This window comes from Succiniclasticum ruminis DSM 9236 (genome assembly GCF_900112895.1).
In the GTDB taxonomy this organism is placed as follows: Bacteria; Bacillota; Negativicutes; order Acidaminococcales; family Acidaminococcaceae; genus Succiniclasticum; species Succiniclasticum ruminis.
The window spans coordinates 1-42,552 of the sequence record NZ_FONL01000015.1 but is presented as its reverse complement, the minus strand read 5'-3'; the positions used below and the strand labels follow the sequence as shown (position 1 = coordinate 42,552).

At 47.5% G+C, this 42,552-nt stretch carries 42 protein-coding genes, 1 tRNA gene, 1 pseudogene and 1 other annotated feature; of the genes and pseudogenes, 14 read left to right on the top strand and 30 right to left on the bottom strand.

Going from position 1 to position 42,552, the window contains the following annotated elements:
• The 30 genes and pseudogenes from BM159_RS09510 to rpmH form a co-directional block, all read right to left on the bottom strand.
• A partial coding sequence (locus BM159_RS09510) for a transposase (protein WP_177205989.1) occupies positions 1–140 on the bottom strand: 140 nt, incomplete at its 3' end.
• 199 nt (positions 141–339) lie between these two features.
• Positions 340–415: transfer RNA gene (locus BM159_RS09505), tRNA-Thr, on the bottom strand.
• A gap of 155 nt (positions 416–570) precedes the next feature.
• Positions 571–1,116: an SGNH/GDSL hydrolase family protein gene (locus BM159_RS09500; RefSeq protein ID WP_093914005.1), complete on the bottom strand. Its 546-nt coding sequence runs from the start codon at positions 1,114–1,116 to the stop codon at positions 571–573.
• An 89-nt stretch (positions 1,117–1,205) separates the two neighbouring features.
• The gene (locus BM159_RS09495) at positions 1,206–2,483 is read right to left on the bottom strand and encodes an ATP-binding protein (RefSeq protein WP_093914004.1); all 1,278 of its coding nucleotides are present in this window, start codon (positions 2,481–2,483) and stop codon (positions 1,206–1,208) included.
• A 232-nt stretch (positions 2,484–2,715) separates the two neighbouring features.
• Positions 2,716–4,416, bottom strand: coding sequence for a biosynthetic-type acetolactate synthase large subunit (gene ilvB, locus BM159_RS09490; protein ID WP_093914003.1), 1,701 nt, complete (start codon positions 4,414–4,416; stop codon positions 2,716–2,718).
• A gap of 253 nt (positions 4,417–4,669) precedes the next feature.
• Positions 4,670–5,659 (bottom strand): annotated as a pseudogene (gene ilvC, locus BM159_RS09485) (ketol-acid reductoisomerase); the annotation flags it as partial.
• Between the two features lie 194 nt (positions 5,660–5,853).
• Positions 5,854–6,357 (bottom strand): acetolactate synthase small subunit, encoded by a 504-nt coding sequence (gene ilvN / locus BM159_RS09480; protein WP_177205993.1) that lies wholly within the window; start codon positions 6,355–6,357, stop codon positions 5,854–5,856.
• 147 nt (positions 6,358–6,504) lie between these two features.
• Positions 6,505–6,738, bottom strand: a binding site (T-box leader).
• Positions 6,739–6,969: 231 nt separating this feature from the next.
• Positions 6,970–8,307: an MATE family efflux transporter gene (locus BM159_RS09475; protein ID WP_093914001.1), complete on the bottom strand. Its 1,338-nt coding sequence runs from the start codon at positions 8,305–8,307 to the stop codon at positions 6,970–6,972.
• Positions 8,308–8,311: 4 nt separating this feature from the next.
• The gene (locus tag BM159_RS09470) at positions 8,312–9,082 is read right to left on the bottom strand and encodes a histidinol-phosphatase HisJ family protein (RefSeq protein WP_093914000.1); all 771 of its coding nucleotides are present in this window, start codon (positions 9,080–9,082) and stop codon (positions 8,312–8,314) included.
• Between the two features lie 82 nt (positions 9,083–9,164).
• Positions 9,165–10,271, bottom strand: coding sequence for a redox-regulated ATPase YchF (gene ychF / locus BM159_RS09465; protein ID WP_093913999.1), 1,107 nt, complete (start codon positions 10,269–10,271; stop codon positions 9,165–9,167).
• A 178-nt stretch (positions 10,272–10,449) separates the two neighbouring features.
• Positions 10,450–11,235 (bottom strand): ZIP family metal transporter, encoded by a 786-nt coding sequence (locus BM159_RS09460; protein WP_093913998.1) that lies wholly within the window; start codon positions 11,233–11,235, stop codon positions 10,450–10,452.
• Positions 11,236–11,382: 147 nt separating this feature from the next.
• The gene (locus BM159_RS09455) at positions 11,383–11,583 is read right to left on the bottom strand and encodes a DUF951 domain-containing protein (protein WP_093913997.1); all 201 of its coding nucleotides are present in this window, start codon (positions 11,581–11,583) and stop codon (positions 11,383–11,385) included.
• Between the two features lies 1 nt (position 11,584).
• On the bottom strand, positions 11,585–12,244 hold the full coding sequence (locus BM159_RS09450; RefSeq protein WP_093913996.1) for a CBS and ACT domain-containing protein: 660 nt from the start codon (positions 12,242–12,244) through the stop codon (positions 11,585–11,587).
• A gap of 103 nt (positions 12,245–12,347) precedes the next feature.
• The gene (locus BM159_RS09445) at positions 12,348–13,052 is read right to left on the bottom strand and encodes an ATP-binding cassette domain-containing protein (RefSeq protein ID WP_093914009.1); all 705 of its coding nucleotides are present in this window, start codon (positions 13,050–13,052) and stop codon (positions 12,348–12,350) included.
• Positions 13,053–13,062: 10 nt separating this feature from the next.
• Complete coding sequence (locus BM159_RS09440; RefSeq protein ID WP_093913995.1) at positions 13,063–13,839, bottom strand: ABC transporter ATP-binding protein; 777 nt, start codon at positions 13,837–13,839, stop codon at positions 13,063–13,065.
• Positions 13,832–14,779 carry a branched-chain amino acid ABC transporter permease gene (locus BM159_RS09435; RefSeq protein ID WP_093913994.1) on the bottom strand — a complete coding sequence of 316 codons (948 nt, stop codon included), beginning with the start codon at positions 14,777–14,779 and terminating at the stop codon, positions 13,832–13,834. Before BM159_RS09435 ends, BM159_RS09440 begins: the two co-directional genes overlap by 8 nt.
• A 12-nt stretch (positions 14,780–14,791) precedes the next feature.
• The gene (locus BM159_RS09430) at positions 14,792–15,685 is read right to left on the bottom strand and encodes a branched-chain amino acid ABC transporter permease (RefSeq protein ID WP_093913993.1); all 894 of its coding nucleotides are present in this window, start codon (positions 15,683–15,685) and stop codon (positions 14,792–14,794) included.
• Positions 15,686–15,788: 103 nt separating this feature from the next.
• Positions 15,789–16,973, bottom strand: a complete 1,185-nt coding sequence (locus tag BM159_RS09425; RefSeq protein WP_093913992.1) for an ABC transporter substrate-binding protein — start codon at positions 16,971–16,973, stop codon at positions 15,789–15,791.
• A 270-nt stretch (positions 16,974–17,243) separates the two neighbouring features.
• Complete coding sequence (locus BM159_RS09420) at positions 17,244–17,939, bottom strand: DUF554 domain-containing protein (protein WP_093913991.1); 696 nt, start codon at positions 17,937–17,939, stop codon at positions 17,244–17,246.
• A gap of 91 nt (positions 17,940–18,030) precedes the next feature.
• Complete coding sequence (locus tag BM159_RS09415; RefSeq protein ID WP_093913990.1) at positions 18,031–19,038, bottom strand: ParB/RepB/Spo0J family partition protein; 1,008 nt, start codon at positions 19,036–19,038, stop codon at positions 18,031–18,033.
• Complete coding sequence (locus BM159_RS09410) at positions 19,031–19,822, bottom strand: ParA family protein (RefSeq protein ID WP_342745757.1); 792 nt, start codon at positions 19,820–19,822, stop codon at positions 19,031–19,033. The genes BM159_RS09415 and BM159_RS09410 overlap by 8 nt, the downstream gene beginning before the upstream one ends.
• Positions 19,823–19,913: 91 nt before the next feature.
• On the bottom strand, positions 19,914–20,792 hold the full coding sequence (locus tag BM159_RS09405) for a ParB/RepB/Spo0J family partition protein (protein WP_218149566.1): 879 nt from the start codon (positions 20,790–20,792) through the stop codon (positions 19,914–19,916).
• Between the two features lie 134 nt (positions 20,793–20,926).
• Complete coding sequence (gene rsmG / locus BM159_RS09400; protein WP_093913989.1) at positions 20,927–21,706, bottom strand: 16S rRNA (guanine(527)-N(7))-methyltransferase RsmG; 780 nt, start codon at positions 21,704–21,706, stop codon at positions 20,927–20,929.
• The gene (gene mnmG, locus BM159_RS09395) at positions 21,703–23,589 is read right to left on the bottom strand and encodes a tRNA uridine-5-carboxymethylaminomethyl(34) synthesis enzyme MnmG (RefSeq protein WP_093913988.1); all 1,887 of its coding nucleotides are present in this window, start codon (positions 23,587–23,589) and stop codon (positions 21,703–21,705) included. The genes rsmG and mnmG overlap by 4 nt, the downstream gene beginning before the upstream one ends.
• A gap of 6 nt (positions 23,590–23,595) precedes the next feature.
• Positions 23,596–24,978 carry a tRNA uridine-5-carboxymethylaminomethyl(34) synthesis GTPase MnmE gene (gene mnmE / locus BM159_RS09390; protein WP_093913987.1) on the bottom strand — a complete coding sequence of 461 codons (1,383 nt, stop codon included), beginning with the start codon at positions 24,976–24,978 and terminating at the stop codon, positions 23,596–23,598.
• 65 nt (positions 24,979–25,043) lie between these two features.
• Positions 25,044–26,021: an RNA-binding cell elongation regulator Jag/EloR gene (gene jag, locus BM159_RS09385; protein ID WP_093913986.1), complete on the bottom strand. Its 978-nt coding sequence runs from the start codon at positions 26,019–26,021 to the stop codon at positions 25,044–25,046.
• 32 nt (positions 26,022–26,053) lie between these two features.
• Complete coding sequence (locus BM159_RS09380) at positions 26,054–26,719, bottom strand: YidC/Oxa1 family membrane protein insertase (RefSeq protein ID WP_093913985.1); 666 nt, start codon at positions 26,717–26,719, stop codon at positions 26,054–26,056.
• Positions 26,720–26,746: 27 nt separating this feature from the next.
• Positions 26,747–26,956 (bottom strand): membrane protein insertion efficiency factor YidD, encoded by a 210-nt coding sequence (yidD, locus tag BM159_RS09375; protein WP_342745758.1) that lies wholly within the window; start codon positions 26,954–26,956, stop codon positions 26,747–26,749.
• A 26-nt stretch (positions 26,957–26,982) separates the two neighbouring features.
• On the bottom strand, positions 26,983–27,339 hold the full coding sequence (rnpA, locus tag BM159_RS09370) for a ribonuclease P protein component (RefSeq protein ID WP_245763700.1): 357 nt from the start codon (positions 27,337–27,339) through the stop codon (positions 26,983–26,985).
• A gap of 63 nt (positions 27,340–27,402) precedes the next feature.
• A complete protein-coding gene (gene rpmH, locus BM159_RS09365) occupies positions 27,403–27,555 on the bottom strand; it encodes a 50S ribosomal protein L34 (RefSeq protein WP_176760399.1) in 153 nt (50 codons plus the stop codon).
• Positions 27,556–27,747: 192 nt separating this feature from the next.
• Here rpmH and dnaA point away from each other — a divergent pair, with 192 nt between their 5' ends.
• The 14 genes from dnaA to tnpA form a co-directional block, all read left to right on the top strand.
• The gene (gene dnaA, locus BM159_RS09360; RefSeq protein WP_093913982.1) at positions 27,748–29,097 is read left to right on the top strand and encodes a chromosomal replication initiator protein DnaA; all 1,350 of its coding nucleotides are present in this window, start codon (positions 27,748–27,750) and stop codon (positions 29,095–29,097) included.
• 255 nt (positions 29,098–29,352) lie between these two features.
• Positions 29,353–30,465 carry a DNA polymerase III subunit beta gene (gene dnaN, locus BM159_RS09355; RefSeq protein WP_093913981.1) on the top strand — a complete coding sequence of 371 codons (1,113 nt, stop codon included), beginning with the start codon at positions 29,353–29,355 and terminating at the stop codon, positions 30,463–30,465.
• A gap of 3 nt (positions 30,466–30,468) precedes the next feature.
• Complete coding sequence (gene recF / locus BM159_RS09350) at positions 30,469–31,599, top strand: DNA replication/repair protein RecF (protein WP_093913980.1); 1,131 nt, start codon at positions 30,469–30,471, stop codon at positions 31,597–31,599.
• Positions 31,600–32,433 (top strand): DciA family protein, encoded by an 834-nt coding sequence (locus tag BM159_RS09345; protein ID WP_093913979.1) that lies wholly within the window; start codon positions 31,600–31,602, stop codon positions 32,431–32,433.
• A gap of 3 nt (positions 32,434–32,436) precedes the next feature.
• A complete protein-coding gene (gene remB, locus BM159_RS09340) occupies positions 32,437–32,703 on the top strand; it encodes an extracellular matrix regulator RemB (protein WP_093913978.1) in 267 nt (88 codons plus the stop codon).
• Positions 32,704–32,719: 16 nt separating this feature from the next.
• A complete protein-coding gene (gene gyrB / locus BM159_RS09335) occupies positions 32,720–34,708 on the top strand; it encodes a DNA topoisomerase (ATP-hydrolyzing) subunit B (RefSeq protein ID WP_218149567.1) in 1,989 nt (662 codons plus the stop codon).
• A gap of 80 nt (positions 34,709–34,788) precedes the next feature.
• A complete protein-coding gene (locus BM159_RS09330; protein ID WP_093913976.1) occupies positions 34,789–35,100 on the top strand; it encodes a hypothetical protein in 312 nt (103 codons plus the stop codon).
• A complete protein-coding gene (locus BM159_RS09325) occupies positions 35,097–35,825 on the top strand; it encodes a thiamine diphosphokinase (protein WP_093913975.1) in 729 nt (242 codons plus the stop codon). The genes BM159_RS09330 and BM159_RS09325 overlap by 4 nt, the downstream gene beginning before the upstream one ends.
• Before the next feature lie 109 nt (positions 35,826–35,934).
• Positions 35,935–38,400, top strand: a complete 2,466-nt coding sequence (gyrA, locus tag BM159_RS09320) for a DNA gyrase subunit A (protein WP_093914006.1) — start codon at positions 35,935–35,937, stop codon at positions 38,398–38,400.
• 97 nt (positions 38,401–38,497) lie between these two features.
• Positions 38,498–39,943: an NAD(P)/FAD-dependent oxidoreductase gene (locus BM159_RS09315; RefSeq protein WP_093913974.1), complete on the top strand. Its 1,446-nt coding sequence runs from the start codon at positions 38,498–38,500 to the stop codon at positions 39,941–39,943.
• Positions 39,944–40,013: 70 nt separating this feature from the next.
• Positions 40,014–41,273 carry an NAD(P)/FAD-dependent oxidoreductase gene (locus BM159_RS09310; protein ID WP_093913973.1) on the top strand — a complete coding sequence of 420 codons (1,260 nt, stop codon included), beginning with the start codon at positions 40,014–40,016 and terminating at the stop codon, positions 41,271–41,273.
• An 84-nt stretch (positions 41,274–41,357) separates the two neighbouring features.
• On the top strand, positions 41,358–41,714 hold the full coding sequence (locus tag BM159_RS09305; protein WP_245763699.1) for a DUF1667 domain-containing protein: 357 nt from the start codon (positions 41,358–41,360) through the stop codon (positions 41,712–41,714).
• 174 nt (positions 41,715–41,888) lie between these two features.
• On the top strand, positions 41,889–42,134 hold the full coding sequence (locus BM159_RS09300) for a helix-turn-helix domain-containing protein (protein ID WP_093913971.1): 246 nt from the start codon (positions 41,889–41,891) through the stop codon (positions 42,132–42,134).
• A gap of 230 nt (positions 42,135–42,364) precedes the next feature.
• A partial coding sequence (gene tnpA / locus BM159_RS09295; protein ID WP_143089424.1) for an IS200/IS605 family transposase occupies positions 42,365–42,552 on the top strand: 188 nt, incomplete at its 3' end.

Here is a 42,552-nt window from a genome sequence, read left to right as displayed (position 1 = left end):
CCTTTCCATTTGCACAAATCTTTAAGAATCGTTCTGATATCCAAACGCAATTGGTTATAAATGATTTTTCTTCTGTATTTTGGTGTAAATACAATGTGATATTTGCATACCCACTTGGTATGTGCTAAACTATTTGCCATAGGGCAACATCCTTTCTTGTTTTAGTGACGGCTTGAACACTATCATTATACAAGAAGGATGTTGCCCTTTTGCTTAAGCATTAATCCCACCTGCGTAGCAGGTGGTTTTTGAGCCAAATCCCCTTGAGGGATTCGGCTCCCAAGCTAAAGCCATAATAAAAAAGCGGTCTCCCGACTTCGGGAAACCGCTTGTTTACTGTGGAGCCACTTATAGGATTTGAACCTACGACCCTCTCATTACGAATGAGATGCTCTGCCAGCTGAGCTAAAGTGGCAAATCGATAGTACTTTATTATTATCCACATTTTTATTCCATTCGTCAAGTGGAATTTTGAATTATCGTAAATAATACCCGCTGTACTACGAGAGAATGCCATTTGCTTTTTACTTCTGTTTATATTATTGTTTTGCGTTTGTTTTGTTTTTCCTTCTACTTTTCTTTTATCCAGTTTTCCAGCAACGGTGACGCAAAATTGCCCAAGGCTTCATACGTTTCCGCTTTCGGATGCACGCCGTCCCAGATGAACCAATCCATACGGTGCTTCTTCGTTAAAAACATGGGTTCAAAGTCAAGCAGGTAACATTTGTTTTCAAATTCTTTTTTCATTGCGTCACGCAGGCGTTCAATCAGATGGTTCAATTCCTCCGCGCCACACAGCCAGGGCAGCACTAGGCAAAACGCAGCGTTCTGTTCGTCGCAAAACTGTTTCGCCAGTTTAATCTGGTCAATGGAAAACGTCAGAGGGCAGCCCTGGATGATGTCGTTCATGCCGCCTTCAAAAAGAACATGGCTCACATCTTCTGGCAGCGGACGCCAGATCAGTCGGTCTTTGATATCGTCACAGCACTCGCCGCAGATACCGTGGTTCAGCATGCGGATTCCCGTATTCTTTTGTACCTGCGCGATCCAGCTGTTCTCCGGCGCAAAAGGAAAACCTTCTATTAATGAATCTCCAAAACAGGCGATCGTTTCCATAGTATTTCTCCAAAAAGTTTTAGCTTAGCCGGCTGCTTTTACAAAAACACTCTGCGGAAAATCAAAAGTTTCACGTGAAACATTAAACTCTATTCTTCAAGATTCCCCAGATACCATTTCACAAACTGATTGGCAATGCGCCCGTTCCGCCCGGAATGTTCCATTTCCCAGCGGATTCCCTCCAGCCGTAATTCTTCCGGTGACAGGCGAACACCAGCTTTCCGGAGTTCGTGGTCGATGATCTGCAGGTATTCGTCCTGGCTGGGCATGGAATAATGCAGGATCAGGCCGAAGCGGTCAGACAGCGAGATGCTTTCATTGGCGCTGTCCTGCCGGTACACTTCCGCTTCCAGCGCATCGTTCCGGTCGCTCCAGGTCTCTTTCAGCAGATGACGGCGGTTTGAGGTGGCATAAATCAGCACGTTATCAGGCTGGGCCGTAACGCTTCCGTCAATGGCGGATTTCAAATATTTGTAACTGGACTCCCCTTCGTCAAAGGAAAGATCGTCAAAAAACAGGATGAATTTTTTACTGCGGATATCATTCAGCTTCTCCAGCACAGGCGAAACCAGTTCCAGCTGGTCCCGGGTGATCTGGATGAGCCGGAGTCCGTCGGCGGCAAACATGGCTGCCAGAGCCTTCACTCCGGTTGACTTGCCGGTACCCCGCGCGCCGGTCAGCAGCACATTATTGGCAGGCCTGCCTTCCATAAAATTCTGCGTGTTGGTCAGCAGTTTATATTTCTGATCTTCGTAGCCTAACAGGTCATCCCATTTAAAAACAGGAAAATCTGCAATGCCGATCAGGGTTCCGCCTGTGCCGATGCGGAAAGCGGTGTAACGGGCCAGCATGCCGCTGCCCCATTTTTTGTAATGCGCCAGCAGGGCTTTGGCCGCCCCGGCCGGTGTCTTTGCCTGTAATATTTTATTCTGCAGATTGTTTTCAAACTTATGATCTGCTTCTTCAGCAGGCGCGTATGCATCCAAAAAGGCTGCTCCGCTAAAGGCCGAACTCTTTGCCAGAAGAAACGGAAGCAGCAGCTGCATATCCTGGGACATGGCCTGAACCAGCCCTTTTCCGAAAGCACCGGTAGCTTCAATGATATCCGCTGCCGTGTTGCTGCCTTCTGCCAGGCAATGCACCATATATGAAGATAAAATATTGCCGGACAGCCCCAGCGTTTCTGCTTTCTTTACCAGCAACGCTGTCAGTTCGCTGCGCAGAATCTGTATTTCCGTTTTCCCGCTATCCGGTTCACCAACAGGTTCTTCCTGCTCTTTTAACCGGATGGCAACCAGTTTATTTATCACTGCGTCTTCCAACAAATTCCGGCATACCGTCAGCCTTCTCAAATCAGGATATCCCATAACGCCACAACCCCTCATTCCCAAACAACCGGACCGACCCGGTAAAAGGACTTCCGGTCCGGTTGCTCAGCATTTTACTGTAACAACAATTTCCAAATACGAAAGTACCGGCAGTCCATGGATATCGTCAGCGGATCACCGGTACTTAATTTTACTATACTTTGCATTTTCAGGCAATGCTGTTCGCCATATCAAAAAGACACGCGCCACCTGGTTTATGGCTTACTGATCCTCAGTCTATCGTATCCTGCAGGATCATCTGGTCCAGATGTTTGCCGCCGGGCACCATGGGGAACACATTCTCATCGTTGGGGATAGCCACATCGACCAGCACGGAATGTTCGCTCTTCAAAGCCGCTTTCACGACGTTGTTCAGCTTTTTAGGATCGGTGACTTTCATGCCTTCCAGTCCCATGGCTTTCACCATAGCCGGAAAATCCACCAGGTCTTTTACGATGGACTGGCTTTCCCGCCCGCCGAAGAACAGGCGCTGCCACTGGTTCACCATGCCCAGCACATTATTGTGGAGCACAAATACCTTGACCGGAATACCGTACCGGTGCAGCGTGGCAAATTCCTGGCAGCACATCATGATGCTTCCGTCGCCGGTAAACAAAATCACCTGGTTTTCCGGGCAGCCGAGTTGCGCGCCCATGGCTGCGGGCAAACCGAAGCCCATGGTTCCCAGGCCGCCGCTGGAGAGGAAATGCCGCGGCATATCCACATTGTAGAACTGGGCCGTCCACATCTGGTGCTGTCCTACGTCAGTCACTACGATGGCGTCTTTGTCCGCGTGTTTCAGTATGGTTTTATATAACCGTTCGGGCGTGATTTTTCCCTTCAGCTTGCGGGAAACAAAAGGATGTTTTGCCTTAACCTTCAGCAACTCTTCACGCCAGGGAGCAAATTGTTCTTTCAGCTCCGCAGCGCTTTCCAGCACTTTATTCGCAAAGATTGGCATAGACCAGCGCAAATCGCCGATGACAGGAATGTCCGCATGAACGATCTTGTCGATTTCCACACTGTCCACTTCAAACTGGATGACAGTAGCGTATTTGGCAAACTTGGCAACATCGCCGGTAACACGGTCGCTGAACCGGGCGCCGATGGCCAGAATCAGGTCGCACTTGGTTATGGACATGTTGGAAGTATAGGAGCCATGCATACCCACCATGCCAAGGTGCGCATCGTAAAAATCAGAAACTGCGCCCTTGCCCATGAGCGTCGTTACAACCGGCACGCCGGTGGCTTCCACGATCTTGCGGATAAAGTCAGCCGTATTGGAAGAAATAATGCCGCCGCCGGTCATAAGGATCGGCTTTTTTGCTTCTTTAAAAGCGGCTACTGCCCTGTCAATAGCGTTTTCATCCCCGGTAAAATCTGCTTTGTAGCCCCGCAGGTGAACTTCTTCAGGATACACAAAATCAATTTCCGCGCGGAAGACGTCGGTCGCGATATCAACGAGCACCGGACCGGGACGCCCGGTCGTAGCAATCAGGAAAGCTTCTTTAATTACACGTGGCAAATCATCAATCTTCTTGACCAGGTAATTATGTTTTGTAATCGGCGTTGTAATACCGGTGATATCCGCTTCCTGGAAAGAGTCCCTGCCAATCGCTTTTGTCGATACCTGCGCGCTGAAAACAACTAACGGGATGGAGTCCATGTAAGCTGTTGCGATACCTGTAACCATGTTGCATACACCAGGTCCGGAGGTAGCGAAACATACGCCGGGACGCCCGGTGGCACGGGCGTACCCGTCTGCCGCATGCACAGCGCCCTGCTCGTGTCCGGGCAGGATATGCCGGGGATATTCCGCCTTATACATTTCATCATATAAAGGCAGGATTACGCCGCCGGGATAGCCGAATACCACATCCACCTTTTCTTTTCTTAAGCTTTCAATTACAACTTGCGCACCATTCAGTTTCATCGGGCTTTACCTTCTCATTCTATCAGAGTTGCACTGCCGGAGACACGCTCCGGCAGCGGATTCTATTGTTTAGTGCAGGTCATCAGTTTCATTGAGGCCAAACTTTTTCAGTTTTACCTCAATCATGTTTTTTCCGTTTTTATTTTTTAACAGGAGCTTTTTTGACAGCAGCTTTTTTGGCCGGGGCTTTCTTTGCCGGAGCTTTTTTCGCAGGAGCCTTTTTGGCCGGAGCCGGAGCTGCTGCTTTGGGAGCCTGCAGCCAGCTCATCATGCTGCGCAGTTTTTTGCCAACTTCTTCCAGCTGGGTTTCCGCATGGATACGGCGTTCAGCTAGGAAATGAGCGCGGCCTGCGGAACGGTTTTCCAGCAGCCAGTCTTTGGCAAAGGTGCCGTCCTGGATTTCTTTCAGCGCTTTCTTCATAGCAGCGCGGGTGTCATCGGTAACAATCTTTTTGCCGGTATGGTAGTCGCCGTATTCCGCCGTGTCGCTGATGGAATGACGCATTTTGGCCATGCCGCCTTCATACATCAGGTCAACGATCAGTTTCATTTCATGGAAGCATTCAAAGTATGCGATTTCCGGCTGATAGCCTGCTTCAACCAGCGTATTGAAACCGGATTCCATCAGAGCAGTTACGCCGCCGCAAAGTACGCACTGTTCACCGAACAGGTCAGTTTCGGTTTCTTCCTTGAAGGTGGTCTCGATAACGCCGGCACGGGTGCCGCCGATGCCGCGGGCATAAGCCAGCGCCAGGTCAAAGCATTTGCCGCTTGCATCCTGATAAACCGCGAACACGTTGGGAACGCCGGAGCCTTCCGTAAATACGCGGCGAACCAGATGGCCGGGACCCTTCGGGGCAACCATGAATACATCGATGTCAGCAGCGGGAATGATCTGTTTGAAATGAATATTGAAGCCATGGGCAAAAGCCAGCGCGCTGCCGGGTTTCAGGTTGGGAGCGATTTCGTTCTTATAAACGTCAGCCTGCTTTTCGTCCGGAATCAGAATCATGGTGATGTCCGCCCATTTAACTGCTTCGCCAACAGTCATAACCTTTAAGCCTGCTGCTTCTGCTTTAGCTGCGGATTTGGAACCTTTGTACAGGCCAACCGCAACTTCCAGTCCGCTGTCACGCAGGTTCAGCGCATGCGCATGACCCTGGCTGCCATAACCGACGATAGCAACCTTTTTGCCTTTGATGACGTCCCAGTTTACGTCCTGATCGTAATACACTTTTGCCATGATAAATCTCTCCTTTTTAAATAAAAAATATTAAAATGATACAACGAAAACGACTTTACGGAATTGCCGGTTAGCTTTGTTTGCGCGGCTGCCTGCGCTTTTGCAGATGGCATCATGCAAACGGTTCTCCCGGCGTTTCCTTATATTTTACACCCCGGACGTTTGCCCGGAATCAAAATATCCTTACCGGATCCTTACATCTTTTTTACTGCGTTGGAGCCGCGAGACAGGGAAATCTGCCCGGTCCGGGCCATTTCAATAATTTCATAATCCTTCAGCATCTGCAGCAGTGCCTCGATATGGTCTTCCCTGCCGGTGACGCGCATGACAACGGCTCCCGGATTGACGTCCACGATTTTGGCGTGGAACAGGTCCGCCAGGTTGGCAATATCCGACAATTCCTGCGTGGAGTTCACTTTAACCTTGATCATGGCCAGCTCGGAACTGATGAACGGAGCCTCATCCAGATTCACAACCTTGATTACATCAATCAGCCGGGCCAGCTGCAGAATCGCCTGATTCAGGGCTCTTTGGTCTTCCACGGACACGACGATGTTGATACGGGTCACATCCGGTTCTTCCGTATAGCCGGCGTTGATGTACTCAATGTTGATGGCTCTCCGACTGATCAGACCGGCCACATGGGTCAGAACGCCCGGTTTGTTGTCGCACAGAATCGCCAAATGCTGCTTCATCATTTTGATTTCCCCCTGTATACCTGAAAATTTCTTTCAGCAGTTTTACGGTAAACAACCGCACGAGCAAGCGCGAATCATTCTTCTGCGCTTCTTTCGATTTACTAAAACGGAAGCCGATTACCGTATAAAAAAACCGTCCCACATAAGCTGAGGGACGGAAATAATCCGCGGTACCACCCTGATTCCCGTAAATAAACGAGCTCTTTACTACGTACCAACATACGCGTTTCCTGTAACGTGGAAATAACGCAGGCGCTTAATGCTGATTCAGCGCCGGTCTTCAGGGAGGATTTTCCTCTGCCCGCCGTCACCGGTTTTCACCAACCACCGGTTCTCTGGGACCTGCCGCAACAGACTACTCTTTCCCTTCATCAGATGTACTAATTTTAAAATTACGTTAAAAGTATTATATGAAAGAACAATATTTTTGTCAAATTGTTTAATATTAAATTTGAAGATTTTAAGAATAAAAATACTATAAATTCTAAAATCTGTAACATCCTGAACAAAAGCGGCTTTACAAAGCTTATCAGTTATTGAAGGTTGCGTATTTATCCCCCGCTGATGTTGCAGTAAAACAATCCTCTTTGCCTGATCCTGCCACTCACGTTTTTACCGGTTCAGCCGTTCAAACAGGCTGATAAAATACCGGTAGGCAAAAAAGAGGAAGATAGAACCTGCCACCCAGGCTACCGGGCTGGCATAACACACGCCCCGGTACCCCCAGTCCGTGGCCAGGAACTTGGCCACACCGGTCCGCATGCTCAGTTCGATCAGGGAAGAAGCCAGAGGCACCATGCCCACGCCCATACCCTGCACTGCGCTGCGGTAAATAAACATCTGGCTCAGGAAAAAGTAAAACGGCACAGAGCAGTTCAGATACAGTAACGCATCTTCGATGACCTTCGGATTCCCCTCTTCGATAAAGATGCCGATGATGCTTTCACTGAAAAAGAAAATCAGGATGCCTGCACAAAAAGCAAAAGCCATGGCAATCAGGGAGCACTTTTTTACTGCGTCCCGGATGCGCTGGAACTGTTTGGCCCCGTAGTTCTGAGCGCTGAAGGCCGCCATGGCGATACCGAAAGAAGCCATGGGCTGCAGGGCCAGCTGCTCCACCCGGATGGCCGCCGTAAAGCCCGCAATGGTATTAGGGCCGAAAGAATTGGTGATGGACTGGATCAATAAAATGCCGACGCCGAGAATAGAAAACTGTCCGGCCATGGGCAGGCCAATCTTCAGATGGGCCAGTGCAAACTGCTTATCCCATTTCCAGTCGCTCTTCTGCAAACGCAACACGGGAAAATGCTTCCACATATAAATGACGCACAGGAAAGCCGAAATGCCCTGGGCCATGACCAGCGCATAGGCAGAGCCCGGCACGCCCAGACCGAATTTCAAAATAAACAGAAGCGCCAGTCCTACATTGATAATGGTGGCAAAAATCAGAAAGGCCACCGGCGTCTTGCTGTCCCCCAGGGCCCGCAGCACGGCCGAAAAGAAGTTGTAGGCCATCATGGCCCACAGTCCTTCCGCCACGATGAGGATATAACTCCGGGTGTCCTCGTACAAAATTTCCGGCAGGTTCATCAAAGCCAGCAGCGGATCGATGACGATAAACATCCCCACCGCCAGGATAATGACAGAAATGATGCTGAGCCGCAAACTCATGGCTACGCTGCGTCGCATGTTATCAAAATCACCGGCGCCAAAAAACTGCCCCGTTATGACGGTCAGGCCGTTGGACATGCCCATGGTGATCATCACCAGCAGCATAAAAATCGGAGCCGCCGCGCCGACAGCGGCCAGTGCGTTGACACCGATGGTACGACCCACGATAATAATGTCCGATATGCTGTACATCTGCTGAAATATGTTACCGATGATCAGCGGCACCATAAAGGTCAGCAACAGTTTCAGGGAATTCCCCGAAGTCATGCTCTTTTGCATAAAACTACCTGTCTGAAATCATTTTTCTCTCTTTGAAATACACCGGCTGCAGCTCCGCTTCTTTTGCCATGGCTGCCGCCACATCCAGACGCCGGCCCACATGTTCCGTGTAATGAGCGTCGCTGCCCAGTGTGCAGTATTTGCCGCCCAGTTCTTTATACCGTTTGTATAACGGCAGCAACGCTTTAACTGCCGCCTCAGCCTCCAGCCGACGGGTGTTGATTTCAATGGGCTTATTCTTTTCAATTAAAATCTTGAACAGCCTGTCCCACTCCTGTTGGTTTTCTTCCATGTGGAATTCCTTGTCCGCATAGGGCCAGTACCGACAGATGTAATCAATGTGCCCGAAGGAATCAAAGTTGTTGTGGCTTTCCGCGCAAAGAATGCTGTCCCGGAGGAAGTCGTGCATGGTTTCTTCTTTGGACAGGCCTTTATACGTTGTCACCTCGTACAGATCCAGACGGTTCATCATATGAATGGAACCGATTACAAAGTCAAAGGGATAACCTTCCGGGACTTTGTTTTCTTTTTCCGCCAGATGCGGCTGCATCCCCACTTCGATACCCAGCAGCACGTTGCCGCTGCGCAGGGGCAGGTTCTTTTTAAAATACGCGTCCCGGTCGAACAGGAACTGCTCCGGATTGGTGGGATATTCATAATCCCAGTGCTCCGTCAGGATGATTCCGATGCCCAGCTTTGCAGCGGTGTCCGCCGCCTGCTGCAGTGTCATTTTCGAATCGCAGGAAAACTCACAGTGATTGTGTGTGTCAAACATGGTCTTCTTCCTTGAAAGCCAACGGCTGAATGAATTGTTGTCGCAAAATCAAATTTAATCCGCAATCCCCGGGAACTGCTTCTTACACGTTGAAACGGAATTCCACAACGTCCCCGTCCTGCATGACGTAGTCTTTGCCTTCCAGACGAACCAGTCCTTTTTCCCGGGCCGCCACCTTGCTGCCGCATTTTACCAGGTCGTCGTAGGAAACGATTTCCGCCTTGATAAAGCCTTTTTCAAAATCCGTGTGGATCTTGCCCGCAGCCTGGGGCGCTTTCGTGCCGATGTTAATGGTCCAGGCCCGGCTTTCGATTTCACCGGCGGTCAGATAGGTCTGCAGACCCAGCAGTTTGAAGCCCGCCTTAATAAGACGGTTCAGGCCCGCTTCCGTCAGCCCTTCCATTTCCAGATATTCTTTTGCTTCTTCTTCCGGCAGTTCCGCGATTTCCGCTTCCACTTTGGCAGAAATCACCACCACTTCTGCATGCTCCTGGGCAGCGAACTCCTGCACCGCTTTCACATGGGGATTGCCGCTGGCGTCCGCCGCTTCTTCTTCCGCCACGTTGCAGACATAAATGATGGGTTTCCTTGTCAGCAGATGCAGGTCGTAAAGAGCTGCCTCTTCCTCTTCGGTGAACTCCATCCGGCGGGCCGGAACGATATCCTCCAGCCCTTTGGCGACGCGTTCCAGCAACGCCTGTTCCGCCGCTGCCTTTTTATCGTGGGCTTTTAACAGCTTTTCTACTTTTTTCATCCGGTTGTTGATGGTATCAATATCCGCCAGGCATAATTCAGTATCAATAATCTGGATGTCCCGCACCGGGTCCACACTGCCTTCAACATGGGTCACATTTTCATCCTCAAAGCAGCGCACCACTTCAGCGATGGCGTCCGTGTTACGGATATGGCTCAGGAACTGGTTACCCAGACCTTCGCCTTTGGACGCGCCCTTCACCAGCCCCGCAATATCCACAAAGTGCATGATGGCCGGCGTGATTTTCCGGGAATTGAACATTTTAGCCAGCACGTCCAGCCGTTCATCCGGTACCGCCACTACCCCTTCATTGGGCTCAATGGTGCAGAACGGATAATTGGCCGCCTCCGCCCCGGCTTTGGTGATGGCGTTAAATAACGTGCTTTTACCTACGTTGGGGAGCCCAACGATACCTACATCCAGATTCGTGCTCACAGTTTTCTCTCCTTTATCACATATCACATTATGTTATTGTGCTACAAGTATTTCGATTATTTTTCTTATTTATAAATGACATATTATTATAACATAAGAAAAGTAAGTTAGCAAAAAATAAGTGACGGGAGCGGTTTTGCAAACCGGTTCCCGTCACTGTTTTTTAATAAAATTATTGTTATCCCAACGCCACGTCAAGCACCATCATCAGGGAAAATCCCATGGCAAACGCTATGGCTCCGATATCCGAGTGCTGCCCCTGGCTCATTTCCGGAATCAGCTCTTCGACTACCACGTACAGCATGGTACCTGCAGCAAATCCCTGGAAATACGGAAGGAACGGAACTACGTAGCTTACCGCCATAATCGTCAGGAATGTACCGATGGGTTCCACGATACCGGAAAGGCTTCCATACAGAAATGCTTTTCCGTTGCTTACCCCTTCTGCCCGCAAAGGCAGGGAAATAATAGCGCCCTCCGGAAAATTCTGGATCGCAATGCCCAGAGCCAGCGCCAGCGCGCCGGTCTGGGTGATGCCGCTGACCATCTGGGACAGCAGGCCCGCATACACAACGCCTACCGCCATTCCTTCCGGGATATTATGCAGCGTCACTGCCAATACCAGCTTCACCGTCCGGGACAGGGAGCTGGACATGCCTTCGGACTCTTTGCTCTCCCTGTGCAGATGGGGGATGATGTGATCCAGCAGCAAGATAAACAGCACGCCGAACCAAAACCCGACAAGCGCCGGCAGAAAAGCCAGCCTGTCCATGGCTTTTGACTGTTCCATAGCCGGAATAATCAGGCTCCAGATGGAAGCTGCCACCATGACCCCGGCAGCAAATCCCGTGAAAGCGCGCTCTACCTTCCAGTGCAGGTTACCGCGAATAAAAAACACACAGCCTGCCCCCAGCACAGTCCCCATAAAGGGAATCAGGAGGGCTTGTAACATTTCAATTGGCATAATTTACCTCGTCTTGCAATTATGTCCTAATTATACTCAACTTTGGTGATAAGGTAAATAGCTTTTTGACCCGCGCTCTTTAAAACCCATTGCGCATACAAAAAAGCAGGCGCCTCTTATTGAAACGCCTGCCCTGTTATTAAATAGTTATTTTTCCTCTTTCGGCAGTACTTCCCGCACCGCCTTCACGAACTTGGTCCGGGGTATCATCACATGATGCCCGCAGCCGCAGCAGCGAATCCCGAAATCCATGCCCGTGCGGGTAATCTCCCAATTAGAAGAACCGCAGGGATGCGGCTTTTTCATCCGCACCACGTCACCGACTTTAAACTCAACATTGCCAATCATTTTATTTTGCCCTGCTGGTGGTAATATTAGTCACCGTATAGCCGGCTTCCCGGATTTCCTCAATAATGCCCATGCCTGCCTGGGACAGGTCTGCGGTAATGGTCATTTCTTTTTCTCCCGCAACCTTGGCGTCGCTGGTTACACAGGAAATAATGTTGATACCGTGGTCTGCAAACATTTTCGCAATCTCGGCCAGCACGCCCGGTTTGTCCGAAGCGTCAATGGTAATACGGGAAGCGGACTGCCCTAACCCGAAAATATCCACCAAGGCGCGGAATACGTCGCTGTCCGTAACAATACCGCACAGATTGTTCTCTTCATCCATTACCGGCACGGAAGCTATGTGATCCTGATACATCAGGGCGGCTACATCGGCCAGATCCGCATTGGCGTAAACCGTTTTCACGTTGTGTGTCATAACGTCCTTTACTTTGATGCGGCTTAACAGGTAAGACGCTTCATAACGGGAAAGGGTGCTGGCTTCCGAAGGAGAGGCCATCTTCACATCCCGGTCCGTAATAATGCCCACAACCATTCCCGCATCATTTAACACAGGAACCCGGCGGATGTTGTCGTCGCTCATCAGACCCTGCAGCTCCAGCAGCGTCTGGTTCTGGTTGATTGTATATACATGGGCTGTCATAATATCTTTTACAAGCATGGATAAAACCTCCTCTAAAAGAATTTTTAACCGTTTATGAAAACACAGATTCAATGCATTTGCGCTCTTGATATGGAAAATGGCTTAACTGATTACCACTGCATCAGCCGCCCAGGTACGCTTTCTGCACCGCTTCGCTGTTCAGCAGCTCTTTGCCGGTTCCTTCCAGTGTAATATTACCGGTTTCCAGCACGTAGGCTTTGTCCGCAATGGACAGCGCCATTCTTGCATTCTGTTCTACCAGCAGCACCGTAGTCCCGCTGTCGTTGATCTCTTTGATGATGTTAAAAATTTCCTGTACCAGCAGGGGCGCCAGACCCATGGACGGTTCGTCCAGCAGCATCAGCCGGGGACGGCTCATCAGCGCCCGGCCCATGGCCAGCATCTGCTGTTCGCCGCCGGACAGGGTGCCCGCAATCTGGTCTTTCCGCTCCAGCAGCCGGGGAAATTTTGTAAAGACGTCTGTCAGGTCTTTGTTGATTTCTTCTTTATCTCTGCGAAGGTATGCGCCAAGATCCAGATTCTCCATTACCGTCATATTGGCAAATACATGACGGCCTTCCGGAACCTGGCTCAGACCCATGCCCACGATTTTATGGGCCGGTTTTCCGGTAATATCCTGGCCTTCAAAGGTAATCTTTCCGGTTTTCGGCTTCAGCAAACCGGAAATCGTATGCAACGTGGTGGATTTTCCGGCTCCGTTGGAACCGATCAGGGTGGTGATGCCGCCTTTGGCTACAGACAGGCTGATGCCTTTGATTGCATGGATCGCGCCATAATAAACGTTGATGTCCTCAACTGTCAGCATGTCCATTGTATTACACCTCCCCGCCCAGATATGCTTTGATAACTCTCTTGTTCTTCTTGATCTCTGCCGGCGTGCCGGTAGCGATGCACATGCCGTATTCCAATACGTACAGCCGCTCACAGACGCCCATGACCAGGCTCATGTCATGCTCAATAAGTAAAATGGAAATTTTAAAATTGTCCCGAAGCCACTTAATCATTTCCATCAGTTCTTTGGTTTCCTGGGGATTCATGCCAGCAGCCGGTTCGTCCAGCAGTAACAGCTGGGGCTTCGTAGCCAGAGCACGGGCAATTTCCAGACGCCGCTGGGCGCCGTAGGGCAGGTTTTTCGCCATATCGTGGGCATGCTTGTCCAGATGGAACAGTTTTAACAGTTCCATCCCCTGTTCCGTTACTTTTTTCTCTTCGTCAAAATATTTATTTACACGGAAAATTGCGTGCGGCAGGCTGTAGTCGATATGCATGTTATTGGCAATCTTAACGTTATCCAGCACCGACAGTTCGGAGAACAGGCGGATATTCTGGAACGTTCTCGCCATTCCCATCTGGGTAACCTGATAGGATTTTTTACCGTTAATCAGTTTGCCGTCGAAATAGATTTCTCCTTCTGTCGGCACATACACACCGGTAATCATATTGAAGGCTGTGGTCTTACCGGCGCCGTTAGGCCCGATAAGCCCTACCAGTTCCCCTTCGTCAATATGCATGGTGAAATTGGAAACGGCCCGCAGACCGCCAAACACGATGGAAACATCCCGCAGGTCCAGTAAACGCTTTTTATCACCCATTGTTCTTACCTCCTTTCAGGCTGCTGAAAACCTTTTCGGAGAGTTCTTTGTTGCCGAACAGTCCCTGGGGACGGTACAGCATCAGGATGATCATGGCCAGAGAGTAAATAATCATACGCCATTCCGGGAAGTCCGCCAGCGCCGCGGAAATAAAGGTCAGCAGGATGGCGCCGGTGATGGAACCGGTGAGGGACCCCAGGCCGCCCAATACCACCATGGTCAGGATGTCAAAGGAACGCATGAAGGTGAAGGACGCCGGATGGGCGATGAAGAAGTAATGGGAGAACAGCACCCCGGCAGTTCCAGCGAAGGAAGCGCCCAGGGTAAAGGCCATGACTTTGTATTTCGTGGTATCGATGCCCATGGTGTCCGCCGCAATCTCGTTTTCACGGATAGCAAGGCAGGCACGGCCGTGGGCAGAGTTTTTGAAATTCTTAATAAAGAACAACACGGCAATCATCAGCCAGAAAGTAATGACGAAGTTAGTCATTCGGGGGATGCCCATCAGACCGGAGGCGCCGCCTACATATTCAATATTGAGGATGCAGATCCGGATGATTTCGCCCAGGCCCAGGGTAGCAATCGCCAGATAGTCGCCGTCCAGACGCAGGGTAGGCAGGCCGATCAGGAAGCCCAGGATACCGGCTGCAATGGTACCGGCGATAATCGCCAGCGGGAACGAAAAGCCCAGCTTCACCGTCATAACCGCGCCCATGTAGGCGCCTACCGCCAGAAAACCGGCATGGCCGATGGAGAACTGGCCGGTAAACCCGTTGATCATGTTCAGGCTGGAAGCCAGAATAATGTTGATGCAGATCAGGACCAGGTTCAGTTCCCAGAAGGGACCGATGATCTCCGCCGCCATCAGGCCCTGCAGAACCGCAAATACTACGGCAGAGGCAATCAATGCTTTTAAGTCAAACATGCGTACTTTATTCATTGTCATCACCTCTTAAACCTTTTCACGGATATTCTTGCCCATCAGGCCCTGAGGCTTGAAGAGAAGAATAATGATCAGAATCGCGAATGCGGCGGCATCGCGGAAGGTGGAAGAAATGAAACCGCTGACCAGCGCTTCCACCACGCCTAAAATAATACCGCCCAGCATCGCCCCCGGAATAATGCCGATACCTCCCAGTACCGCGGCGACGAAAGCTTTGATACCGGGAACCATGCCCATCAGGGGATCGATGGAGTTGTAATATATGCCTACCAGGACCCCGCCGGCTGCTGCCAGGGCAGAACCTAACGCAAAGGTCATGGAAATTGTCGAGTCAATATCAATACCCATCAGCCGGGCCGCGTCCGCGTCAAAGGACACCGCGCGCATGGCCTTGCCGGCTCTGGTCTGGTTAACAATATAGGTCAGGGCAACCATAAGTACCAGGGCACTGACGAGAATAACGATCTGCTGGCTGTTTACCACCCAGGCGCCTACATGGTACACCGTGGCCGTAAATACGGCAGGGAATGTACGGGGCTGGGGAGAAGCAAACAGGATCATCACGTTTTCCAGAAAGAACGAAACGCCGATGGCCGTAATCAAAATGGCAATCCGGGGTGCATTCCGCATGGGGCGGTAGGCTACACGTTCAATGACCATCCCTGCCAGGGCTGCCCCGATCATGGAAATGATCAGCGCCGGCAAAAAGGACAGTTTTAAAATGGAAGTGCAGACAAACCCGATATAAGCACCCAGCATATAAATATCGCCGTGGGCAAAATTAATTAATTTCAAAATACCGTAGATCATGGTATAGCCAAGGGCTATCAGCGCATAAATACTGCCCAGGGAAATACCGTTGATCAGCTGTTGGACCAACTGATGCAAAAAACCGGATTCCATAATTCTCTTCCTCCGAATATAGAAGCAAATGGCTGTGGTGGCCCGCACCACAGCCTCATTGCTTCCGGATTACTGATTTACTGAAATGTTATTTGATACGGGATCAGCCGCCAATCTTCTTGTTCAGCGTCATCTTACCGTCTTTCAGTTCAAGGACTAACGCAGTGGTAATCGGATTATGTTTTTCATCATAAGTCAGTTTGCCATTGGCAACCTGCAGGTCTTTCGTCTTGGCAATTGCTTCCGCAAGTTTCGTTCCGTCAGTAGTTTTTGCGGTCTTGATAGCATTGAACAGGATTAAGCCTGCATTATAGCCCTGCATTGCGAAAACATCGGGAACCTTGTTGAATTTGCCCTGATAAGCTTTAACAAATTTCTGCACGACAGGATCTTTATCCTCTGCCGTATAGGCATTGGTGAAGAAACCATTGTTGCAGGCTTCTTTGCCGGCAACTTCAACCAGCTTGGGAGAATCCCAGCCGTCAGAACCCAGCATCGGGCAGGTCAGACCGATCTCACGGGCCTGTTTGATGACCTTGGAAACTTCTTCATAGTAACCGGGAACGTAAATAGCTTCCGGATTGGTCGCTTTGATTTTGGTCAGGGAAGCCTTGAAGTCAACGTCCTTGGCCAAGAAAGCTTCGTCAGTGGTGATCTGGCCGCCGTTTGCGGTAAATACTTTTGTGAATACTTCTGCCAGGCCTTTGGAGTAGTCGCTGGAAGAATCATGCAGGATAGCAGCTTTCTTAACTTTCAGATCTTTGGCAGCAAACTGTGCCATGATATCGCCCTGATAGGGATCGATGAAGCATGCGCGGAAAACGAAGGGTTTCGTCTTTCCGTCTTTTTGCAATGTAATGCCAGGCGCCGTCGCACAGGGAGCGATCAGAGGAATCTTGTTCGCCGTCAGCACGGGTTCTTCCGCTGCCACACAGCCGCTGGTAGCCGGACCGATTACAGCGACAACTTTGTTCTGGGTCACCAGTTTCGTAGCCGCGTTGCCGGATTCAGAAGGCTCGGACTTGTTATCTGCGGTCACGACTTTAATCTGCTTGCCGTCGACACCGCCGGCCTTGTTGGCCTCCTCAACTGCCAATTCAAAACCGGAGAGCATGCTCTTGCCATAGTTGGCAACGTTGCCGGTCAGTTCGGCGTTTACGCCTACAACGATTTCCTTGCCTGCGTCAGCTGCTTTTTTCTCGCCGCCGCCACCGCCGCAGCCTGCAGTTAGACCTGCAGCCAGCATAGCCGCCAGCGCGATACCTGAAGCTTTTTTAACGAATTTCATTTTTTTCACCCTTCCTTCTATAAAAAAACAATTTTTTAAAAATCCCCTCATAAAATAACGAATATTAAAAGAATATCACAATAATTATATTTATACTGGGTAATTTCCCCGTTTTCCTATTATAGAAAGTATTTCACATCTTTGTCAATGTTTTTCCCGCAAAATCCCGCAAAAAATAAGCACTTTCGCGTTGTTTAAAACAAAATAGTAACATTTATGTCATTTTTAGATTTTTAGTCCACTGAAAATAAACTTTCGTATTTTCATAAATCACAAAAACAGTTTTGCCAAAAGTATGGCAACCGGCAGGGCCGGAATCTGGTTGGCCAGGCGGATCGGCAGAAGCTTTGCCTGCACGACGCCTATGGCCATAATCAATACACCGCCGGCAGCACTGACTTCCCGTATGATTTCCGGCGTCAGAAGATTCTGCATCCAGGAAGCAAGCATGGTAATAGATCCCTGGTACAGACCCACAGGTACGGCAGAAAGACCTACGCCCGCTCCCATATTCGCCGCGAATATGATAGACAGGATTCCGTCCAGCATAGCCTTGGCAAACAGGATCTGGTGGTTGCCCGTCAGTCCGTCTTCAATACTGCCTACAATCGCCATAGCGCCGATGCAGAAAATCAGGCTGGCAGAAATGAAACCCCTGCCAAAAGAACCGGCGTCCTGTCCCCTGTCACCCAGGAGCTTTTTTTCCACCCAGGCGCCAAAAGCGTTCAGTTTTTCCTGAATCTCCAGCATCTCACCAATAATGCTGCCGATGACTACGCTGGCAATGACCAGCACGACATTCTGGCTCTTTTGCGCCATTTCCACGCCAATCAGAAAAATACAAAGGGCCACACCGTACATAATGGTTTCCTGCCATTTTTCAGGAAAGCCTTTCTTTAAAATAAGGCCAACTGCGCAGCCGGCTACGATTGCTGCGCAGTTGACCATCGTTCCCAACCCGGTCATAAATTTCCTTTCAAATTTCTGTAATGATAAGAAGCGGTCACTTTACATTAGAATTTCTATTTACTATAAAAATCATCAGCGGTCAACAATACTACACAGGAAACTTCGTCTTCAGCCAGGGCGCCGTGTCAATGCTGCTGCTGTCATTTTTCCCCTGCAGCAGTTCACAGATACGATCCAGATCGTCCAGCGAATAATAATCAATTTCTATTTTTCCCACATTGTCATTTTTGCTGACGATACGGACTTTCGTTCCCAGGGCTTCTATCAGATTTTCTTCAAATTGTTTGTAGTGGATGTCGGCTTCGGATTTCTTCTTTTTCCCGTTCTTATCTTTTGCGGAAGATGGGTCTTTTACCGGTTTGCCGTTTTTATCCAGAATTACGATCCGTTCATTTAAGACCTCAAGATTTTTTCCTTCTTTAATTGTCTTGACGACTTCTTCCACCGTACGGGCGCTCCAGCCGTTTTCTGCCAGCGCTCTGCCGATTTTAAGCTGCTGTTCCCTGTCCGTAAGAGCTGACAGCGGGCGCATCTGACCGGCCGTTACCTTTTCATCCGCTATCATTGCCTGCAATTCTTCCGGCAGGTTCAACATACGCAGCAGATTTGCCACTGCCGCCCGGCTTCTCCCCAGACGTTCCGCTGCCTGAGCCTGGGTATAGCTGCATTGCTTCATCAGCTCCTGGATTGCTTTTGCCTCTTCCAGAGGATTCAGATCATGGCGCTGAATATTTTCCACCAGGGAAAGCTCACGCATCTGCTTTTCGTCATATTCCCGGACCAGGACGGGAACTGTTTGCAGCTTTGCCAGCTTTGCAGCCCGCAGACGCCGTTCGCCGGCAACCAGTTCATAATTCAGGCCCTTTTTACGGACGATCAGGGGCTGGATGATGCCATGCTTTTTAATGGACTCACTCAGTTCTTTCAGTTTTTCTTTGTCAAAGGTTTTTCTGGGCTGGTACGGATTAGGCCTGATACTTTCCACAGGAACTTCCACCGCTCCTTCCGGATCCTTGGGTATGGCAGTTTCATACTGGGATTCACTGGAAGAAAGCAGGGACTCCAAGCCTCTGCCCAGACCGCTGTGCTTACTCATCGCCGATTACCTCCCTGGCAAGTTCCTGATACACTTGGGCGCCTTTGCTTCTGGAATCATATACGATCACCGGTTCCCCATGACTGGGAGCCTCGCTTAATTTCACATTGCGCGGAATAATTGTGTTGTACATCTTAGCAGAAAAGTATTTCTTTACTTCATTGACTACATCAGACGCAAGGTTGGTCCTGGCATCAAACATGGTCATGACTACGCCTTCCAGCTTCAGCGCAGGATTCAGGTTCCGTTGCACCCGCTGGATGGTGTTCATCAGCATGGTAACACCTTCCAGTGCATAAAATTCACACTGGATAGGAATGATAACCGAACTGGCAGCCGTCAGCGCATTTAATGTCAGCAGGCCCAGAGACGGCGGACAGTCGATCAACACATAATCATAATCATATTTAACCCGTTCCAGCGAGTTTTTCAGCCGGTTTTCCCGGCTCATCATATTGACCAGGTCAATCTCGGCACCGGCCAGCGCGATCGTAGCAGGCAGCAGGGAAAGATTATCATAAGCTGTCGGTATGATTACATCTTTTGCCGGCACATCATCATTTATCAATATATCATAAATACTCTTTTTGATATCCCGTTTGTCCAGCCCCAGACCGGTGGTGGCATTGCCCTGGGGGTCAGAATCCACCAGCAGGACTTTACGCCCTTCTGCAGCCAGGCAGGCTGCCAAATTTACGGCAGTTGTCGTCTTGCCGACACCGCCTTTCTGATTGGCTAACGCAATGACTTTTACCACAACAGTCCCCTCCGATACTTCCATCATTATAGCAGCAGACGATTAAAATCCGCTGTCCGTTTCACGTGAAACTAATAATTTATACACATTATACACAGGGTTATCCACAGGCTGTGTATTAAAAAAGCTTAATAACATTAGGGTCTTTCCGCTTTTTCACATTTTTGATACGCAAGGTCACTACGACATCATCCCCATCCATTTCCTGCTCCATGCTGGAAGGAATCCCGGACGTTTTTACTGTCTCCATGATTTCTTTGATGCTGTTTAAATAGATACGCACATCATTTACAATCACAAACCGCGGCTTTTTCTGATTCAGCTTTCCTGCTTCTTTCAGTGTCTTTTCTACCAGCGCTTCCGTTTGTCTGACGTTTAAATGCCCTTTCAGTACTTTTTGCAAAACAGCTTTCTGAAGATCCTCATTTTCCAGCTTTAACAAAACCCGGGCGTGCCGTTCCGTCAGATCACTGTCATGAAGTTTTTTGCGCACAGGGGACGGCAGACACAGAAGACGCAGCTTGTTGGCAATGGTTGACTGCTTTTTTCCTACCCGGATCGCCATGGATTCCTGGGTCAGGTGAAAGGTGTTAACCAGTTTTTCATAGCCTTCCGCCTCTTCCAGATAGTGCAGATCCTTACGCTGCAGATTTTCAATCAGGGCAATTTCCGCTATCTGCTGGGTAGTATATTCGCTTACAATAACAGGAACCGTTCCCAGCCCCGCCATGGTAGATGCCCGCAGTCTCCTTTCGCCGGCAATGAGGATATAGGTATCGCCTTTTCCCGGAGCTACCAGGAGAGGCTGCAATACACCGTACTGGCGGATGGAATCTGCCAGTTCCGACAGGGCTTCCGACTCAAATTCCTTACGCGGCTGGTACGGGTTGGGCACGATTTTGGAAAGAGGAATATGAAGAACCTGGACGTCTGTAGCTTTTTGCAAATTGTCTGTTTTCAATGTTTCAACATTCAGATCGTTGAATCCGTCCTGCACAAAATTTCCCCGCTTTCACATCAGTAATGATCTGTTCATCTGCAAACAGATCCTGTATTCTTATTTTTATTCTTATATTTTATCATAAAACGCCAATGCCTGCAGTAAATTTACGTAAAAGTTATACCGTTTCCTTAACTGCTTCCTAACGGATTTTTTCCCGGCAAGCCGGCCTTACGCGGATAAATAGCAGGTGTATCCTTGATTTTCTGAATGACGATGATGGCACGCCCGTCATCTAAGCCGGGGAGTTCCACTTCTTTCACTGATGTCACACTGCCGCCTAAAATCCGTAGCGCTTTTTCACCTTCCAGAAGTTCTTCCTTATATTTGCTCCCTTTTAATGCAATAAAGAAACCGTTCTTTTTTACCAGCGGCAGACAGTATTCTGCTAAAACAGAAAGCCGGGCCACCGCCCTGCTCACTGCAATATCTGCCTGTCCCCTCAGTTTTTTATCCCTTCCGCCATCTTCCGCGCGCATATGTTCAAAACTTACATTTTGTAATTGCAGCTGCCTCACGGTTTCCTGCAAAAACTTCAGCCGCTTTTCCAAAGAATCCAACAATATTAATTTTAAGGAAGGATCATAAATCTTCAGGGGTATGCCGGGAAAACCGGCTCCGGTTCCTACATCTATCACTTTTTTCCCCTGCATCAGCGCTTTGTCGTAACACAGCAGGGAATCAATATAATGCTTCACCGCCACGTCCTGGGGGGATGTCAGCGTTGTCAGGTTCATGACCTTATTCGTTTCCGTCAGCAGATCAAAATAGCGGCCAAACTGCAGCAGCTGAGTCCGGCTTATGTTGATTCCGACAAGGGCGCACTGTTTTTCCAATATCTCCTGACACTGCGCGGCTTCCGCAGAAACTGCAACTATATTCTGTGTAAGTGTTTCAGGCCTGGCTTTCATTGCTTTTCCGCCTCCTGACGGCGGTGTACCTCCAGCGCGATCATCAGCACCCCTACATCCGCAGGGGAAACGCCGGAAATGCGGGAAGCCTGCCCCAGGGAATCCGGACGGACTTTGTCAAGCTTTTCCGCCGCTTCGTTGGATAGTTCCTTCAGCGCAAAATAATCGATGTCTGCCGGGATTTTTTTGCTTTCCAGCCGCAGGGCTTTTTCTACCGCCTGTTTCTGTTTTATAATATAGCCTTCATATTTACACTGGATCTCTGTCTGTTCCCTGACCACCGGAGAAATTTCCGGCGCGCCGAAAAATGCCTGCAGCTTTTCATAGGACATTTCGCTGCGCTTTAGCAGCGTTGCCAGATTCTCCCCTTTTTTCAGGGGCACGCTGCCGGCGGAGATCAGTTTGGCATTGATTTCTTCTGTGGGGGAAACAAGTGTATTCTGCAGGTAATGCATCACCCGTTCGATTTCCGATCTCTTTTTCGTAAACTTCTCCCAGCGTTCGTCTGTGACCAGCCCGATCTCACGGCCTTTTTCCGTCAGACGCAGATCGCCGTTGTCCTGCCGCAGCAACAGACGGTATTCCGCCCGGGAGGTCATCATCCGGTAGGGTTCGTTGGTGCCTTTTGTCACCAGGTCGTCAATCAGCACGCCGATATACGCTTCATTCCGGCCTAACACCAGGGGCGGCTTACCCTGCAATTTACGCACCGCGTTGATCCCGGCAATCAGTCCCTGCCCTGCCGCTTCTTCATAGCCGCTGGTTCCGTTGGACTGACCTGCCGAGAATAATCCTTTTATGTGCTTATGCTCCAGAGAGGATTTTAACTGCAGCGGATCCAGACAGTCGTAGTCGATGGCATACCCGGGACGCATCATTTTAACATGCTCCATTCCCGGTATGGTCTGCATGAACTTGACCTGTACATCCGCCGGCAAAGCCGAGGACATTCCCTGCACATACATTTCGTTGGTGTTCAGCCCTTCCGGTTCAATGAACAGCTGATGGCGTTCCTTATCCTTGAAACGGATGATTTTAGATTCAATGGAAGGACAGTAACGGGGACCTATCCCCTCTACCAGCCCGTTGAACATGCCGGAACGTACCAGATTGTCTTTGATAATCTGATGGGTCACGGGAGAGGTATAGGTGAGCCAGCAGGGAACCTGCTCCCGGTGCGTAATATTACTAATGTAGGAAAAGTTGCGCAGTTCCGGATCCCCTTCCTGTATCTGCATTTTGGAAAAATCAAGACTGCGCCTGTCCACCCGGGCAGGGGTACCGGTCTTGAACCGGGTCAGCTCCACGCCGGCTTCCTGCAGGGATGCGGATAATTTGTTGGCGCTGCGCAATCCGTTGGGACCGGATTCATAATTGACACTGCCGAACACGATTTTGCTGCGCAGGTACGTACCGGTACAGATAATAACAATGGAAGACTCAAAAACTTCTCCGGTTTCCGCTTCTACCCCCACTACTTCATCATTACGCACCAGCAGCTTATCGATCATCAGCTGCTTCACATCCAGGTTTTCCTGGTTTTCCACAACCTTTTTCATGATCACATGGTAAAAAGGTTTATCTGCCTGGGCCCGCAGGGAATGGACAGCATATCCCTTCCCCGTATTCAGCATGCGCATCTGGATGCAGGCTTCGTCCGCGCTGATGGCCATCTGGCCGCCCAGGGCGTCTATCTCCCCAACCAGTTGTCCCTTGGCGCTGCCGCCTACGGACGGGTTACAGGGCATAAGGGCAATATTATCCATGGAAAGCGTCGCCAGCAGCGTTTTATAACCTAACCGCGCCGCTGCAAGGCTGGCTTCCACCCCGGCATGCCCTGCCCCTATTACAATTACATCATATGAATCAACAACGATCCCCATCTTTTCTCACTTTCCTACACAGAAACGGGCAAAAATTTCATTGATTATCTCATCCCGTACCGTTTCCCCGGTAATCTCCCCCATCAGGGTCAGAGCCCGGTCCACGTCAATGGTGAGACAATCGTAAGGAAGCCGGTTTTCCGCGGCTTCCACGGCATCTTTTAAACTGTCCGCAGCCTGACGCAACAAATTGATCTGCCGCTCATTCTGGATATAAATCTCTTCATCCGACTGTCTGCTGCTGCCGTATACATATTCCTTCAGCCAGCTTTCCAGTCTGTCGATGCCTTCTTTTGTCTTGGCGGAAATTTCGATGACGTTTTCCGGTGCAAACCGTTCCGCCAGCGTTTTTGTGATGATGCTTTCCGCAAGATCCGTTTTGTTTACCACAAATACAGCGTTCTTCCCTTTTATCGCTGCCAGAATCGTCTCATCGTCTGAAGTCAGGGGCTGGGTCCCGTCCAAGACTACAAGGATCAGTTCGGCTTTGTCCAAAAAGGCACGGCTGCGTTCCACGCCCAGTTTTTCCACAAAATCTTTGGTATCGTGGATGCCCGCGGTATCTGCCAGCAGTACGGGAACCCCCCCGATGACCAGCTGTTCCTCGATTACGTCCCGGGTTGTTCCTTCATATTCGGATACAAGCGCCCTGTCTTCTTTTAATAGCGTGTTCAGCAGACTGGACTTGCCTACGTTAGGACGTCCGATAATCGCCGTTCGCAGTCCTTCTTTTAATATTTTGCCGGTATGAGCTCCTTCCAGCAGGACAGCTACTTCTTTCGCCGCCCCAGATATGGAATTTTTCACTTCATAATAAGTTACGTCTTCTATGTCTTCTTCCGGGTAATCAATGACAGCTTCCAGATGCACGATCACATCCCGCAGCTTTCTGCGGACTTCTTTCAGTTTTTTTGAAAGAAATCCTTCCTGCTGCTGCACTGCAATTTTCAGGGCGGCGGCACTTTTGGAATTGATGATGTCCATGACGGATTCCGCCTGGACCAGATCGATGCGGCCGTTTAAAAACGCCCGTTTCGTAAATTCCCCGGGTTCTGCCGGACGGGCTCCGTAATAATACGTCAGCGCCAGAATCTGTCGGATACTCTGCATACCGCCGTGACACTGTATTTCAATTACGTCTTCCGCTGTATAGGACCGGGGGGCTTTCATATAGACCGTCAGTACTTCGTCTATATCTCTTCCCTCTCTGTCCCTGACAAACCCATAGACCATCGTATGGGAAGGATAGGTTTCCAGTTTTTTCCCGGATGCGGCAAAAAACATCTGATCCGCAATTTGCAGCGCATCCGCACCGCTTATCCTCACAATGCCGATAGCCGCGTTTCCCGGCGCTGTTGTAACAGCGCTGATCGTATCTTCCTGTATCATGGTTTCCACCTGAAATAACAAAATAAACCCGGGCAGAAAATCTACACCGGGTTTTACATTATTGATTACTTTTTAAGTTCAATAACAACTTTACGGAAGGGTTCGCTTCCCTCGCTCAGCGTCGTAATCTTGCTATCGTTCTGCAACGCGGTGTGGATTATTTTCCTTTCATGGGGATTCATGGGTTCCAACACAATGCGTTCTCCGCTTTTCTTTACCTTTTCGGCCAGGCGTTTCGCCAGACGGGTCAGCGTTTCCGCCCTGCGGTCACGGTAATTTTCCACATCAATTACGATATGTACTCTGTTTTCCGTATTTTTATTGGCCACCAGATTGGTCAGATACTGTAATGAATCCAGCGTCTGTCCGTGTTTGCCAATTAGGATACCCATGTCATCGCCATGCAGCTTCAGCACCACACAGCCATCTTTTTTATTGACAAATTTTTCCATGACGACTTCAATTTTCATGGCCTTGAAAATCTTGGCAAGGAATTCCTTAGCTTCGTCTACGACTGCATCGTCCACTACAAATTCTTTGGCATTTTCATTGGCAGGGCGTTTGTTTTTGCGTTCTGCCAGGGTATTCTTGACAGCAGCAGATACAGCGGTAGCCGTTTCAACTTTTTCATTTACTGCGTTCTTGACTTTATCCCCGCTTTCCTTAACGGAATCAACGGTATCATTCCATTTTTCTTTTACCCTGTTGTTAAAGGCTTTCTGCCTTTCATCCAATTCGTCTGCTTTTTCCCCTACTTTGCGTAAAACAGCTTCTGCCGACTCGGTTGTTTTTTCTCCGAAAGAAACAACTTTTTCTTTTAAGGATTCCGCAACAGTAGGCTCTTCTTTATTTTCTGATTTCAGGGAAATGGTATCTGCTTTTGGGGTTACCAGAATTTTTGCTTCTTTTTTACCGAAACCCAGAAATCCTTTTTTCGGCTCTATCAGAACTGTATAATCTACTTCCTCTTTTGTAAGGTTCAGTTCTTTTAACGCTGCTTCCAACGCTTCTTCTACTGTTTTACCTACAGATTCTACGTTCATATTCTACTCCTTATCAATCATAAAAACCTGTTTTATTTACGGTCCATCTGCGAATTGATGTATGCCTGCTGGGCAATCTGCATGATGTTCATTACAATCCAGTAAAGTACCAGGGCAGCGGGGAAACTTAAACTGATATAGCCGATAAACAGCGGCATAAAATAAGTCATCATCTGCCCCTGCATCATACCCATTATTCCGTCCTGCCCTTTGTCGCCCGCTTTCTTCGGAGGCATGGTCTGTTTGGCCTGGATATAGGTAGTTAATGCGGATACTATCGGTAAAATATACATGGGATCCGGATTGGCGATATTTTCCATCCACAGGAAATTAGCCGGACCTTCATATTGGAAATCCCGGACAGCATAATAAATACCAAACAAAATAGGCATCTGAACAAGCAAAGGAAGGCATCCTGCCATGGGGTTAACACCCTGTTCCTGGTAAAGCCTGGCCAGTTCCTGGTTCAGACGGACTTTATCATTCTTATATTTTTCCTGGATTTCTTTCATCTTGGGCTGGATTGACATCATAGCCCTTGTGGATTCGATCTGTTTTTTCGTCAAAGGGAAAAGGATAATTTTAATAATGATGGTCATCAGCACAATAGCCAGACCGTAATTGGGGAATCCTACACTTCCCAGAAAATGATACAATGTCTGAATAACCTGGATAACCAGATTCGATATAAAGTCCAATTTTTCACTCCTTCATTGTTACGCGCTTCATTTAACAGGATCATATCCCCCGTCATGCCAGGGATGGCAGCGGCAGATCCGTTTTACCGCCATCCAACAGCCTTTTATTATCCCTTTTTTCTCAATTGCCTCTATTGCATATTGGGAGCAGGTGGGATAATATCTGCAATTGTTACCTAACAGCGGGGATATGCATAACTGATAAAAACGAATCAGGGCAACAAGTATGTTTTTAATGATTCTGATAATACCCTTTTTCATTTTTATGCCTGCTGCAGCAAAGCTGCCCGTTTAGCCAGTCTTAAGAAAACTCTTTCATACGTTTTGAAATCCGCCTGCGCCAGTCTTTTCCTGGCTACCCAAATCACACGGAAATTGGTTTTAAGCTCTGCCTTATGCAAACGAAAGACTTCGCGCATCATACGCTTAACATGATTGCGAATAACGGCATTACCTACTTTCTTACCCACAGCGAAACCTATTTTTATGTTTTCATTTTCGCCGGGCAATACATAGAAAACAGATAACCCATCCACCACAGAATGTCCTTTTTCATACACATTCTGAAACTCTTTCTTTGCTTTGATCTTATTGGATTTGGGAAATGTGAATTCTTTCATTGCATCCATACTCCTGTCCACATGGAAAAAATAGGCCACTCGCGCGGCCTATTTATTCTAAAGTTATGCAGACAATTTCTTTCTGCCTTTTAAGCGTCTTCTTTTCAGAACCTGGCGGCCACCCAGTGTAGCCATTCTTTTACGGAAACCGTGCGTTCTTTTTCTTCTCAGATTGTTGGGCTGGAATGTACGTTTCACAGTGCTTACCTCCTTCATTCCATGGTCTTATCAATCTCTATGTAAACGATTTCAATTGATAGCTGACAGAATTATACTAAAAAGCCCCCACAGTGTCAAGGATTTAACAATATTTCACAAATTTACCTGCTTTCTGCCCTGTGGATAACTTTAATTTTTTTCGTATTTATGGTAAAATAAAGAGTAAATTTGTGAGAAAGGAAACGCTTCATGGAAACATATGATTTATCGTATATCTGGGAAAAACTGACAGATAAGTTAAGCCATTCTATAAGTGAATCCAACATGGATATATATATTCGTCAGATTACCCCTGTCAGTGCGGAAAATGATGTAATTTGCTGCACTGTACCCAGCACCACTCTCTGTTCTGCCATACAGCAGAATTATTTTTCTCTTATATCGGCTCTTTTAAAAGATATTACTAAAAATGATAATATCCGTCTGGAACTAAAGGTTAAAAACCAGAATGTTTTAGAAGTTCCGGCAGAACATTATAAAACAGATTCTCTCTTTAAAGATGATGAAAAAAGTTTTGAAAGTAACATTAATCCAAAACAGCGTTTCGAAACTTTTGTGGTCGGCAATTCAAACCGTTTTGCTACAGCTGCAGCCCAGGCAGTTGCCAATGACCCGGGAAACGTATATAATCCTCTATTCATTTATGGTAATTCCGGCCTTGGAAAAACCCATCTGATGCATGCCATCGGCAACGCTGTTTTAGAAGCAAATCCCAATGCAAAAGTAAAATATGTAACCAGTGAAACTTTTACCAATGATATCATCAATGCCATTCAGAATCATACGGTCAAAGACTTTCAGGAAAAGTACCGTACCATTGACTGCCTGATTATCGATGATATCCAGTTTTTGGAAAATAAGGAACGCACACAGGAAGAATTCTTCCATACGTTCAATGCGCTGAAAGAAGCTAACAAACAGATTGTTATCTCCAGTGACCGCCATCCCCAGAGTATGGATAAACTGGAAGAAAGATTACGTTCCCGCTTTGTCAACGGTCTTACGGTAGATATTCAACCACCGGACCTGGAAACCCGCATCGCCATTATACGTAAAAAAGCGGAAATCGAAAAAATAAATATGCCTAACGAAGTAATCCAGACAATCGCTGTCAGCATTGATAACAATATCCGTATGATTGAAGGCGCGTTTAACCGGATCGTAGCATATGCGAGCATCATGCATCTTCCCATTGACATGAAGGTTACTGAAACAGTACTGAAAGATTTTGCTACCCACAGCATACAAAATATAACGATTGAAAAAATAATCGGCCACATCTGCAAATATTATAATCTGCAAAACGACGATTTAATAGGTAAAAAGCGACCAAAAAACATAGCTTTGCCCAGACAGATTGCTATGTATCTCAGCAGAAGACTGACAGACGCTTCATTGCCCAAAATCGGTTTATCTTTTGGAGGCAGGGATCATACCACTGTTATTCACGCATACGAAAAAGTGGAAAAGATGAGAAAAGAAGACAGAAGCTTTGATAATCTGCTGCAGCAGTTTGAAGAACAGATACGCTCTATTTGATTTTCTCTGCAATTTACCATCTGTTTAAAAAATGTTCATAAGCTGTTACTGAAATGTGGATAAATGTGGATAATTTTTACGGTTGTCAATACTGTTGATAAAGTTTTACACACTATAAACAGTTTATGCACAGCCGTGGATGAGAAAAAACGCTGGTATCCGGTACTTTTCCACACAATACACAGCAGTTACTATTACGACTAAAATATAAATATTAAAAATAAAAAATTATAAAAGAGAAAGGAATGTGAACAAATGAAATTTACATGTCAGACTTCAGACCTTAATAAAGCAGTACAGTCTGTAATGCCTGCCATTGCAGCCAAACCCAGCACACCTATTTTCGGAGGCATGCATATTATTGCAGATAATAACACACTGAGACTGGAAGGAATGGATATCAATCTTTCCATGAGCAATGAAATACCGGCGGAAGTGGAAGAAGCGGGTGAAATTGTAATTGCTGCATCCCGTTTTAATGATCTGGTCCGGAATTTTAACGGCGAAACAGTAAAAGTTACAAAATCCCAGAATGATAATAATGTGCGTCTGCAGTCAGGAAAAGCAGATTACAAAATCTTACTGATGAACGTAAATGAATTTCCAAAATATCCTTCCATTACGGCAAAACAGACATTTGTTTTGGAAGAAGAAAAAATAAAAGAACTGATTAAAAAGACAGCGTTTGCCTGCTCTACAGATTATGCCCGCCCGTTGTTTACAGGCGTACTGTGCGAGATTAAAAACAATAAAATTACGTTTGTGGGAACCAATACCCACAGACTTGCAATCCGTACGCTGGATGTTGATAATGCGCCTGACATGAGCGTTATCATTCCTTCTGTAGTTTTAAAGGAAATTAATAAAAACCTGAACGGAAAAGTACCTCAGGAAGTTACCTTTTCTATTGTAAATAACCAGCTGATGGTAAAAATCGAAAAATGGTCAGTGGTATCCAGACTGATTGAGGGAAGGTTCCCTGATTATAAAAGGGTAATTCCGCCTCAGTTCAGCGTAAAAACCAAAGTAAATGTGAAAGACCTGGCCGGGGCTGTCAGCCGCATGAGTCTTTGCAGCGGAAGTGAAAACGATTACAGTATTGTAAAAATCAGCATTAACGCCAAAGAAATCAAAGTTATGTCCAGCAGTCCGGATGTAGGAACAGGTGAGGAAATCATTTCTTGTAATACGGAAGGCAATCCTATCAACGTGGCATTTAATGCTGCTTATATTATGGACATCATGAAAAATATTGAGACTGAAGAAGCAGAGATTAATCTGAATAATTCCCTCAGCCCGGTTTGCATCAAACCTGACAGCGAAGAAGAATACATTTATATTGTAACTCCTGTAAGGGTTATTTTTTAAAAAATGAGAATTAACAGGCTTCAGCTGGTCAATTTCCGGAACTATGACCATTGTACGGTGTCTTTTGATAAAATGGTAACTGTTTTTTACGGAAAAAACGGGCAGGGGAAGACCAATATTTTGGAAAGCATCTTTTATTCCGCTTTTGGTTTAAGCCACCGTACTAATAAAGAAGACGAAATGGTAAAGTTTTTGTCCGACGGAATGGCTGTGCATCTGGATTTTTCAAAAGAAGATGAAATCCACTCCATAAGGATGAAAAGGTATAATGACCAGGGAAGATGGCACAAAGAAATAAAAATAGACGGGAAAAAAGCAACTGCAAAGGACCATTACAGCTTTTTTAATGCTGTGATGTTTTCTCCGGAAGATCTTCAAATCATAAAAGGGGACCCGGGTTTGCGGCGGCGTTTTATGGATATGGAAATATCCCAGACTGATCCGTTGTATTATGAACTGCTTGTCCGTTACCGCAGGTTATTAAAACAGCGTAATTCCCTGTTAAAAGGAATACGTGATAAAAACCAGCCGCAGGAACAGCTTGCTCCGTGGGATGAAGAGATTTCTGATGTAGGTTCGCAGATTTTAATAAAAAGATTAGATAATCTGATTAAACTTAAAGAAATTTCAATACCTGTTTTTAATATTCTTTCGGACCGCACAGATACGCTGGAAATGAAATACGAGATGAAAGGAAACGACGGAGCCGTATTTTATCCGGAAAAAGAATCAGCAGCGGATATTAAAGAGTTTTATATTAAAAGCATAAGGGAACGCATATTTAAAGATATTATGCAGGGAAATACGGGGATCGGCGTTCACAGGGATGACTTAAAAACATACATAAATAATGCTGACAGCAGGGCTTTTGCCTCCCAGGGACAGCAACGCTGCTGTGCTCTGGCATTAAAGTTATCCCAGATAGAATATGTAAAAAAGATATCGGGGGAATATCCCGTTCTTTTGCTGGATGATGTTATGAGTGAACTGGACCATCACAGACGAAACCAGCTGGTAAGTTTTATTAATGATAAGGTCCAGACCATTATTACGGTTAATGATAAAACACTTATCCCCGATTTAGGGTCCAATCAGTATTTTAAGGTGGAAAAAGGAAGTATAAAAAAAAGTTAAATGGAAGATGTTGAAAAAATTGTATTGAAGATGGTTGGTTCCCGGACTAATCAGAATCAGTATAATCTTTTTAAAATGAAAGCCTGCTGGGCGGATATAATCGGTAACAATAACGCCAAACATTGCAGTCCGGTAAAATTGGAACGGAGAATATTGACATTGGAAGTGGATTCTTCTGTATGGTCTAATCAGTTCGTATATTATAAAAGCCAGTTTATCAGGCAAATCAATGTTTTTATGGGAACCGGTTATGTAAAGGATATCAGGTTTGTTTTAGGAAAAAGCTTTAAAAAAAGAGACAGGAATCCGCAAAACAGTAAAATAAGCCTAATCGAAGATAAACTACTGATTCCACCAGTAACAGCAGCAGAAAAAAAGGGATTACAGCAGAAATATTCCCATATAAGCAATGAAAAAGTTAAAAATGCTATTATCAGCGTGGAAGAAAAAAGGCTGGGGCTGGAAAAACTGGCCAGTGAAGGAAAAATTAAAAAATGCCCTGTCTGTGGAGAATATTTAAAAAACAATGAAGATATTTGTTATATATGCGAAAGAAAAAGAATCCGGGAACTGGAACATAAACTGTGGAGCCATATTCACAGGGAACCGTGGATTAAGTGGTACGACCTGAATAAGGTAGTAAGATGCAGCGAAGAAGAGTTTAAAATTATAAAAAGCGACATCCAAATGTATTATTTTGAAAAGATACGCTTAAATACGGCAAACGAACAGGAAGAAAAACTGGGAGTGCAGCTGAAAGCGGGAAAACCGCTGGCATTGATTAAAGAAAAAGAGTATGTAAATATTTTGAAATTCTTGAAAAAGGGAAAATAAAATATGTATGTACATTTAGGGGGAGGCTGTCTGATAAGGGCAGCGGAAATCATAGGTATCTTTTCAGTAAAAGATAATAAAGATTTTTATAAAGGATTAAAAAATAAAGACGGTAAGTTTTACGAAGCTGAAGACCTGTCAGAAGGCGGTGTAATTGACAGTATAGTCCTTTCACAGGAAAAGATATATTTGTCGGCAGTTTCAGCTTCAACATTGCAAAAACGGATCAATCAAAAATTAATTTATCATAACGGAGGAAATAATGGCTGAAAATAAGGAAACAGTGATGCAGGCGGGTGAAGACGCTGAAAAAATTCGCGCTGCGGAGGAAGCCAAACAGGTTGAAATCGAAAAGGAAATCAAAGAAGCTACCGGCGTAGAAGGGCAGTATGGGGCCAGCCAGATTCAGGTTTTGGAAGGACTGGAAGCCGTACGGAAACGTCCCAGTATGTATATTGGCAGCATATCCAGCCGCGGTCTGCATCATTTGGTATCGGAAGTTGTTGATAACAGTATCGATGAAGCGCTGGCGGGTTTCTGCGATACCATAAAGGTTACCATTAATTCAGATAACAGCATTACGGTTGTGGATAACGGCCGCGGTATTCCTGTTGATATGCATAAGACAGGCAAACCGGCAGTAGAAGTGGTTATGACCGTATTACATGCAGGCGGCAAATTCGGTGATGGCGGTTATAAGGTTTCCGGCGGTCTGCACGGCGTGGGTGTATCCTGTGTTAACGCTTTGTCTGAAAAGATGGAAGTAGAAGTGCGCCGTAATGGAAAAAGGTACGGTATTGAATTTAAGCGGGGCAAAACAAGCAAGCCGTTGTTTGAAATTGGCGATGCGGATTCTACCGGAACTACGGTACATTTTATTCCGGACAAAACGATTTTCACCGAAACGGTATATGATTATGATATTTTGCGCCTGCGTCTGCGGGAACTGGCCTTTTTAAACAAAGGCGTAACCATTTCCCTGGAAGACGAACGGGATGGCCGGAGTGAGACCTTCCATTTCAAAGGAGGCATCATTGAATTTGTTAAGTATGTTGACGCTAACAAAGATAAGATTAATGCTGAACCAATCTATGTGGAAGGCGTAAAAGATACAAATATTGTAGAAGTAGCCATGGAATATACCGACAGCTATACGGAAAATATTTTCAGCTACGTAAACAATATCAATACAGAAGAAGGCGGTACTCATTTAAGCGGTTTCAAACAGGCTTTAACCCGTTCCATCAACGATTACGCCCGCAAGAACAATTTATTAAAAGAAAGTGATGATAACCTCAGCGGTGACGACTGCCGTGAAGGTATTACTGCGGTCATCAGCATCAAGGTTCAAGAACCTCAGTTTGAAGGGCAGACAAAAACAAAATTAGGAAACAGCGAGATCCGGGGTATTGTAGATAACCTGGTGACAGACCAGCTGGAAGAATTCTTTGAAGAACATCCCAGCGAAGCGCGGAAGATTATTGAAAAAGCGGTCATGGCTTCCCGGGCCCGGGCGGCAGCCCGCAAGGCCAGGGATCTGACCCGCAGGAAGAGTATTCTGGAAAGCAGCAGCCTGCCCGGAAAATTAGCGGACTGCCAGAGCAAGGACAACACCATGACGGAAATTTACCTGGTCGAAGGTGATTCCGCAGGCGGCAGTGCCAAGCAGGGACGTGACCGCAAGTTCCAGGCGATTCTTCCGTTGCGCGGTAAAATTTTAAACGTAGAAAAAGCCCGTCTGGACCGTATGCTGTCCAGTGATGAAATCAAAAATATGATTACAGCTTTCGGCTGCGGAATCGGGGAAGATTTCGATATCAGTAAAGCGCGGTACGGAAAAATCATTATCATGACCGATGCCGATGTGGACGGCGCACATATCGCCACCCTGTTGCTGACGTTCTTCTACCGGTATATGAAACCGTTGATTACAGAAGGCCATGTATATATTGCCAAGCCGCCTCTGTATCTTGTTAAAAAAGGACAGAAAGCGCACCGTTATGCTTACACGGATGAAGAACTGCGGGTATGCATGGACGAAATCGGCAGCGACAAGAAAAATGTGTCGGTACAGCGTTATAAAGGTCTGGGCGAAATGAATCCGGAACAGTTATGGGAAACCACTATGGATCCCCAGTACCGCACACTGTTGCAGGTTACGTTAAGCGATGCGGCGGAAGCAGACGCCATCTTTTCTATTCTTATGGGCGACAAGGTTGAACCACGCCGTCAGTTCATTGAAGAAAACGCTACAAAAGCCGTGCTTGACCTGTAAGCCTTGCAGGAATTTCCTTTACGGGAATAAACACAGTAGTTTTATTATCATGCTTAATTAAAAGTATATGGAGAATGACCGTGAAAATAAAAAAGAATCTCTCCGACGCGGATATGTTCCGTGGGATGGAGGAAGAAGAAAGTTTTGAAACAGCGCTGTTAAGCGATGACAGCCGCCGCGTAAAGCTGCGTAAAAAATCTTCCGCAATTAAAAAAGAAGCGGAAGCCATGATGCTTCCGCCAGAAACCATTGAGAAACTGAACCGTTGCCTGCTGGAAGTGAGCATGGAATGGCTGAAAGATAAGGGCGGGGACGTAGACTGGAAAGTCGTAAGGGAAGGAACCAGCATCATCATTAAACCGGCTCCTGCCAAAAAGAAGGTACGCTCATGAATAAACTATTCTTTCCCCAGGGAACGTTGTCCATTGAAGATAATAAGCCTGCGCAGGAGATTGCTTTTTGTGTATGTGGCGGCAGGAAACCGGCAGCATCCTGGCTGAATATGACAGCGGAAAAACTGCCGGGCACGCCTGAATTTTTTGCTGCGGATAGAGGTTTGGACTATTATCATGCCGCCCAGTTTTATCCGGATAGGGTAATAGGTGACGGAGACAGCGCCGATCCTGTCCTCTGGCAGCAGGCAGTTGAAAGCGGGAAAGCGGAAGTGTTCCCGGCGGACAAAAATGAAACAGATTTGCAACTGTTGCTGGAAATCCTTCCTCCTGACAAATTATGGATTTTTTCCGGCGTCTACGGGGGACGGCTTGACCATCTGCTGAGCGCCTTTGAAACATTGGGTACTGAAGCATTGCAGAAGAACCGTACCATTGTACTGGCAGACGAACGGGAAATCACGGTTTTTGTTCCGGAAGGAGTAAAAATTAAATTCTATCCCCCTGCGGAAGAAACACCGGTAGCAGTTTCCCTGCTTGCGTTTACGGAAAAAAGCAAAGTTTCCGTAAGCGGTACCAGGTGGCAGCTGGATGAAACAGAATTGAGCCGTAATAATCCCTTTGCCATCAGTAATGAAATGAGTGAAGCAGAACAGTTGAAGGAGCTTCCCCACATTACGTTTTCCTGTCTGGCAGGAATGACGGTGTTTTATGTGGCAGGATAAAATAAAGTAAGTTAATCAGAATTATATAAAGATTGTAATATGAGGTGAAAAAGTGGACGATACGACAAAGACTCCCGAACAGGAAAAAATAAATGAAAATGCGGAAGTTATGGTGAATGACGACGGTTATATCGCTTCCGGCGGTAAGATTGAGGAAGTTGATCTTACCAATAAAATGAAAGATTCTTATATCAACTACGCCATGAGCGTTATCGTGCAGCGCGCGCTGCCGGATGTAAGGGACGGACTGAAGCCGGTTCACCGGCGTATTCTGTATGCCATGCAGGAAGCGGGGATGACCTCCAACCGCCCCTATAAAAAATCGGCGCGTATCGTCGGTGAAGTATTAGGTAAGTATCATCCCCATGGGGATTCTTCCGTTTACGACGCTACAGTACGCCTGGCGCAGGATTTCAATACCCGTTATCTGCTGGTAGACGGCCACGGCAACTTCGGCAGCGTGGACGGCGACAGCCCGGCGGCCATGCGTTATACGGAAGTCCGCATGACAAAAGTGGCAGAAGCCATGCTGGAAGATATAGAAAAAGATACGGTTGAATTCGGGCCTAACTACGATGAATCCTTAAAAGAACCGACCGTGTTGCCGGCCAAGATACCGGCCCTGCTGGTTAACGGTTCTGCAGGTATTGCCGTTGGCATGGCTACCAATATCCCGCCCCATAACCTGCGGGAAGTTGTCAAAGGCATTGATATGTTGATCGATAACCCGGATATAACGGTTGATGAACTGATGAACGCCATCAAGGGCCCCGACTTTCCTACGGGCGCTACGATTTTGGGGAAGGAAGGCATCCGCCAAGCCTATGCTACCGGCAGGGGCATCATCAAAGTAAGAGCCAAGGCCGAAATCGAGCCTATGCCAAAAAATAAGCATCGCATCGTAGTAACGGAAATTCCCTATCAGGTCAATAAAGCAAGGTTGCTGGAGAGTATAGCCAATCTGGTAAAAGACGGCGTCATTGAAGGGATTACCGACCTGCGGGACGAATCGGACCGCCGCGGCATGCGTATTGTGGTGGAACTGCGGGCTGATGTGGTTCCCGACGTTATTCTCAATAAATTATATAAACATACCCAGCTGCAGGATTCTTTCGGTGTGATCATGCTGGCTCTGGTGGAAAACAAACCGAAAGTTCTAAATCTGAAACAGATCCTGGAGTGTTATGTAAGCCATCAGAAAGATGTTGTTACCCGGCGTACCCGTTTCGAGCTGGCTAAAGCGAAAGAACGGGCGCATATCTTGGAAGGCCTGAAAATCGCGCTGGATCATCTGGATGAAGTGATTCATACAATTCGTAACAGCGCCAACGCGGAAATCGCCAAGGCTTCCTTAATGGAAAAATTCAGCCTCTCCGACCGTCAGTCCCAGGCAATCCTGGATATGCGACTGCAGCGCCTGACCGGTCTGGAACGGAAAAAGATTGACGATGAATATATTGATGTATTACAGACCATTGATTATCTGGAAAGCGTGCTGGCAGATGAAAGGAAGGTTCTGGATATCATCAAGAAAGACCTGAATGAAAAAGCGGATAAGTTTGGCGATGACCGCCGGACGGAAATCGTGAACGATACCGGTGATATGGACGTGCTGGATCTGATTGCGGACGAGGAAATCGTGATTACCCTCAGCAATCAGGGTTATATCAAACGCCAGACTCCGGACAATTTCCGCAAGCAGCAACGGGGCGGTATCGGTAAAAAGGGCGGCAGCGGTAAGAAGGAAGACGATTTTACCCAATATCTGTTCCTTGCTACCACCCATAATTATATACTGTTCTTTACAAACAAGGGACAGGTCTACACGCTGCGGGGCTACCAGATTCCGGAAGCCGGCCGAACGGCAAAGGGCTCTGCCATCATTAACCTGCTGCAGCTGAGCCCGGGCGAAAAGATTACCGCTGTTATAAACGTTTCCGAATTCGAGGAAAACAGGTACCTGTTCATGGCTACCGACAAAGGCACGGTAAAACGCTGCAAGCTGACGGACTTCTCTTTTGTGCGCCGCAGCGGCCTGAAAGCTATTGTGCTGAACGAGGATGAGGAACTGATCGGCGTCAGGATGACAGACGGCAATGCGTCTATTTTGATGGCTACCCGGGACGGCATGGCGATTCACTTCAGCGAGGAAGACGTGCGCTGCATGGGCCGGAGTGCCCACGGTGTACGGGGCATCAACCTGGGACGCCACGATACAGTGGTAGCCATGGATTACGCATATGATCCGGAGAGCGAAGTACTGACAGTAACGGAAAACGGCCAGGGCAAACGGACAAAACTGTCCGAATATACAAAACAGACCCGGGGCGGTAAGGGTCGTATCAATTACAAACTCACTCCCAAAACCGGGGATGTCGTGGGTATGACGGTTGTAAATCCGAAAGATGAACTCTATATTATTACCGCAGCGGGTATTGTAATCCGTATGGATGTGGATCAGTTGCGCAAGTTAGGCCGTAATACTCAGGGCGTGAATGTAATCACCCTGCGGGAAGGGGATAAGGTTACGTCGATTGCCGCCGTGGAATCGGAAGAAGAGATAGTGAAAGAATAAAGTTCAAACTATAATGGAATTTATATATAAATGTTATAAAGCCGTGGCTGTTCTGGGTATTTAAGATGCCACGGCTTCTTTTTAGGGAGTGGGACAGATGGATTTTTTTAAAGAAACAGATGTTGTCGTAATTGGCGGAGGCATCGTAGGTACAGCTATTCTGCGTGAATTGTCCAAATATGATTTGCGTTGTCTTCTGGTGGAGAAAGAGCCGGATGTGGCTGTGGGCACCACCAAGGCAAACAGCGCGATTTGTCATGCGGGCTTTGACGCGCCAACAGGAACCTGGAAGCAGAAGACGAACGTACGGGGCAACGCATTGTATCATCAGTTACAGGAAGAGCTGGGTCTGGATATTAAATGGACGGGCAGCCTTGTTGTTGCAACGAACGATGAAGAAGTACAGCATCTGCAGGTTCTGCTGGATCGGGGCAGGGCTAACGGGGTTCCCGGCTTGGAAATCCTTTCCCGGGAGGAAGTGCTGGCAAAAGAGCCGAACCTTGTAACGGCAAAGGCGGCGTTATGGGCGCCTACGGCCGGTGTGATGTGGCCTTTTGGCTGTGCGGTGGCCTTTGCCCAATGTGCAGTACAGAACGGAGCGCAGGTTATCTGTGACTGTGCGGTGACTGGCTTTGTAAAAGAAGACGGAGCTGTAACCTTAGTAAATACAACGAAAGGCGCAATCCGGACCAAACTTGTTATCAACGCGGCAGGCGTCTACGCGGAAGAGATTGCAAAACTGGCCGGAGATGATTCTTTCACCATTACACCCCGTAAAGGCGAGTATATTTTATTTGATAAAATGACAGCTTCTTCGCTGGTATACGGCGCCATCTTCCCCTGTCCCAATGAGAAGAGCAAGGGCATCATGATATGCACCACAACCCACGGCAATACGTTTATCGGTCCCAATGCCAACGAACAGGCAAGCAAGGAAGATACCTCTGTAACGCCGGATGGGATGAATGAAGTTATTGCCGGAGCCCGGAAACTTATTCCGAACCTTCCTATGGGAGCCTCGATTACGGAATTTGCCGGACTGCGCGCGGTTTCAAGTACGGGGGATTTTATTCTGGGAGCTTCCGGAGTACCCGGTTTCATTAATGCGGCCGGCATTCAAAGTCCGGGGCTGGCTGCAGCGCCTGCCATTGCGGAGGTAGTTGTGGAAGCTGTCGGTAATGAAATGTATCTTCGTAAAAAAACCGGCTGGAACGGAAAATTACCGAAGAAACCGGCGTTTAACCGTATGACGGCTTCTGAAAAACAGAAAATGATAGAAAAGAACAGGCTGTACGGCCGTGTGATTTGCCGCTGTGAAACGGTAACGGAAGGCGAAATCATCGAGGCGATCCGCCAGCCGGTGGGAGCCCGTACAGTTGATGGTGTGAAGCGGCGCACCCGTGCGGGGATGGGCCGTTGCCAGGGAGGCTTCTGCGGTCCGCGGGTAACACAGATTTTGGCCCGGGAACTGGGAATTCCGGTAGAAAAGGTACTGAAAGAAAGACAGGGATCGGAACTGTTTTATAAAAAGTTCGAGGAATGAAAACGATGAAACTGATTACTTTGAACTTTGGAATAGTTTAGACAGCGATTTTGGTGTTGGAGTGAAGAAAATGGAGCTTTATGACGTAATTATTATTGGCGGCGGCCCGGGAGGTCTTTCTGCCGCATATTCCGCTTACCGGAACGGGGCAAAAAAAATCCTGGTCATTGAACGTGACCGGGAGCTGGGCGGTATTTTGCAGCAGTGCATCCATAACGGATTTGGACTGCATCATTTTAAAGAGGAACTGACAGGTCCCGGATACGCCGGACGCTGTATCGCTTTGATTCAGGACAAGCCTGAAATCCGGGCTTTGACAGACACGATGGTTCTGTCTGTTTCAAAAGATAAAAAGGTCACAGCGGTGAATCCGGAAAAAGGATTGTTTACCGTAGAGGGTAAAACCGTTATACTGACCATGGGGTGCAGGGAACGCACCCGGGGAGCCATCCGTACGGCAGGGGAACGTCCGGCCGGTGTGTTTACGGCAGGAGCGGCCCAGCGCATGGTGAACATGGAGGGGTATCTGCCCGGTAAGAAAATCGTGATTTTAGGCAGCGGCGATATCGGTCTGATTATGGCCCGCCGCATGAGCCTGGAAGGCTGCAAAGTACAGGCGGTGTGCGAGATATGCCCGTATTCCAATGGGCTGACCCGCAACATGGTACAATGCCTGTATGATTTTGATATCCCATTATACCTTTCCCATACGATTTTAAAAATCAAGGGCCGTGACCGTGTGGAAGGCGTTACGGTAGCGAAGGTCGATGAAAAGATGCAGCCGGTTCCCGGAACGGAATTTGACATTGAATGCGATACGCTGCTGTTGTCTGTGGGGCTGATTCCGGAAAATGAGCTTTCCATGGCGGCCGGTGTGGAAATTGCGCCTTTTACCAACGGGCCCAGGGTAGATCAGCGGCGGCAGACAAATCTGCCGGGTATTTATGCTGCGGGGAATGTGGTCCATGTCCATGACCTGGTTGACTTTGTTTCCGACGAGGCAGAGATTGCGGGCAAGTTTGCGGCTTTAGAAGCACAGGGCAATCTGGCGCCGGCCGTGAATACAGTAGAGGTTTCCCCGGTAAACGGTATCCGTACCTGTGTGCCGCAGATACTTCATCTGCCGGAGGGCGGGGAACCTGTAAGGCTATTCATGCGGGCAGGCGCTCCAGACCGTAAGGTAACCCTGGAGGTAAAATGCGGCGGGGAAGTGCTTGTGAAAAAAATGCTGCCGGTAGTGAAGCCCAGCGAGATGGTTACATTGGATATTCCTGCTGCCAAAACGGCGCTGATGCATGATAAAATAACAGTAGGCCTGCAACCGAAGTAAGTTTGAACCAGTTATTGTAAACGCGCTGCTGCAGCGCGACTCATTTTAAAATACGGAAAAGAGAGAAAAATGGAAACAAAAGTAATGAACTGTATTATGTGCCCGATGGGCTGTGAAATGACGGTAATGCTGGAAAACGGAAAGTTTGCCGGCGTGACGGGCAACAGTTGTCCCCGTGGTGCAAAGTATGCTGAAACGGAAGTGACGGACCCCCGTCGTATGCTGACGACTACGGTGCGGATTAAAGGCGGGCTGTTGCCTTTGCTGCCTGTGGTTTCGGCGGATGTGCTGCCCAAAGGAAAGGTTGCAGACTGTGTGGTTTATCTGCGCGATGTAATTGTGGAGGCTCCGGTGAAGGCCGGGGATGTGATTGTGCCGGATATTTTAGGCCTTGGCGTAGATATCGTGGCAAGCAGGGATATGGCAAGGGTGAATGATTAGCAGGGAAACCCGGGAACATTGGTTATATTTTATTAATTATTCTAAAAAAATAAAATATTTTTAAAAAACATGATTTTAATCTCACTTTTTGTGGTATAATATTTTAAAATAATTATATTTGTATCAAATTAATTATATTTTTTAAAGATAAAACAATTCAAGGGAGGGTCCACAGTGTCCGAAACAAAATCATTTCAGGAAAAGTGCCGGCGGTTAGGAGCAAAGATTAAGTATTACCGTACCATTGGCGGTATGAACCAGACAGTATTAGCCAATAAGCTGGGCATTTCCTATCAGTATCTGAGCCGTATTGAATGCGGAAAACAAAGCCCCAGTTTTCCGTTGTTAGTTGCGCTGGCAGAGGAATTGCATGTTGATATGGCTGAACTGGTCAGCGAGAGGGACAGCAGGAGATTTTAATCCGGCTGACGGAGTTGTCCTGTGAAAACAATTAAATAACGAAGAAAAACGGCATTGTTCCCAATGCCGTTTTATTATGGCTTTAGCTTGGGAGCCGAATCCCTCAAGGGGATTTGGCTCAAAAACCACCTGCTACGCAGGTGGGATTAATGCTTAAGCAAAAGGGCAACATCCTTCTTGTATAATGATAGTGTTCAAGCCGTCACTAAAACAAGAAAGGATGTTGCCCTATGGCAAATAGTTTAGCACATACCAAGTGGGTATGCAAATATCACATTGTATTTACACCAAAATACAGAAGAAAAATCATTTATAACCAATTGCGTTTGGATATCAGAACGATTCTTAAAGATTTGTGCAAATGGAAAGGTGTAGAAATCATCGAAGGAAATTGTATGCCAGATCATGTCCATCTATT

What these genes read in the sequence shown, in the direction of transcription:
- BM159_RS09435 (WP_093913994.1), bottom strand. Translation starts at nt 14,779, where the DNA reads ATGAATAAAGTACGCATGTTTGACTTAAAAGCATTGATTGCCTCTGCC.
- BM159_RS09455 (WP_093913997.1), bottom strand. Translation starts at nt 11,583, where the DNA reads ATGATTGGCAATGTTGAGTTTAAAGTCGGTGACGTGGTGCGGATGAAA.
- rpmH (WP_176760399.1), bottom strand. Translation starts at nt 27,555, where the DNA reads ATGAAGGAGGTAAGCACTGTGAAACGTACATTCCAGCCCAACAATCTG.
- gyrB (WP_218149567.1), top strand. Translation starts at nt 32,720, where the DNA reads ATGCAGGCGGGTGAAGACGCTGAAAAAATTCGCGCTGCGGAGGAAGCC.
- mnmE (WP_093913987.1), bottom strand. Translation starts at nt 24,978, where the DNA reads ATGATACAGGAAGATACGATCAGCGCTGTTACAACAGCGCCGGGAAAC.
- jag (WP_093913986.1), bottom strand. Translation starts at nt 26,021, where the DNA reads ATGAACGTAGAATCTGTAGGTAAAACAGTAGAAGAAGCGTTGGAAGCA.
- BM159_RS09460 (WP_093913998.1), bottom strand. Translation starts at nt 11,235, where the DNA reads ATGCCAATTGAAATGTTACAAGCCCTCCTGATTCCCTTTATGGGGACT.
- BM159_RS09495 (WP_093914004.1), bottom strand. Translation starts at nt 2,483, where the DNA reads ATGGGATATCCTGATTTGAGAAGGCTGACGGTATGCCGGAATTTGTTG.
- BM159_RS09305 (WP_245763699.1), top strand. Translation starts at nt 41,358, where the DNA reads ATGAACTGTATTATGTGCCCGATGGGCTGTGAAATGACGGTAATGCTG.
- BM159_RS09470 (WP_093914000.1), bottom strand. Translation starts at nt 9,082, where the DNA reads ATGTTTGACACACACAATCACTGTGAGTTTTCCTGCGATTCGAAAATG.
- BM159_RS09430 (WP_093913993.1), bottom strand. Translation starts at nt 15,685, where the DNA reads ATGGAATCCGGTTTTTTGCATCAGTTGGTCCAACAGCTGATCAACGGT.
- BM159_RS09445 (WP_093914009.1), bottom strand. Translation starts at nt 13,052, where the DNA reads ATGCTGACAGTTGAGGACATCAACGTTTATTATGGCGCGATCCATGCA.
- dnaA (WP_093913982.1), top strand. Translation starts at nt 27,748, where the DNA reads ATGGAAACATATGATTTATCGTATATCTGGGAAAAACTGACAGATAAG.
- BM159_RS09310 (WP_093913973.1), top strand. Translation starts at nt 40,014, where the DNA reads ATGGAGCTTTATGACGTAATTATTATTGGCGGCGGCCCGGGAGGTCTT.
- BM159_RS09440 (WP_093913995.1), bottom strand. Translation starts at nt 13,839, where the DNA reads ATGGGTGATAAAAAGCGTTTACTGGACCTGCGGGATGTTTCCATCGTG.
- BM159_RS09325 (WP_093913975.1), top strand. Translation starts at nt 35,097, where the DNA reads ATGAATAAACTATTCTTTCCCCAGGGAACGTTGTCCATTGAAGATAAT.
- mnmG (WP_093913988.1), bottom strand. Translation starts at nt 23,589, where the DNA reads ATGGGGATCGTTGTTGATTCATATGATGTAATTGTAATAGGGGCAGGG.
- rsmG (WP_093913989.1), bottom strand. Translation starts at nt 21,706, where the DNA reads ATGAAAGCCAGGCCTGAAACACTTACACAGAATATAGTTGCAGTTTCT.
- BM159_RS09475 (WP_093914001.1), bottom strand. Translation starts at nt 8,307, where the DNA reads ATGCAAAAGAGCATGACTTCGGGGAATTCCCTGAAACTGTTGCTGACC.
- recF (WP_093913980.1), top strand. Translation starts at nt 30,469, where the DNA reads ATGAGAATTAACAGGCTTCAGCTGGTCAATTTCCGGAACTATGACCAT.
- BM159_RS09345 (WP_093913979.1), top strand. Translation starts at nt 31,600, where the DNA reads ATGGAAGATGTTGAAAAAATTGTATTGAAGATGGTTGGTTCCCGGACT.
- BM159_RS09500 (WP_093914005.1), bottom strand. Translation starts at nt 1,116, where the DNA reads ATGGAAACGATCGCCTGTTTTGGAGATTCATTAATAGAAGGTTTTCCT.
- BM159_RS09420 (WP_093913991.1), bottom strand. Translation starts at nt 17,939, where the DNA reads ATGACCGGGTTGGGAACGATGGTCAACTGCGCAGCAATCGTAGCCGGC.
- gyrA (WP_093914006.1), top strand. Translation starts at nt 35,935, where the DNA reads ATGGTGAATGACGACGGTTATATCGCTTCCGGCGGTAAGATTGAGGAA.
- BM159_RS09425 (WP_093913992.1), bottom strand. Translation starts at nt 16,973, where the DNA reads ATGAAATTCGTTAAAAAAGCTTCAGGTATCGCGCTGGCGGCTATGCTG.
- rnpA (WP_245763700.1), bottom strand. Translation starts at nt 27,339, where the DNA reads ATGAAAGAATTCACATTTCCCAAATCCAATAAGATCAAAGCAAAGAAA.
- dnaN (WP_093913981.1), top strand. Translation starts at nt 29,353, where the DNA reads ATGAAATTTACATGTCAGACTTCAGACCTTAATAAAGCAGTACAGTCT.
- BM159_RS09410 (WP_342745757.1), bottom strand. Translation starts at nt 19,822, where the DNA reads ATGATGGAAGTATCGGAGGGGACTGTTGTGGTAAAAGTCATTGCGTTA.
- ilvB (WP_093914003.1), bottom strand. Translation starts at nt 4,416, where the DNA reads ATGAAACTGAATGGTGCGCAAGTTGTAATTGAAAGCTTAAGAAAAGAA.
- ilvN (WP_177205993.1), bottom strand. Translation starts at nt 6,357, where the DNA reads ATGATGAAGCAGCATTTGGCGATTCTGTGCGACAACAAACCGGGCGTT.
- BM159_RS09315 (WP_093913974.1), top strand. Translation starts at nt 38,498, where the DNA reads ATGGATTTTTTTAAAGAAACAGATGTTGTCGTAATTGGCGGAGGCATC.
- BM159_RS09450 (WP_093913996.1), bottom strand. Translation starts at nt 12,244, where the DNA reads ATGCTTGTAAAAGATATTATGACAGCCCATGTATATACAATCAACCAG.
- BM159_RS09415 (WP_093913990.1), bottom strand. Translation starts at nt 19,038, where the DNA reads ATGAGTAAGCACAGCGGTCTGGGCAGAGGCTTGGAGTCCCTGCTTTCT.
- remB (WP_093913978.1), top strand. Translation starts at nt 32,437, where the DNA reads ATGTATGTACATTTAGGGGGAGGCTGTCTGATAAGGGCAGCGGAAATC.